Annotated in this window: 47 protein-coding genes (2 of these 47 cut by a window edge); 29 read left to right on the top strand and 18 right to left on the bottom strand. The window is 40.8% G+C overall.

Annotation, left to right across the window (positions count from 1 at the left end; translation table 11 throughout):
* A protein-coding gene (locus CH377_RS13465; protein ID WP_208859768.1) for an LIC_12586 family protein crosses the window boundary here: on the top strand, positions 1-593 show its 3' portion. The gene continues 1,768 nt to the left of window position 1, outside the view; only the last 593 of its 2,361 coding nucleotides appear in the window; its start codon lies off the left edge, out of view; its stop codon occupies positions 591-593.
* Between the two features lie 24 nt (positions 594-617).
* Here the strand turns inward: CH377_RS13465 and lpxB are convergent, their stop codons facing one another.
* The 7 genes from lpxB to sucC are packed head-to-tail and all read right to left on the bottom strand — an operon-like array spanning position 618 to position 8,125.
* On the bottom strand, positions 618-1,895 hold the full coding sequence (lpxB, locus tag CH377_RS13460) for a lipid-A-disaccharide synthase (protein WP_100724297.1): 1,278 nt from the start codon (positions 1,893-1,895) through the stop codon (positions 618-620).
* Positions 1,843-2,697, bottom strand: a complete 855-nt coding sequence (locus tag CH377_RS13455; RefSeq protein ID WP_100724296.1) for an LpxI family protein — start codon at positions 2,695-2,697, stop codon at positions 1,843-1,845. Before CH377_RS13455 ends, lpxB begins: the two co-directional genes overlap by 53 nt.
* Before the next feature lie 2 nt (positions 2,698-2,699).
* The gene (locus tag CH377_RS13450) at positions 2,700-2,939 is read right to left on the bottom strand and encodes an FmdB family zinc ribbon protein (protein ID WP_100724295.1); all 240 of its coding nucleotides are present in this window, start codon (positions 2,937-2,939) and stop codon (positions 2,700-2,702) included.
* 25 nt (positions 2,940-2,964) lie between these two features.
* Positions 2,965-4,395, bottom strand: coding sequence for an SH3 domain-containing protein (locus CH377_RS13445; protein ID WP_100724294.1), 1,431 nt, complete (start codon positions 4,393-4,395; stop codon positions 2,965-2,967).
* Between the two features lie 18 nt (positions 4,396-4,413).
* A complete protein-coding gene (locus CH377_RS13440) occupies positions 4,414-6,012 on the bottom strand; it encodes a TolC family protein (RefSeq protein ID WP_100724293.1) in 1,599 nt (532 codons plus the stop codon).
* 29 nt (positions 6,013-6,041) lie between these two features.
* Positions 6,042-6,926, bottom strand: coding sequence for a succinate--CoA ligase subunit alpha (sucD, locus tag CH377_RS13435; protein WP_100724292.1), 885 nt, complete (start codon positions 6,924-6,926; stop codon positions 6,042-6,044).
* A 26-nt stretch (positions 6,927-6,952) separates the two neighbouring features.
* Positions 6,953-8,125 carry an ADP-forming succinate--CoA ligase subunit beta gene (sucC, locus tag CH377_RS13430; protein WP_100724291.1) on the bottom strand — a complete coding sequence of 391 codons (1,173 nt, stop codon included), beginning with the start codon at positions 8,123-8,125 and terminating at the stop codon, positions 6,953-6,955.
* A 452-nt stretch (positions 8,126-8,577) separates the two neighbouring features.
* Here sucC and CH377_RS13420 point away from each other — a divergent pair, with 452 nt between their 5' ends.
* Entirely contained in the window at positions 8,578-10,062 is a 1,485-nt protein-coding gene (locus CH377_RS13420) for a sulfurtransferase (protein ID WP_100724290.1), read from the top strand.
* Between the two features lie 88 nt (positions 10,063-10,150).
* Here the strand turns inward: CH377_RS13420 and CH377_RS13415 are convergent, their stop codons facing one another.
* Positions 10,151-10,597 (bottom strand): DoxX family protein, encoded by a 447-nt coding sequence (locus CH377_RS13415; RefSeq protein ID WP_100709324.1) that lies wholly within the window; start codon positions 10,595-10,597, stop codon positions 10,151-10,153.
* Between the two features lie 357 nt (positions 10,598-10,954).
* Here CH377_RS13415 and CH377_RS13410 point away from each other — a divergent pair, with 357 nt between their 5' ends.
* Positions 10,955-12,094, top strand: a complete 1,140-nt coding sequence (locus tag CH377_RS13410) for a DUF819 family protein (protein WP_100724289.1) — start codon at positions 10,955-10,957, stop codon at positions 12,092-12,094.
* A gap of 168 nt (positions 12,095-12,262) precedes the next feature.
* Here the strand turns inward: CH377_RS13410 and ruvA are convergent, their stop codons facing one another.
* The 3 genes from ruvA to CH377_RS13395 form a co-directional block, all read right to left on the bottom strand.
* Positions 12,263-12,898: a Holliday junction branch migration protein RuvA gene (gene ruvA, locus CH377_RS13405; RefSeq protein ID WP_100724288.1), complete on the bottom strand. Its 636-nt coding sequence runs from the start codon at positions 12,896-12,898 to the stop codon at positions 12,263-12,265.
* Positions 12,899-12,909: 11 nt separating this feature from the next.
* Positions 12,910-13,890 (bottom strand): hypothetical protein, encoded by a 981-nt coding sequence (locus CH377_RS13400; RefSeq protein WP_100724315.1) that lies wholly within the window; start codon positions 13,888-13,890, stop codon positions 12,910-12,912.
* A gap of 92 nt (positions 13,891-13,982) precedes the next feature.
* A complete protein-coding gene (locus CH377_RS13395) occupies positions 13,983-15,089 on the bottom strand; it encodes an MBL fold metallo-hydrolase (RefSeq protein ID WP_100724287.1) in 1,107 nt (368 codons plus the stop codon).
* A 327-nt stretch (positions 15,090-15,416) separates the two neighbouring features.
* On the opposite strand from CH377_RS13395, the gene CH377_RS13390 reads away from it, so the two are divergent.
* The 15 genes from CH377_RS13390 to CH377_RS19610 all read left to right on the top strand — a co-directional run bounded on the left by CH377_RS13390 (position 15,417) and on the right by CH377_RS19610 (position 31,792).
* The gene (locus CH377_RS13390) at positions 15,417-16,223 is read left to right on the top strand and encodes a fatty acid desaturase family protein (protein ID WP_243401972.1); all 807 of its coding nucleotides are present in this window, start codon (positions 15,417-15,419) and stop codon (positions 16,221-16,223) included.
* Positions 16,224-16,234: 11 nt separating this feature from the next.
* Positions 16,235-19,360, top strand: coding sequence for an efflux RND transporter permease subunit (locus tag CH377_RS13385; protein ID WP_100724285.1), 3,126 nt, complete (start codon positions 16,235-16,237; stop codon positions 19,358-19,360).
* Between the two features lie 212 nt (positions 19,361-19,572).
* Positions 19,573-20,499, top strand: a complete 927-nt coding sequence (gene pyrB / locus CH377_RS13380) for an aspartate carbamoyltransferase (RefSeq protein WP_100724284.1) — start codon at positions 19,573-19,575, stop codon at positions 20,497-20,499.
* Positions 20,500-20,509: 10 nt separating this feature from the next.
* Positions 20,510-20,869: a DUF2203 domain-containing protein gene (locus CH377_RS13375; RefSeq protein WP_100724283.1), complete on the top strand. Its 360-nt coding sequence runs from the start codon at positions 20,510-20,512 to the stop codon at positions 20,867-20,869.
* Positions 20,870-20,873: 4 nt separating this feature from the next.
* Positions 20,874-22,100, top strand: a complete 1,227-nt coding sequence (locus CH377_RS13370) for an LL-diaminopimelate aminotransferase (RefSeq protein WP_100724282.1) — start codon at positions 20,874-20,876, stop codon at positions 22,098-22,100.
* Between the two features lie 75 nt (positions 22,101-22,175).
* Positions 22,176-23,195, top strand: a complete 1,020-nt coding sequence (locus CH377_RS13365; protein WP_100724281.1) for an adhesin OmpL37 family surface protein — start codon at positions 22,176-22,178, stop codon at positions 23,193-23,195.
* Positions 23,195-23,851 carry a PROCN domain protein gene (locus tag CH377_RS13360; RefSeq protein WP_100724280.1) on the top strand — a complete coding sequence of 219 codons (657 nt, stop codon included), beginning with the start codon at positions 23,195-23,197 and terminating at the stop codon, positions 23,849-23,851. The genes CH377_RS13365 and CH377_RS13360 overlap by 1 nt, the downstream gene beginning before the upstream one ends.
* A gap of 107 nt (positions 23,852-23,958) precedes the next feature.
* A complete protein-coding gene (locus tag CH377_RS13355) occupies positions 23,959-25,080 on the top strand; it encodes a helix-turn-helix domain-containing protein (RefSeq protein ID WP_100724279.1) in 1,122 nt (373 codons plus the stop codon).
* A gap of 210 nt (positions 25,081-25,290) precedes the next feature.
* Entirely contained in the window at positions 25,291-26,715 is a 1,425-nt protein-coding gene (rho, locus tag CH377_RS13350) for a transcription termination factor Rho (protein ID WP_100709345.1), read from the top strand.
* A gap of 22 nt (positions 26,716-26,737) precedes the next feature.
* Entirely contained in the window at positions 26,738-26,938 is a 201-nt protein-coding gene (gene rpmE, locus CH377_RS13345; protein ID WP_008592280.1) for a 50S ribosomal protein L31, read from the top strand.
* A 195-nt stretch (positions 26,939-27,133) separates the two neighbouring features.
* Complete coding sequence (locus tag CH377_RS13340; protein ID WP_100724278.1) at positions 27,134-27,928, top strand: pentapeptide repeat-containing protein; 795 nt, start codon at positions 27,134-27,136, stop codon at positions 27,926-27,928.
* Positions 27,915-28,106, top strand: coding sequence for a hypothetical protein (locus CH377_RS13335; protein WP_100724277.1), 192 nt, complete (start codon positions 27,915-27,917; stop codon positions 28,104-28,106). The genes CH377_RS13340 and CH377_RS13335 overlap by 14 nt, the downstream gene beginning before the upstream one ends.
* Positions 28,107-28,259: 153 nt before the next feature.
* A complete protein-coding gene (locus CH377_RS13330; protein ID WP_100724276.1) occupies positions 28,260-29,336 on the top strand; it encodes a hypothetical protein in 1,077 nt (358 codons plus the stop codon).
* Between the two features lie 129 nt (positions 29,337-29,465).
* Positions 29,466-31,349: an esterase/lipase family protein gene (locus tag CH377_RS13325; RefSeq protein WP_423789912.1), complete on the top strand. Its 1,884-nt coding sequence runs from the start codon at positions 29,466-29,468 to the stop codon at positions 31,347-31,349.
* A 131-nt stretch (positions 31,350-31,480) separates the two neighbouring features.
* Positions 31,481-31,792, top strand: coding sequence for a hypothetical protein (locus CH377_RS19610; RefSeq protein ID WP_125172175.1), 312 nt, complete (start codon positions 31,481-31,483; stop codon positions 31,790-31,792).
* 22 nt (positions 31,793-31,814) lie between these two features.
* Here the strand turns inward: CH377_RS19610 and CH377_RS13315 are convergent, their stop codons facing one another.
* Positions 31,815-32,456: a TetR/AcrR family transcriptional regulator gene (locus CH377_RS13315; RefSeq protein ID WP_100724274.1), complete on the bottom strand. Its 642-nt coding sequence runs from the start codon at positions 32,454-32,456 to the stop codon at positions 31,815-31,817.
* A 10-nt stretch (positions 32,457-32,466) separates the two neighbouring features.
* Positions 32,467-33,468 (bottom strand): NAD-dependent epimerase/dehydratase family protein, encoded by a 1,002-nt coding sequence (locus CH377_RS13310; RefSeq protein ID WP_100724273.1) that lies wholly within the window; start codon positions 33,466-33,468, stop codon positions 32,467-32,469.
* 329 nt (positions 33,469-33,797) lie between these two features.
* Here CH377_RS13310 and CH377_RS13305 point away from each other — a divergent pair, with 329 nt between their 5' ends.
* Positions 33,798-34,811, top strand: a complete 1,014-nt coding sequence (locus CH377_RS13305; RefSeq protein WP_125172173.1) for a hypothetical protein — start codon at positions 33,798-33,800, stop codon at positions 34,809-34,811.
* A gap of 2 nt (positions 34,812-34,813) precedes the next feature.
* Here the strand turns inward: CH377_RS13305 and CH377_RS13300 are convergent, their stop codons facing one another.
* Positions 34,814-35,911 carry an AraC family transcriptional regulator gene (locus tag CH377_RS13300; protein ID WP_100724271.1) on the bottom strand — a complete coding sequence of 366 codons (1,098 nt, stop codon included), beginning with the start codon at positions 35,909-35,911 and terminating at the stop codon, positions 34,814-34,816.
* Between the two features lie 322 nt (positions 35,912-36,233).
* On the opposite strand from CH377_RS13300, the gene CH377_RS13295 reads away from it, so the two are divergent.
* Positions 36,234-37,985 carry a C45 family autoproteolytic acyltransferase/hydrolase gene (locus CH377_RS13295; RefSeq protein ID WP_100724270.1) on the top strand — a complete coding sequence of 584 codons (1,752 nt, stop codon included), beginning with the start codon at positions 36,234-36,236 and terminating at the stop codon, positions 37,983-37,985.
* 12 nt (positions 37,986-37,997) lie between these two features.
* Here the strand turns inward: CH377_RS13295 and ispG are convergent, their stop codons facing one another.
* The gene (gene ispG, locus CH377_RS13290; protein ID WP_100724269.1) at positions 37,998-40,004 is read right to left on the bottom strand and encodes a (E)-4-hydroxy-3-methylbut-2-enyl-diphosphate synthase; all 2,007 of its coding nucleotides are present in this window, start codon (positions 40,002-40,004) and stop codon (positions 37,998-38,000) included.
* A gap of 191 nt (positions 40,005-40,195) precedes the next feature.
* Between ispG and CH377_RS13285 the strand changes: the two genes are divergently transcribed.
* The 5 genes from CH377_RS13285 to CH377_RS13265 all read left to right on the top strand — a co-directional run bounded on the left by CH377_RS13285 (position 40,196) and on the right by CH377_RS13265 (position 45,988).
* On the top strand, positions 40,196-40,822 hold the full coding sequence (locus CH377_RS13285; protein WP_243401973.1) for a hypothetical protein: 627 nt from the start codon (positions 40,196-40,198) through the stop codon (positions 40,820-40,822).
* A gap of 350 nt (positions 40,823-41,172) precedes the next feature.
* Positions 41,173-42,063: a hypothetical protein gene (locus CH377_RS13280; protein WP_100724313.1), complete on the top strand. Its 891-nt coding sequence runs from the start codon at positions 41,173-41,175 to the stop codon at positions 42,061-42,063.
* A gap of 50 nt (positions 42,064-42,113) precedes the next feature.
* Positions 42,114-44,192 carry an NHL repeat-containing protein gene (locus CH377_RS13275; protein ID WP_243401974.1) on the top strand — a complete coding sequence of 693 codons (2,079 nt, stop codon included), beginning with the start codon at positions 42,114-42,116 and terminating at the stop codon, positions 44,190-44,192.
* A 139-nt stretch (positions 44,193-44,331) separates the two neighbouring features.
* A complete protein-coding gene (locus CH377_RS13270) occupies positions 44,332-44,649 on the top strand; it encodes a hypothetical protein (RefSeq protein ID WP_100724266.1) in 318 nt (105 codons plus the stop codon).
* 70 nt (positions 44,650-44,719) lie between these two features.
* Positions 44,720-45,988 carry a hypothetical protein gene (locus CH377_RS13265; RefSeq protein WP_100724265.1) on the top strand — a complete coding sequence of 423 codons (1,269 nt, stop codon included), beginning with the start codon at positions 44,720-44,722 and terminating at the stop codon, positions 45,986-45,988.
* Between the two features lie 41 nt (positions 45,989-46,029).
* Here CH377_RS13265 and mdtD read toward each other — a convergent pair whose 3' ends face one another.
* The gene (gene mdtD, locus CH377_RS13260; protein WP_100724264.1) at positions 46,030-47,439 is read right to left on the bottom strand and encodes a multidrug transporter subunit MdtD; all 1,410 of its coding nucleotides are present in this window, start codon (positions 47,437-47,439) and stop codon (positions 46,030-46,032) included.
* A gap of 225 nt (positions 47,440-47,664) precedes the next feature.
* Here mdtD and gltB point away from each other — a divergent pair, with 225 nt between their 5' ends.
* From gltB to mdoH, 4 genes are all read left to right on the top strand, one after another.
* Positions 47,665-52,152: a glutamate synthase large subunit gene (gene gltB, locus CH377_RS13255; RefSeq protein WP_100724263.1), complete on the top strand. Its 4,488-nt coding sequence runs from the start codon at positions 47,665-47,667 to the stop codon at positions 52,150-52,152.
* A gap of 184 nt (positions 52,153-52,336) precedes the next feature.
* Complete coding sequence (locus CH377_RS13250) at positions 52,337-53,899, top strand: OpgD/OpgG family glucan biosynthesis protein (RefSeq protein WP_243401975.1); 1,563 nt, start codon at positions 52,337-52,339, stop codon at positions 53,897-53,899.
* Positions 53,886-54,296: a hypothetical protein gene (locus tag CH377_RS13245; protein WP_100724261.1), complete on the top strand. Its 411-nt coding sequence runs from the start codon at positions 53,886-53,888 to the stop codon at positions 54,294-54,296. The genes CH377_RS13250 and CH377_RS13245 overlap by 14 nt, the downstream gene beginning before the upstream one ends.
* Positions 54,293-56,467: a glucans biosynthesis glucosyltransferase MdoH gene (gene mdoH, locus CH377_RS13240; RefSeq protein WP_100724260.1), complete on the top strand. Its 2,175-nt coding sequence runs from the start codon at positions 54,293-54,295 to the stop codon at positions 56,465-56,467. Before CH377_RS13245 ends, mdoH begins: the two co-directional genes overlap by 4 nt.
* 22 nt (positions 56,468-56,489) lie before the next feature.
* Here mdoH and CH377_RS13235 read toward each other — a convergent pair whose 3' ends face one another.
* Together CH377_RS13235 and CH377_RS13230 are read right to left on the bottom strand one after the other, a co-directional pair.
* Entirely contained in the window at positions 56,490-56,858 is a 369-nt protein-coding gene (locus tag CH377_RS13235) for a nuclear transport factor 2-like protein (protein ID WP_100724259.1), read from the bottom strand.
* A gap of 138 nt (positions 56,859-56,996) precedes the next feature.
* Positions 56,997-57,671, bottom strand: the 3' portion of a protein-coding gene (locus CH377_RS13230) for a glycosyltransferase family protein (RefSeq protein ID WP_100724258.1). The gene runs 441 nt beyond the window's last position; only the last 675 of its 1,116 coding nucleotides appear in the window; the start codon falls outside the window, past its right edge; the stop codon is at positions 56,997-56,999.

Here is a 57,671-nt window from a genome sequence, read left to right as displayed (position 1 = left end):
GACTTCCTACTATGGGCAAGTTGGATGTCGGTTTGAAATTTGCGCCTTCTCAATCTAGATTGGATGCAAGTATTACCGGTTCCGGAACTGCTAAACTGAATTCTTATTTTACTTACGGCACCGATAATCCTTATTTCGGAATAGATTTTGAGACAATCAATTTAGCCTGGGGTGTTCCAAGCTTTTCTTTCTGCGGCGGAGATTTGATCCCGGAAAGTTTGGATTCGGACGGTAATATACGATTTAACGGAAATAATTTCCTAGACATTCATGATAGAATGTATGTCACCATAGATAAGGTGAAACTTTCAAATACGATCTGGAAGGGTAAAGGCGAATTTCCTGTACCTGTTCCTTCAAAGTTCGAAATGGGGTTCGATTATTGGAATCCTGGCAGCCCTCCTAAAAGAAATGTTTATTGGAAGGGGGAAAACATAAGCGCCACTGCGAATTCCTATATTGATTCTGATTCAGTTAAATATTTTGTGACTGGAAATACTTACTCACTTTCCAGTGAATCAAATTCGGCAGTGCCAATCTCAGCGTTTGCGTTTAAGATAAAAGAGAACAGTGTAGGCTGCATGAAGGAATAGTATCAACTCCGTTTGTTGGAATTCCTAAACGGCTGGCGACTTTTCTTTCAAGAACTGAAGAATCGCTCTACTTGCGTTTTTAGAACTATGCTCCTCGCCTAAAGACTCCTTCACAGAGCGGATCTCTTCTATCATCTGATTCCTGTACTTTTTATTTTTCAGGATGGACATTGTTTCTCTCACTGTTTCTTCCGGAGTACATTCTGCCTGAATGAGTTCCTTCACTGTTTCTCTTCCGCTCAGAATATTGACGAGTCCGATGAAAGGTGTGCGGATCAGAAGTGCCGAGATAAAATAGCTGAGTAAGCTGACCTTATACAAGATCACCATCGGTTTTTCGAAATATACAACTTCTAAAGTAGCAGTTCCGGAAGTTACTAAAACAATATCGGAAGCTTCTATACATCTCAAAGAACGATCGAATAAATATTCGATCTTGATACCAGGATTAGATTCTTCCGTTTCCTTAATTTTAGTTCGGATGAATTCTTCTTCTTTTAGGTTGATGTTTGGAATTAGAAAACGTACATGTTTTTTTTCCGCTTCGGCTTCATTATGGATAAGCGCCGCAGATTGGAGTAATGTATCCAACATTCTATGGATCTCTCCAGAGCGAGATCCTGGCATAAGAGTGATAGTTTGCAGATGAGCTAATTGTTTTTCGTCCACGGGAATAGGAGCTTCTTTTCGGATTTTCTCCTTAATCCTTTGAGCGATTGGATGTCCTACAAATACGGAACGGACTCCGTAATCATCATAGATCTTCTTTTCGAATGGAAACAATACCAACATTAGATCTATAGATTCTTTGATCTTATGGATTCTTCCAAAATTCCAAGCCCAAAGCTGGGGGGAAACATAGAAGATAACTTTGATCCCTAACTCTTTTAGCCTGGCCGCTAGTCTGAGATTGAAACCGGGATAATCGACTAGGATTGCATGCGTGCAAGAACGCGCTATAGCTTCTTCTACCAATCGATCCATCAGGGCTTTTAGGAATTTGTATTTAAATAATACCGCGGTAAATCCAATTACAGAAAGTTCCTCCATGTCTTCGATGGAATCGAAACCTTCTTCCAACATTCTTGGACCGCCTATCCCGAAAAATGTAAGATCTGGATCGTGTTTTTTAAGTTCTTTTAATACTTCTGCGCCTAATAGATCGCCGGAATGTTCTCCGGCTAGTATCATAAATACGGGAGAAGAAGGTACGGAAAAATTTTCCGTCCTGATTTTGTCTCCGGCCTTCTTAGGCTTTAGGGAGCTTTTTTTGGGTAGAGTTAATTTTCGAGACGTTGCCACGGCCGATGCTCAAGATATGGATTTTCAATTTTTCTGCAAGGTTAATAAATTCGGAAGGATTTACAATTATAGTTTCTCCTTCTCGAACGGCGAGTATATCGCAGTTATTCTCACTCATCACTTTTAAGGTATCTATTCCGACCGTAGGTAGATCAAATCTTGGGTCTTGGCTTGGTTTGGAACTTTTGCAAACTACTGCCTTTCTTTTTTTGGCGAAACTTCCGCCTCTTCTAATGGCTTGGTCCGTTCCTTCTACGGCTTCCACCGCTAATACTGATTTATCTACTACTACTACTGCCTGGCCTATGTCCAGATGAGCGATCTTCTCTGCGTATTCCATTCCGAAGATCACATCTTCTATCTGTTTTTTGTCCAAGGATCTTTTAGTATAACGTCCTTCCGGAAGTAGCAATGACTTCAGGTAGGTTTTTTGGGAAATAATATGAATTCCTTGTTTTTCGAAATCTTCTGCCACTGTTTTGAAGATAGAATAATCGTGACGATTCACCATTCTTGCGAGAAGGGCTAGCGCTTTTAAATCGAAGTTCAGGCTTTTGAAGATAATCTCTTTTTTAACTTTTCCTAATAGAAGAAGTCTATCTATCTGATTAGTTTTGCATGCTTTTAATAATCCGCCAATTTTTACGATACGGATCGGGATCACTCTATCCGGGTAATTTCCCGGAGTAAAGTCAGACTCTGCTATAGAAAGAAAGAATGGATCTTCTCCTGCAGCTAGAGCCTCTCTCATTCCTATCTGTGGGAGATTTCCTCCTCCCGCTAGTATTCCTAAACGTCCCAAACTTAGTTGGAAGTAGAACCGGAGGAACCGGTGGATGATTCAGAACTTTTGGAAGAGGATTTATTATCTGTTACATAGAACCCGGATCCTTTAAAGATGATCCCTCCTACGCTGGAGATCAATCTATCTACTTCTCCAGTTTTTCCGCAGAGAAGACAGGTAGTGATAGGATCGTCCTTCATGGATTGAAAATGTTCGAAAGTTTGTCCGCAAGCCTTGCATCTATAATCGTAAGTAGGCACTGATTTTCCTCGCTTGATCTTATGATCAAAATAAAAACTTAAATTGGAACGCCGCCGCATTCGAATCGGATTTTTTATCCGCTTGTTGTAGGCAGAGTTTGAATAGAACTCCCTCTGTGGAGGTTAATTCTTCTTCAGGAGAGATACCTTGTAATACGGTTTTTTCTCCTACTAATAGAGACGCTGATATCGTCCCGTTTACTGAAAAAATTCCGAGTTGAAATCTCTTCTTTCCACCTGATCCGAGTATATACTTATTCCTATTGATGGAAATACTCTCTCTGTCAAGGTCGATTTGGTAAGAAGGTTTCCACTCACCAGGTCTTCCCGAATACAGTTTAAAAATCGGAACAGGCTCTTCTCCGCTTAAACTTGCTGTTAAAAATTCTAAGGATCTAAAAGGTTCTTCTACAATCCTACAGATCTCTTTGTATTTTCCAGTTTTAGATTTGTATAATACGATTCCGTAATCCCCATCCAAGGCTAACTTTTCAGTCGGTATATATTCTCCATGAAATCCTGGAGGGATCTTATCTTCTGTCCAGAATGCAAAGTCCCAAGCTTGGCTTTTTTCGGATTGGGAGAATTCCGCAAATGTGTCTTCAGCTTTTGTAGAAGGATAGGGATCTTCTTCTAAAAAATGTGAGAAGATCCAGCCTGAGATCTGTAACTCAGGAATATATACTTGGACCCAGTTTCCTTTTCTTCCTTGGACTGTTTCTGAACGAGGGTCCTTATCTAATGCGTAAAGTAAGAGTCCTTTTTTTAAACGAGCCTTACCGGGATTCTCGGTTCCAGGACCAGTTCTTAGATTTGTGTTCTCTCCAGTGTTCTTAAATCTAGAACCGAGTAATGTAGAATCTTCTCTTACGGAAAGAAAACCCAATAACTCGGAAAGTTTGATTTGGTCTCCGTCGGAAAGTTTTGTTTCTCTTCTTAAAACTTTTTTCAGAACGGAAGAATAAGAAGAAATTCCTAACGTGACTGGATTACTTCGGAGCAGTTCTTTCAGATCTCGTAAGAATAGAATATCATCTTCCCATTCTCCTGCGATCTCGACTCTGGATAGAATTGCTTTTTGTCTCCAATATCCGCCTGGTCTGAGTTGGAGAATAAAGGGGTCTTCGAATACGGGAAATTCTCCCTTAGATTCTAAAGATTTTCCTGAACCAATCCCGTTTTCTTTTTGGAGTCTTGCGGAAATTTTAGATCTGTCTTCTGCGTCCTTAGTGATCAGCTCCGCATTTAATCTAAGAAGGGATTGAGAACCGTAAAAAAGATCCTCCGGAGTAGGGGAGGCGGACTTTTTTACTAGGGAGATTACCTTCTCCCATTTTTCCTTTTTATAATATTCGTAAATAGTGTCGGAAGGTTTAGGCCAAAAACGAATGGTAAGCCAAACGATTAGCCCGAATAATGCAATCCCGAATATAGAAAGGAAAAATCCGCGTTTCAATGAGAACTACGAAGCCTATTATTCCAAGTGCGGAATAAGTTTTTCCGCATCCAGATCAAATCTTTCCAAAAGCATATTTTTTGCGATATAGTATCTCATTAGATCTATATTAAAATTCACTTTTGCTTGAGTAAGACTGAGCTGGTCTCTCACCAAAGTATCCAAAGCATTTTTAACTGCGACTGCATCCGCTCTTCCTTGTTGGAAGCTTCGGACCACACCGCTATAATAGTTTTGTGTCTCTTTTTCGGTGACTATGGAATTTTTATAAATTTTATAACTAGCTTCTAAAGAATCGATCCTTCCTCTAAGATCGTCTCTTACTTCATTCTTAACTTCGTTCTCTTTTAGAGTAGCTTGGCGAACTCCTATCTCGGAATCTCTTCTTCCCGCAGCGACTCCCTTATCGAATAATGGATAAGAGAAACTTACTTTTCCGTTAAAGTCTTTGTAACGCGCAGACTGAACTCCGTCAGTTGCGTCTGTAAAATTTTTATCAGGGCTTGTGATCGTTTGAGCTTGAGAAGAAGCAGAACCGGAAAGAGTTAGAGCAGGTAACTGATCACTTTTTGCGTTCTTTAGCATGAGTTCAGCGATCTCTTTTTCTCTGACTGCGTTTAGATAATCCGCTCTCTTTTTGTATGCGATCTCTAAATCTTTAGTATAGTCAGGTTTTTCAGGAATTTCTTCCATAAGGTCTGTTTCTTCCGAAAGATCAGAGTCATTCTCTAATTTTAAAGTACGAGCTAATTTCCTTTTTGCCTCGTCTTTTTGAACAACTGCAGTTTCTAATTGGCTATCTGCCTGTGCGAGTAGAGCGTTCCATTGGTTGACTTCAAATCCTTCCGAAAGTCCTAAACCTTGTTTACGTACTGTAAGATTTCTAATATTACTTACGTTCTCTTTTAATCTGCGGAATGTTTTTAGGGATTGTAATTTAACAGAATAGTCCCAGAAATCCACAAGTGATCCAACGATCGCTTCTGAGATTTGAAGAGAAACTTGGCTTTTTGCCATTTCTTTTTGGTTGTCCAGGATCTTCTCCTGGTTTCTTCCCTTATAACCGAATGAGTTTTTCAATAGGTCTTGGGAAACTGTAGCAGTGATAAATCCGGTATAAAGTGGAGGAAGAGCGAGTCCTGCGAAACTTGCAGTAAGAGGGTTACTCTTATCCTCGAAAGCGTTCGAGTCGAACCGTCTGTTTCCCGCTTCTAACTTGAAGTAGGTTCCAGTGGTACGAATTGTTTTTTCAATCCCCCCTTTGATCGTATCATCTGAAGTTTTTGTTCCACTAAAGACGTTGTTCTGGTTCAAAGGAAGAACTGTTTGTCTGAAACTTCCGTCAGCTACTAATCTCCAAGAATATTGGGATTCTGCTTTCAGGTAGCTTGAATCGGATTTTGCCAATTCGTATCTAAGATTTTGTAGTTTGAAGTTACTATCAAGAGCTCTTTTTACCGTCTCTTCGGTAGTTAACTTCAGGACCTTTCCGGATTTATTCTCTTGGGAGAATACTCCGGAAAATCCCGAAAGGAGGATGAGGCTCGAAACCAAAAAGACAGAGATAGTCTTCCCGCTTATTGTTTTGGTCCAAAAATTCCCATTTTCTAATTTCATAACCTTTCCTCCCGATCTAAAGTATTAGATTAACCTAATGCTTTTTTCATTTTTTCGCCAACTTCGGCGATAGATTGGCAAACAGAAATACCTGCGTCCTGCATAGCTTTCATCTTGGAGGAAGCTGTTCCCATTCCTCCGCTAATGATCGCGCCAGCATGTCCCATCCTTTTTCCAGGAGGTGCAGTTTGGCCCGCGATAAATCCTACTACAGGTTTTTTAACATGAGCTTTGATATAAGCAGCAGCTTCTTCTTCTGAAGTTCCGCCGATCTCTCCGATCATTACGATACCTTTAGTTTCAGGATCTTCATTCAGAAGTCTAACTGCTTCCGTATGATTCATTCCTGGAACCGGGTCTCCACCGATACCGATCACAGTGGACTGTCCCAAACCATGTTGGGTTAACTGTGCAACTGATTCGTAAGTTAAAGTTCCTGAACGAGAAACGATCCCTACATTTCCTGCTTGGTGAATAAAACCAGGCATGATCCCCATTTTAACTTTGTATTTAGGAGAGATCACACCAGGGCAGTTCGGTCCAACCAATCTGGTTTTGGAATTACGAAGCGCGCTATAAACCTTAAGCATATCGTGTGTTGGAATTCCTTCGGTGATACAAACCACAAGAGGGATTTCGTTGAAGATACCTTCTAAGATCGCATCTGCTGCGAATGGAGGCGGAACGAAAATGATGGAAGCATTTGCTCCTTCTTTAACGATCGCGTCTTTTAAACTATTGAACACTGGAACGTTTTTACCGGCGAGTTCTACGTTTTGTCCGCCTTTTCCAGGAGTTACTCCTCCTACAACGCTAGTTCCGTATTCTATCATTTGAGTCGCGTGGAAAGAACCTTCTTTACCGGTAATCCCTTGAACTACAACTCTTGTATTGCTATCTACTAATACTGCCATGTTATATTAAGTTAACCTTATGTTATTTATTTAATGGCATCTGCCACTTTTTTAGCCGCGGTGCGAAGATCCTCTTCTCCGATGATGTTTAGACCGGATTCGTTCAGGATTTTTTTACCTTCTTCAGCGTTGGTTCCTTTCAAACGAACTACTAATGGAACATTGATGTTCACTGCTTTAGCAGCTTCGATGATCCCCAGAGCAACTCGGTCACAACGAACGATCCCTCCGAAGATATTAATGAAGATCCCTTTTACGTTTGGATCTCCCAGGATAAGTTTGAATCCGTTAGTAACAGTAGTAACGTTAGCTCCACCGCCCACGTCTAGGAAGTTTGCAGGTTCAGCACCAGCAAGTTTAACGATGTCCATGGTTGCCATTGCAAGACCAGCACCGTTAACCATACAACCGATGTTTCCATCTAACTTAACATAGTTGATATTATATTCGCTAGCTTGGACTTCTAAAGGATCTTCTTCAGAAACGTCTCTGAATGCAGCGTTTTCTGGATGGCGATATAGTGCGTTCTCATCTAGGTCGATCTTACAGTCACCTGCAATGATCTCGTTTTCTTTAGTAAGGATCAAAGGGTTGATCTCTAATAAAGATGCATCTTCTTTAATATAAGCATTATAAACGGAAGTAAGAAGAGCTTTGAAAGATTTATGGGATTCTGCAGGAAGTCCAAGGTCAAAAGCAAGTTGAGAAGCTTGGTTTGGTTGTAATCCGATACCTGGATCTACAGCGATCTTCAGGATTTTTTCAGGATGAGTTTCCGCAACTTCTTCAATCTCCATTCCACCTTCAGTGGAAGCCATGATGATTGTTTTGCGGATCGCGCGATCTAATAATACACTTAAATAAAATTCCTTCGCGATATTGATCCCTTGCTCGAGATATACTTTTAAAACTTTTTTACCTTCAGGTCCAGTTTGAGGAGTGATAAGTTGCATGCCTAGGATCTTATCGATAGCCGCTAATGCATCTTCTTTAGTTTTGGTAACTTTAACTCCGCCGCCTTTTCCTCTACCACCGGCATGGATTTGGGCTTTAACGACTACAACAGATGCTCCCGTTTTGGAAGAAACTTCTTCGTGGGCTTTTGCACCGTCTTCTTTTTTATCAATTACTACGCCGAAAGGAACTTTGGCGTTATGGCGTCTCAGGATTTCCTTGGCCTGGTACTCGTGAATTTTCATGAATCAACCTTGTTTTTTTGGATGTGAGTTCAGTTTGGAATGCTTTTTCTAAGGATTTTACCTGGAAGAATCCTGTCCATCCCCTTTCGGTAGGAGTTCCCACATGGGCTTGGAAATGCATGGATAAACCTTAGTTCAAAATTCTTTGCGCCTCGCGCCTCTGCGTGAACTTATAATTTATACTTTTAAAACAATTTTGGGTCCGGGGGTTCGAGCTGAAAGACTCCCCGGAGAGGGGGTAGCGGAAGACGCAGTTGCGGCTGAAGCGTGGGGGAGTCTTCCCCCATACTGATTTCTCCAGACATTTCTGTGACAATACTTTAGAAACTGAGCCAATATATTTTCCGTTATTACATCTTATTTTCTGCTATATTGTATATTTCGCCTGATTTTTAGGATCATTCTAACCAAAAAGGGCTAACTCGTGGCTTGCCACGTTAGGAGAAATATAAATGAAGGTGATCTATATTGGGCTGGTAAGCCTATTTTTGGGAGCGTTTGTCTCCTGTGATTCAGGAGGTAGTGATTCAAATTCAGCTCTAGCAGTATTGGCCGGTTTAGGAAATTCTATTCCAGTCAGTTCCGCGACGGATTTAACGAATGAATCTGCTGCTTCTTACGGTGATAACGAATGGGGGCTTGTAACTTCTTCTCGTTTGGAATCATGGGTGAGCGATTGGCAAAACCAAAAGCCATCTCATATCAGCGGAAAACTTGTGATCTTGCAGAGTAGTCTTGCGAATAATTTTTCAGGGGATACAACTGGGAGATCCTATATCAAGTCCGACAATGCGAACGGAGTCTATGTATACCATTTGGATGATTTCCAAGCTGGATTTCGTTTTAACCAACAAAGAGATACTGGACTTATTCGTAACTCGGTTCGTTACCAAGCGGATGGCCAAACTGTCGACCAATGGCTGAAAGTATTCGGGATCAATTTGAATAAAGACCTGGTAGTTTTTGCGGTTGGATCTGCGAATAATAACGGTACCGCTTATACGAATGGAAGCCAAACCCAGGATATTACCAGAGGAATTTATTGGCTAAGATATTGGGGAGCGGATATAAAACATCTCGCGATCCTGAACGGGGATATCAGGACAAATTTTACGAATGCGACTTACCTTTCCGCAAGTAAGGATATTGCTCCGAATGAAAATGGGAATTTCAGTGTAAAACAACTTCGTGTGGATAATACGATCATCACTCTTACTCTAGAGGATATTATTAAGATCGCTAAGAATAATGGAAGTGCTTCCATCAGCGGACTTACTGGAACTCAGATCATTGTGGATGCAAGACCTACGAACCAGTTCGAGCAAACTGCCGGAATTACCAACTCAGGAGTAAACCATATCACAACCGCTTGGAATGATTCTGGTGCCCCTGCTGCTGGTGTGAGTGGAACTCCTAAAAAATATGTTCTGTTTGAAACCAGGATCAAAGGAGCAAAAACTTTTCCTTGGGCTTCTCTATTAGATACCTCCACTACAGGATATAGATTTAAAGATAAGGCGACTCTAACAGATATTTTTGCGAATACTGGAACTGGAGGAGCAGGTTATACTGCGGGAGCTACAATCGTTTCTCAATGTAGAACAAACTTTGAAGCGCAAGTAAATGGATTTGTTTCTCAGAATATATTAGGATATCCTACTGTATTCTATGACGGTTCTTTAGTGGAATGGACCTCTCTTGTTGCAGAATATCCTGATTCTACAGAAGGAACTAGTTTTAATAAACTTTCTTTAACTTCTCCTTTCAGAACGGACACTGCGGATTTGAGTTATGCTCCTGGCGGGAACATTAATTATAATTCACATTCTTCCGGTGGAACTGGAAGCCCCTATGTTACCGTGGCTCAGGCGGATATTGATCCGACTTCGAATACAACTCGTAAGGCTCAGGCGGAAGATAAGGCTTATAAATATTAGTTCTGAAAACCTCAGTGTTCTCTGTGTGCTCCGTGCGAACCTTAAATGATTTCGCACAGAGTGCACGGAGTTCACTGAGACATTAATCTTAAAGTGAGGAAAGGATTGCTAGATCTAAGGAGTAAGCTCCTCCACCTACGATTGCTAGAGCAATTGCAAGTCCGATAGCTAATATTTGGAATTCGTAACCTTCTCCTTTTTGAGCTCCGAACCAGTTTATGAAAAATCCATGTTCTCTATGAACGAGTAGGGCAGCTCCAAGCATGATAATACCGATACCGATTGCGGAGACGCGGGTAAGTAGTCCGAGGATTAACGCTACTGAACCGAATGATTCACCAATAATAACTAAGAATGCAATGATTCCTGGAAGACCTGCAGTTTGAGTAAAATAACCGTAAGTTCCTTTGAATCCGTAACCGCCGAACCAGCCCAATAATTTTTGAGCACCATGTGGGAAAATTACGATCCCGAGGGTTAATCTTAAGACCAGAGGAACGATATCGTTGCTGGTTGCTAATAATGTTTCTAACATTTTGAACACTTCCTTCTATTAATTTAGGAATTAATAGTTTAATATTAAAGTATATTACTTTGAATATGAAGTATTTCTTACAAGTTTTTTTCACCAGGGTCGGCCAAAAATCGGAAATTTTTTCAGGTAGGAACTCCAGATCTGAAATTTGTCTGGGATAAACTGCCAAGAAACGCTGATTTAGAAGGAAATTTTCGACTTTTAGTGATGATCAGAATATGATTCTATGGCCCAGTTTATTGATCTGAATTTTTACCAAAATTCAATATAGCAGAATTTAATCTGTTATTTATGACGATCGGATTTGGGATGGTCCTGGAGATCTTTCGATACATTCGGAAAAGATCAGGAGAGAAGATGTCAGAAGTAGTCCATTGGATAATCTCTGTTTTATTTTTAGGATTTGTTCTCGGATTCCCATGGCTTGCAGGAAGTCTTTCCGGAAAGTATAAATGGTTGGGGTTTTTCGGCCCTGTCGTTCTATGCTACGCTTCCGGGATTATATTGGGGAACTTAATTCCAGTCGAGTTTTTGCCTAAGAAGATTGCCGAAACAATTTCCGAAATTTCTATCCCGATCGCAATCCCACTCCTGCTTGCTTCTTCCGATTTTGGAAGAGGTATTAAAGAAGCAAAACTTGCATTATTCTCCTTCTTTCTATCTTGCATTGCAGTTGCGATCTCTTCCGTTTCCGTGGGATTTTTCTTAAGCTCCTTACATCCCGAATCTTCTAAAATAGGTGGAATGCTTGCCGGTTTATACACTGGAGGAACTCCGAATTCGAATGCAATCGGTTTAGCTTTGGATACCGGAAAGGCGACGATCGCACTTGTGAACACGGTGGATCTTCTGATAGGTGGAACTTATCTTTTATTCCTTCTTAGCTTTTCCAAAAAAGTATATTCCATTTTCCTAAAGCCTGAGGTGGCAAGCGGAGAAGAAGGAGAAGTCTTTTCGGAAGTCCAGGTTTCTCCTAAAAATCCTGTTTTACGTCTATTGATCGGGATTTTTCTCTCCGTTTTGGGACTTGCTGCTTCCCTTGGGATTTCCCAAGTGGTTTTAGGGACTTCTTCTGCACCTTTGATCTTACTAGGCATCACTACCTGGGGAATCGGGATTTCATTCTCTAAAAAAGTAAGAAATTTAAATACATATCCGGTTGGGTATTATTTTATTCTAATATTCTCCGTTGCAATTGGGTTTTTGGCGGATTTTGGAAGTTTAGTTAAGGGAGCTTCAGGTGTTCTGTTGATCGTTCTCGCTACCATGTCGATTGCGATCCTTCTTCATCTACTTTTTGGGATTTTATTTAGGATCCCTGTGGATACTTGGATTATCACTTCTGTTTCCAGTATTTATGGCCCTGCGTTTGTACCTTCGGTTGCGGCGGCAATTGGTAATAGAGGCGTGCTGATTTTAGGAATTTTGACCGGGTTGATCGGTTATGCAGTGGGGAATTATTTAGGTTTAGCGGTGTATTGGTTTTTAGCGAGATGAGGACTTGTTGGAGTTCCTACATGCGCAGTGAGTGGAAATTTGGGTTGTAATTTTGGGAATTTTCATATATAGGGGAAATGGCTTCTCCCACAAGCCCACCTCCTCCACCCGAACTTGGGCGGGGGCGATCTCAATCTCTATGTTGGAATTCCAACAGGTCAGAACTAATTAAAGATTTTTTAATATCTCTCGGATCAGTTCTCCTGTATCCGTAAAACTTTGTTTTTTTAGGACCTTTTCTACTTCTTTGAGAGCAGATTTATCTTCGAAACCGAGCTGAACAAGTGCCTGGACTGCAGTTTCTTTGAAACGATCTTCAGGAGAAGGAAGTCTTTCTTTCGAAGTTTCGGGGATAGAAGGATCTTCTGGACCTGCTTCCAAAAACAGCTCCAGTTTTTTGAGATTTTGTTTTACTTCGAAAAAGATTTTTTCGGAAGTTTTGGCTCTGACCTTTGGAATTTTTTCTAGATCCTTTGCTTCTCCGGATGATGCGATCTTATGCAATTCCCAAGGACTGAAAAAGGAGAGCACCTTGAGTGCGGTCATTTCTCCGATCCCGTGCAGACCTTTCATCACTTTGAAAAATTCTTTATCCCTTTCTTGTAGGAATCCAAAAAGTTTTTGTCCTCTTTCGTTGATAGAATGATGGATATGTAGCCGAACTTCTTTTGCAGAAGTTTGGAATTCTTTCAGCTCCCAATAGGTCTTGAATGAAATTACGATTTCATAAGTTACTCCGTGAACATCTAAGTTTACGGAGCCTACTTCTAATTTTCGAATGGAACCTTGTAGTCCGGAGATCATGTCGGGAAAGTTTAAAAAGTGATGCCTGCGGAGGCAATCATTTCCACAAATCCGAAATTCTGAGTGGCGCGCTCTTTAGATGTTCCGGTGGTATAGATACTTGTAAGATCTATATATCCACCTTTTGCTCCGAATTCGAAGAAGAAGGATTTGAATAAGTCGATCCTAAGTGCCGAATATCCTGAAACTCCATATCCGGAAAGGTGGAATCTATTATTATGACCTTCTCCGAAAAGCCTCACATCACTTCTGCAAACCACTGGTCCTGCTCCAACAGAACCTACTAAGCTAAGCGCGTTCTCTCCGTTTGGAGAAACCCAAAGAGGTGCTATGTAACCTAGATCTACGAATAGATAATTCAGTCCATCTGTGTGTTCGAATTTCAGGAAGTCAGGAGAGATATTGACCGTTTCTCCTCCATGGTATCCTGCGAATTGATTTATATTATTCGGAAATAGTAATGCATAAGGTGCAGACTCGAAAGAAGTATGAAGCCTCGCCCATTCTATTGCATTAGGATCTATATATCCGCTGATGCTTGCAGCCTGTCCTCTGGACATTACATATTTCATATGGTCTTGGCCGAACGCAATGAATAGGTTATCCGTGAGATAATAAGTAAGTTTAAAATTATACTGAGGGATTTCCCAAAGAGAAGGATTTAGATAAACATCTGTAGAAAATCTTTCCGGTTTGTCCCGGGCAACCACATCTTTTAAGGTAAAAGAATATCCAGGTCCTTTGAAATTAATATCACTTTGGGTATATGAGTCTCTATTATAACCCCATTGGAAGGACCAACGACCTTTTCTTTGGTCCACTCTTCTTTCTTCTTTTTTAGCTTCTCCGGGCTGAGAAGTTCCTTTTGGCTGAGCTATCTGTAGCGGAGTTAGTTTTTCTTCTCCCCCTACGGCAAATAAGGAAGTGGATAAGGTCAGTAGTATTAAAATAATATAATGGATAAAAGATGACGATTTAATTTCGGATCTCATTTTGGAAGGAAGCCTCCTGGACACAGTTCTATGCCAGAATTCAGGAATAGTTCCGGGAGGCACCTTTTTTTCTTAGGATAAAAATTTCCAAATCATTCCAGGTCTATCCCGCTTCCAATAGTCCACGGTACAATTTTGACCCCGTCCTTATTTCCCCAGGAAATTCCATCGGAAGGAGGGTTGATCCCTTTTGTATCTGGAGAAGAGGGGAAGGACAACCTTTGTTTGAGGTCCAACATAGGCTCCTTAGGTAGATCATCTCCTAAAGGAAATGTTCCCCAGTGGATAGGTGCGAATGACTTTGCATTTAGATCCTTGGTCGCCATCAATGCTTCTTCTGGTCCGATATGTGCGTATTTCATAAACCATCTAGGCTTATAAGCTCCGATCGGAAGAAGTGCAAGATCCACAGGTTTTCCCAAACGTTCCGAGATATTTTTAAAATGAGAAGAATATCCAGTATCTCCCGCAAAGTAGATGATCTTTCCCTGGGCTTCTAAAGAATAACTTCCCCAGAAGTATTGGTTTGTGTCGGAGATTCCCATTCTACTCCAGTGGTGGGCGGGTAGAAATGTGATCTTTACGGATCCCTTAGTGCTCACCCGGCCTAATTCTTGGGAAACAGTGGAGCCTAAATTTTCTTCTTCTGAAAATGATTTCATTCCGGAAGGAAGAAGTATCTGTACGTTCGGATTTTTACTTCTTAAATATCTTAATGTATCTCTATCCAAATGGTCTCTATGAGCATGACTTACCACTACATAGTCGACCGGAGGAAGATCCTCTTTTGGAATAGGGAGTTTGACAAGTCTAGTCACTAAGATTGGAGCGTCAAAGATAGGGTCAGTCATGACGTTTACTGTTTTTCCATTTTTAGTAGAAGAGATCCAAACTGTGGCATGTCCGAACCATACTACTCTTACCTTTCCTTCCGGAGCGATCAGGTCTTTAGAGTTTCTTTCCAGAACTGTTGGGAGTTCTTCTGTGAGTCCTTCTACTGCAGGAGGATCTTTAGGTCCCCAAAGCTTCCAACGTAAGATAGCCAATGGGGACTTTCCCTGCAATTCTTCATCCGGATCTAAATTATGATATCTGCCTTCTTTATAACTGGGGGACTTTACTCTGTCCGGATCCAATGGAAAACAATAAAATAATGAAATTGCGAGTAAGAGAGTCGCGGAATGGAATATTAAAGTCATATTGTTGTTTTGGACCTATTGTAACATTTTTGGAGCCTAATTTTTTCTAAAAGAAATAGGCTTAATCAATTTATTTCTATTCTTCTGGGCCGCATTAGATCGGTATATTTTTTTTCAAACCGACCGATGTCGCCGCACCTTAGTTTAGCAGGTTGCTTGCAGAAAATTCAGCTCTCACCCGTTCTATCCTAAATGGAAGCTTCAATACAGATCAGGGACCTGCCATTTGCGAAAAATAGAATACTTTCGCTTTTGGTCCTATTTTTATTTATAAGCTTCCATTTTTTGTTACCATTGGGTCTATTATTTGGTGGTTTTCCCAATTGGATGGCTTGGGTTTTTGCTTTTGCTTTAGGGCCAGTATCCTATACTTTTTGGAATCTGATCCACGAAAGTATCCACGGGAATTTTTCGAACGAAAGAAAGCAGAATCATTTTTGGGGAAGGTTTCTTTGTATCGTGTTCGGGGCTCCTTATTCGGTTTTGAAATGTAGTCATCTGATGCATCATAAGTTCAATAGAGAACCTGGAGATCGGATTGAGTTTTATAATCCAAATTCTCGAAAACCAAGATGGTTCCAGAGTTTGAATTATTATTTCAGGATTACTGTAGCGACTTACATTTTCGAAGTTGGGACTGGGCTTTTACTTTCATTACCTTCTCGTTGGACGAAACCGATCGTGGATCGATTCATCGAGTATCCTATTGAAGAAGGTTTTTTTAAATGGATCTATCGGCCTGAAATTTTGGAAGAACTGAGAAAAGATATATTATGGATATTGGCACTTTATATTCCTTCTTTCTGGTTGTTTGGAAATAATTGGCCTTTGTTGGTATTCCTACTTTTGAGTAGATCTTTTTTTATATCATTTTTCGATAATGCGTATCATTACGGGAAAGAAATTAATGATAAAAATTCGGCCTTTAATTTAACTCTACCGAAAACGGTAAGTGCTTTCTTCTTACATTTTAATTATCATAGGATTCATCATAGATTCCCGGGATGTTCCTGGGATCGATTACCGAAACAAATGGAGGTTTGCGGAGAAACCTGGGACAAAAGTTTTATGAAACAAGCATGGAGCCAATGGGGCGGGCTCTTAGAACCTTTGGATGGAAAAATTTCTAAATAAAAAGAAAACATATGAGAACGATAATACAATCTTTCATTCACAATAGACTCTTCATGTATTTGGGAGTCATATTCATCGTTGCTGCAGGGGGAATGTCCCTTTGCGGTTTACGTAGGGACGCTTTTCCGAATGTGGATATGAAACAACTCGTAATCACCACAAAATTCCCGGGAGCTTCTCCTGCGGACGTGGAATTACGGGTAACGTATCCAATCGAGGAAAAAATAAAGGAGATAGACGGTATAGACGAGATCCGTTCCTTCTCCCGTAACTCCGTTTCGGATATAGATGTTCGAGTAAGCTTAGAGGAGAAAAATCCGGAAAAAGTTTTGGATGAGATCCGAAGAGCGGTAGACAATGCTATCTCCGATTTTCCTCCGCAGGTAACTGAAAAACCTAAGATTACGGAAAGAAAATCAGGTTCATTCCCGATCATGGACTTTTCCGTTTATGGTGGTAAGGACGAAATAGAACTTCATACAATCGCTGAATTTATAGAACTGGAATTGGAGAAGATCCCAGGGATTGCCAGAGTGGACGTATTCGGAAAACGTGATAGAGAATGGCATATACTTGTAAATGCGGACAGGTTGAAACAATACCAATTGGATCTTTCCGATATCACAAGAACGATCCGAACTCGTAATATTAATTTGCCTGCGGGTTCCGTGGATTCTGAGAATGCGTTTGATCTCAGGATCGATGGAGAATTTAAAAATCCTACTGAGATAGGAAAAATCCCGGTCAGGACGAATGATATATTTTCCACTGTTCGTATCGGAAATCTGGCAAGGGTTGAAGATACATTCGAATATCCTAGATTCCTTGCGATTGCAAATGGTCAGCAGGGCTTGGTCCTTTCCGTTATCAAAAAGGAAAGAGCAGATGCAATTGAAGTCGCAGACAATGTCCAAGCTAGACTAAAGGAACTTGAAAAAATTTATCCTGAAAGTATTAAAACATTCAAATTAAATGATGAGGCCAAAAGAACCAAGAACAGATTGAATGTGGTTTCTTCTAACGCACTTATCGGATTTTTGATCGTTTTTGGGATCTTGTTTTTGTTCTTAGATTTTAGAACGGCAACTTTGACTTCTATGTCATTGCCTTTGTCGATGCTAATGACATTTGCAGCACTTCCTTTCTTTGATGTTTCATTCAACATGATCTCCATGATGGGACTTATCATCTCGCTCGGGATGCTTGTAGATAACTCCATCGTAATTTCGGAAAACATCTATACTTATTTGGGTGAGAAGATGGATAAAACATCTGCCGCCTTGAAAGGAACTACAGAGATGTTGGTGCCGATCTTCGGATCTTATCTTACTACCGTCGCCGCATTCCTCCCGATGTTATTCATGGCAGGGATCATGGGGAAATTTATCTGGCAGATCCCGCTCGTGGTGATCATCGCATTAACTGCGAGTTTGATTGAGTCCTTCTTGTTTCTTCCGGCAAGAATTGCGGCATTCGCAAAAACTCCGGATGAATTGAAGAGGTCCTCCAAGTTCAGAAAATCCTTGGATGCATTCTTTGCAAGAATGGAGGAGAGGTTTGCGGATTTCGTTGCTTTGACGATCCGAAATCGAAACAAATCATTCTTTGCGATCATATTCGTGGTCATGGGTTCTTGCGGAGTAATGTCCCAAATGGACTTTATTCTTTTCCCGAAAGAAGATATTGAGATCTTCTTGATCAAGGCAGAGTTTCCTCCTTCTTCTCGTATCTTCCAAACTAGAGATAAGATGAAATATATGGAAGAGATCTTGAAAAAGATCCCTAAAGAAGAATTGGTAAGCTATTCCACCAAGATCGGAGTGCAACAAACGGATCCAGATGATCCACTTTCCAGATTCGGAGAGAACTTGGGAGTGATCATGGTATATCTTACCCCGGAATCGAAAAGGGTGAGAAAAGCCTCCGAAATATTAGCCTCCATCGAGGATGATATTCGAAAAACACCGGGACTCTCCGATGTCTATTTGGAGGAAATGGCAATGGCTCCTCCGATCGGAGCACCGATTACGATAGGTGTATTAGGAAAAGATTATGAAGTACTTAAAAAAGTTTCAGCAGATCTGCAATCTTTCTTAAAAGGGATCAAAGGGGTTCACTCGGTTCGTGACGATTATAGGAATGGACGAAAACAGATGTACATCCAGTTGGACGAAGGGCTGGAAAGTTTTACCGGAGTGTCTACCTTCTCCGCCGCAAATATGCTGAGGACGGCATACGACGGAGAAAGAGCAGGTAATGTTCGGCAAGGTAAAACTAAAATTTATCTGAGAGTGATGTATGATAAGAACTTCCGTAAAAATCCGGAAGAAGTCAAAAGTATTCCACTTAGGAACAAAGCAGGAAATATCACTAACCTTGCAAAAATTTCCAGAATGGATCTGAAGGATTCTCCTGAATTACTTTCACATAGGGATTTCGAAAGAGCTGTCACTGTGAACGCGGATATCAAGATCGAAACAGGTATGACTTCCAGAGAAGCAAACCAAAAGGTGATCGACGAGTTCAAACCTTTGATCGAGAGACAATATCCTGGAGTTTCTATCGTATTCGGAGGAGAGGAGAAGGACACACAAAGATCCATGGCCTCTCTTGGGAAAGCCGGGCTCATCGCCTTACTTGGCATTTTTATCATTCTTGCATTAACTTTGCAGAATGTGGTAAGGCCTATACTGATCTTGAGTACAATCCCACTTGGATTTGTGGGGATCGTAGCAGGATTTGTATTATCCGGAAAGGCATTCAGCTTCTTAGCTATGATCGGTATCATCGGACTTGCTGGAGTTTTGGTAAACGCGTCCATCGTGCTTGTGGATTGTATCGATTCGATACGCAAATCTTCCAACGCACCTTTGGATGAGATCTTACTCGAAGCAAGTCGCCGAAGGTTCCGTCCTATCCTACTGACTACCTTGACCACTGTTGCGGGACTTCTTCCTACAGCATATAGTGTGGGTGGATCGGATCCGGTATTGATCCCAATGACCTTGGCTTTAGGTTGGGGACTTGGATTTGGAACTCTCGGAAGTTTACTTTATGTTCCTGTAACACTTTCAGTATTCTCAAATTTGAGAACTAAGTTAGGTTTTACAACTAAGCCGGTCCCTAAGCACCATTAAGAGTAAGTCTCAGAGGTTTAAAAAGCTCTGAGACTTTTTCACACAGAGGCACAGAACCGCAGAGGGGTTTGAATTTTAGTAAACCCGACTCTGTGTCTTGGTGGCTCTGTGTGATAAAACGCTGTGTCTCTTTCTGGCTCTGTTTCTTTGTGTGAAACGCTTCCTTTTAATTCTCTTGCCTCCCTTTCACCTCGCATCAATCTGTCCAGAAAATGGCGTACGAGCATAAGAACATCCTGGATACAGACCAGTTCTCCAAAGAGGATCTAGACTTTTTAGTCGAGAGAACTCGAGAGATGGAAAGGCTGGTGGAGCAAAATAAGGCCTTTGGGATTTTAGAAGGTAAACTTCTGGCTTCTCTTTTTTTCGAAGCTTCTACAAGAACGAGACTTTCATTCGAGGCCGCCATGGAAAGGTTGGGGGGAAGGGTAATCTCCACAGTAGGTTTCCAATTTTCTTCCATCTCCAAAGGCGAGACCTTATACGATACCATGAAAATGGTAGAAGCTTACGCAGATATCGCGGTGATCCGACATCCAGTCGAAGGTTCTTCCAGAATTGCTGCTGGTGCAGTTAAAATTCCTGTGATAAACGCAGGAGATGGAGCAGGACAACACCCGACTCAAGCACTTTTGGACCTATACACCATCATTTCCGAAAAAGGAAAATTGGACGGACTCACTCTTGCATTCATCGGAGATCTGAAATATGGAAGAACGATCCATAGTTTGATCAATCTATTACGTCATTATAAAGTTCACTTATATCTGATTTCTCCGCCTGAACTTTCTCTTCCTGAGTCTTATAAGAAGGGACTTGATGGATTCCCTATCACTTTCGAAGAATCGGACGATATCAAAAAAGTTTGGGAATGCGATATTGCTTATGTGACTCGTATCCAAGAAGAAAGATTTCCGGATCATAGAGAATACGAAAGATTAAAAGAATCCTTCAAGTTGAACAAAGAATTGATACTTGCATCTAAAAAAGAAACCACTGTTCTGCATCCTCTTCCAAGAGTGAATGAACTTTCTACAGACGTGGATGATCTTCCGAACGCAGCATACTTCCGTCAGGCAAAATACGGAGTGGTGAGTAGAATGACGTTACTCTGTCTTTCGCTGGGCGTTCGTTTTTAAACATAGTAAAATGGAACGTAAGATCTGGACATACGAAGAAGCACGTAAAATTCTACCCTATGTCAGATCTATCACGGAAGAATTTTACGAAACCGTGGGAAAGGTTCACCAAGAACTGAAAAACGGTTTATACCAAGAAAATGAGCAAGAAGCCAGGGAAGCCAAAGTTGAAGAACTATTGGTGGAATGGTCCGGAAAAATCCGGGAACTTGGTATAGAGGTCAAAGGGCTTTGGCTCGTGGACTTCGATAACGGAAAAGGTTATTATTGTTGGCATCTGGGAGAAGAAGACCTTCTTTTCGAACACGGATACGACGAGGGTTTTGCAGGACGCAAACCGATCCAAAACATAGACGAGGACTACGAATAATTCAATGGCGAATATAAACGAAAATTATCTGAAATTAAAAGCGGGATATCTTTTCCCGGAGATTGCAAGAAGAGTAAAAGTTTATTCCGAAAAACATCCTAACTCAAAGATCATCCGACTTGGGATCGGTGACGTTACTCTTCCATTGGCTCCATCCGTTGTGGATGCACTTGTTTCTTCTTCCAAAGAAATGGGAACTCCTGAAGGATTCCACGGATATGGACCTGAACAAGGATATTCTTTCTTACTCAAAGCGATCGCAGATAATGATTATGCGCCTCTGGGTGTAAAACTGGACGAGAGTGAAATTTTCGTATCCGACGGATCCAAATGTGACTGCGGAAATATCCAAGAAATATTTTCCCAAGATGCAAAGATTGCGATCGGAGATCCTGTATATCCAGTCTATGTGGACACAAACGTGATGGCAGGAAGAACTGGAGAAGCAGGTCCCGACGGAAGATATGCTAATTTGATCTATATGCCTTCCACGAAAGAGAATGGATTCCAACCTGATTTCCCGAAAGAAAGACCGGACTTAATCTATTTATGTTTTCCTAATAATCCAACCGGGACGGTGGCTTCTAAAGAATCTCTCAAAGCTTGGGTGGAATACGCTAAAAAGAATAATAGTATCATTCTTTATGATTCTGCCTACGAAGCATTTATTTCTGAACCGGGAGTTCCAAGATCCATTTACGAAGTAGAAGGAGCAAGAGAGGTCGCAATAGAATTCCGTTCCTTCTCCAAAACCGCAGGATTTACTGGGCTTCGTTGTGCTTATATCGTAATCCCTAAAGAATTAAAGGGCAAAACAAAAGACGGCCAGAAAGTTTCCATAGGGCAACTTTGGAGCAGAAGACATACCACCAAATTTAATGGTGTTTCTTATGTGACCCAAAAAGCGGCCGAGGCAATCTATTCTCCTCAAGGTAAAAAAGAAATCCGAGCAAGCATCGATACTTATATGAGTAATGCTAAATTGATCCGCGAAGGATTGATCAAGGCCGGATACGATGTATTCGGAGGAGTGAACGCTCCTTATATCTGGCTCAAAACCCCGAATAATCTTAGTTCTTGGGATTTCTTCGACCAATTATTGGAGAAGGCTCAGGTGGTAGGAACTCCAGGCTCAGGTTTTGGACCTGCAGGAGAAGGTTATTTCAGACTTTCCGCCTTCGGAAAAAAAGACGATGTGATCGAAGCAATTCGTCGTATCAGCGCTCTGTAATCAGGGCGCTTTTCCCTAAAAAAAAGAGAATATACATTTCGAGACCCTGCCGATAGACTACTAGTAGGGAAAGCTATGGGTTCGAAATATACACGCATTCTTCTTTTTATATTCGCTGCGGCGCCGATTTTTTTCACGGATAGGACTTACGCAGTTTCTCCGGACCAGACGAATCTTGCGATCCTGATAGATGAGAATAAGATAAACATAAAGTTTATCAATATCTGCGTAAGTAATCTTGCACCACCTCTGGAAGAAGGAGGAGGACCTAAGTCCCAGGCAGGAGTGGCAACTGCTGCAGAAAATGCTCAGTCTGGACAAACTGCAACTGCAAGCGGGCAAACTGAACTTTTCAAAAAACTGAATACTATAGACAATTATAAATCATTCAAGAAGGCGAACCAAGCTGATTTCAACGGGAATATGTGGTATTTCCAAAGTAATTACAGTTTATCTTATAAAAACCTGAAATCCGCACAAGGGGAGATGAAAGATATCTTCCAAGTAGTTCACGAAAATTATATCAAAACCGCTCGTATCCTTTTAGAAGCTGCTTCTCCAATGATCATTCGTTCTAATGATAAGATCGCTCAACATTTATTGAAGCTCGGATTTAGAGATCTCAAATCCTCAGAAGATAATTTTACTACTGCTTATAATTCTTCTCCTTATCAATTTAGAGTTAAATTGGTACTTTTTGGAGAAGGGATCAAAATTGCAAGAAGGGCCAGAAGATTCGCACTTCTCGCAATGATCGCAGCAAAAACTCCTAACGATGATAAACGTGAGTTCCAATTTGTGAACTTGGACGAGGTTAGGAATATTGCCGAGAAGGAAAATATCTCCGACTACGATCGTATCAGAAATACTCTAATCGATTATATAGACAACGAATTACTTTCTCCAAAGATCGCACCTCCTGGAGAAGGAAAAGATAATCCGGTAGATTTGCTCGAAATCCATGATGATAATTATAGTTTTATCACCAATGGAAGGGTTTCCTTTTTAGAAAAAAGTAATGAAGAGATTCGAGTGGACGATATCAACAAAAATGAAGCACTTCCTCCTGTTCCTGCTCAAGGTGGAACAAACTAATGGATCTTCCTACTCCAGCCGAGATCATGTCCCTTAGAGTAAAGGGAGGTCGATTTTGGAAATGGTTAGTGGTATTTTCACTAATCGCGGTAACAATACTTGCTGGAAGGATCTATTCTTCTCAGTCCACACAAGGATTCAGAGAAAGAAAAAAATCGGTGGATTCCAAGGTTCGAATTTTGAGAGAGATTGGAAATTCATTCGAATCCTCAGAACTTAAAAAAGACCTACAAAAAATAGAAAATTATTCAGCTGATCTTAACTCAGCTTCCAAAGCCGGAAGTATCCAGGAAAAATCCGATAGTCTGGCATTACTTGAAAGGACACTTCCTGAATCCATGAAACGTTGGTCTGAATTTGCGGAAACTTCTTCAGATAAACTACTCCAGCATGTGGCCAAAGAATCCCGTTTTTTAAAAATGGAATCGGAAGATCATCATCCTCTTACTGCAAAAGAAGAAGAGAGAGCCAATGATTATTTTAGAATGGCTAGAGAAGAATGGTTATCCGGAAATAAATTCCGCAGAGACGGAAACCATCTTTATGCATTAGTATTATATAAAAGATCCTTAAAATACTCTCTATCTAGCTTGAAAGTATCCAAACTTCCTTATCCGGAAGAATACAAAAACGCTGCAAACCGTTTAGTTAAGTAATAGCCTCAGACCAAAAAAACTATCCTTAGCGTACAAAAAAGTAGAGGAATTTTCTCGCTTAGGCTTCAAAAGAAGTCATTCTGGGGGAAAATGTCCTCCTTCTCCCAATGAGAATCGAAGTTTTATATAAATTTTTTCTCTATAGTCCTGCCAGTCATTTACCAGTATGGGAAGAAGGAACAGGCTTACTAGGATTACTCCCTAAAGAAAGAGTTCTAATGGAACTTGCAGACCTAAGTGCTGCAGAAAGGGAATTTGAAAGGATCCCCGAAGAATTTTTGATCCGAGAAATTCCAGAAACCGTTCTAGCGTTTTTCCAAAAACAAAGAACCATACCTGTCTTAGGTCCATTCGGAGAAAAATTAGAGGACTGGGACAAACCTAGGTTTCTCTCAGAACTAAGCAGATCTTCTTGGATGGCTAAGGAGACAGAAAAACCGAAAGTCTCTCCACAAAAAACGGAAGAAGAAAAGGCAAAACAAAGCCAATGGTTTATGGAGGTACTTCTCCAAAACTTTCCGGATGGATTAATTGCAACAGACTTGGATGGACATACTGTATTTTATAACGAGACATTCGAAAAAGATATACTCGTCAAAAAATGGTTCAGAGACAGCATTCTTCAGGCAGAAAAATTGCTCAAAGAAATGTCCAAGGACTTACTTGGAAATTACCTCAAAACTCATGAGCTACGATTAGAAGAGGGCAGACTTTCAGTTCAGACATTCATTCCGGACCTGGATTGTATCGTAAGAGTATCTATCCTAAAACAAAAAGGAAAACCACTCGGCTACCTATATCATTTCTCTCCTGCTTCCGCAAAACTAAATAGCCAGGATGGAGAAGGGATGGAATTCCCTTCAGTCACAGAAGCATTCAATCAAAAACTTCCGCTCGAAACAATGTTGAAAGAAGTGGAAGGAAGTTATATTTATCATACTCTCAAAAGAAACCAAGAGAATGTTTCCCATGCCGCCTTGGATCTGGGAGTGCCAAGAACCACTCTACAAAATAGAATTAAGTTTTTGGATTTAACCAGTAAGTTTAAATTGAATAAGGACCAGCCGATTCCTAGAAAGAAAACAGGCAAACAGAGTCCTACCAAAAAGACAGTTCCACAAACAAACAAACCTGCGATTGCGGAAAACAAACCAAAACCGGCTTCTAAAAAAAAGCTGGTAAGCTCAAAGAAAAAATCCACGTCTAAAAAAAGGACAAAGCAAAAATAAAAGCCTTGACAGAGTTTATAATCTGGAAATAGTCCACATTAAGAGCCGACCCTTTCCTCTCTTCCGAGCAAACGCTCGTTTGAAAAAATAAGGGACTCCCCGGTCGCTTAATAAAAAGAACCGACTACCCGGACCCTTCAAAACCCGCTCTTAATCGAATAAAAAATGAATACAGGAAGGTCTTCCTTCCAAATCCAATAACGGTATTCCATGGCTAACCCAAGACGAGACTCCAAGCCCCGAAACAACTATCAAAACAACAATAACGACGCACAAAACGATAATAACGAAGAAGAACCGAATTTACCGGAAGATGATCCGGAAACAGCGGAGATTCGTTCTCGTAAAAGACGTCGCGGTTCCTACGAGGGACCTACACCTGCTCCTATAGATCTAGTAGCACTTAAAAAAACATCCATCGCGGAACTAATCGAAGTCGCTAAGAACCTTGGCGTAGAGAACACCGGCGGACTAAAAAAGCAAAACTTAATATTCGCCATCCTACAAGCCCAAGCAGAAAGGGAAGGACAGGTCCATGCAGCTGGAGTTATGGAAAGACTTCCGGATGGATATGGATTCTTACGTTCCCCGGATTATAACTATGTTCCGGGACCGGATGATATTTATGTATCTCCTTCTCAGATCAAATTATTCGGGCTAAGAACGGGAGACACAGTCGAAGGACAGATCCGTCCTCCTAAAGAATCCGAAAGATTCTTCGCAATGCTTCGTGTGGAAACCGTAAACGGATACACACCGGATGTAGCAAGCAAACGTGCGTTATTCGACAACTTAACTCCTTTATATCCGAACGAAAGATTGAGAATGGAGCATGATCCTTCTCAGTTGGATACTCGGATCGTAGATCTGATGTGCCCGATCGGAAAAGGACAAAGAGCACTTATCGTTGCGCCACCTAGAACAGGTAAAACAATCCTGATGCAGAACGTGGCAAACGCGATCACGAGCAACCACCCGGAAGTAACTCTAATCGTACTACTCATAGATGAACGTCCGGAAGAAGTAACAGACATGGCCCGTAACGTAAGGGGAGAAGTGGTATCTTCCACATTCGACGAACCTGCTACCCGCCACGTACAAGTTGCAGAGATGGTGATCGAAAAGGCGAAAAGACTGGTGGAACACGGAAGAGATGTGGTCATTCTACTCGACTCGATCACTCGTTTAGCCCGAGCTTATAACCAAGTGATCCCTACTTCCGGAAAAATACTCTCCGGTGGTGTGGACTCAAACGCACTTCACAAACCGAAAAGATTCTTCGGGGCCGCTCGAAACATAGAAGAAGGCGGATCACTTACGATCATCGCGACCGCTCTTGTGGACACCGGATCCAAAATGGACGAGGTTATCTTCGAGGAGTTCAAAGGTACGGGTAATATGGAGATCCACCTGGATCGAAAACTCTCTGACAAGAGGATTTTCCCAGCAATCGACATCAATAAGTCCGGAACCAGGAAGGAAGAGCTACTATTACCTAAGGAAACCCTCCAGAAGGTCTTTGTGCTCCGAAAAGTGCTTTCTCCCATGAGCATCACAGAAAGCATGGAATTATTACTCGAGAAGATGAGACAGTCTAAGACTAACGAGAGCTTCTTGGGTAGTATGAACGCCTAAAAGGTTCCGAAAAGGGGACAACATGAAAACAGACATTCATCCAAAATACGCTGACGCCAAAATTCGCTGCGCTTGTGGGGCTGTATACGAGACTCGTACTACTGTTGGAGATATCCACGTAGAAATTTGCTCTAACTGCCACCCATACTTCACCGGAAAATCCAAAATTCTGGATACAACCGGTCGTGTGGACAAGTTCAAGAAAAAATACAAAATCTCTTAATCGAGGTTTTAGGTTTGGGGGCGTCCCCTTCGCAAAGCTTTATGGCTTCGCGAAGGTCGCGCTGCTCCGGACTTTGGTCGCTTCGCGACTGCTTCGCATCCTCCACATCGCTGACGCGAACAAAAAAGAAATCTCCCCGCTTAAAAGTGCTTTCCTGCTCTATCAACAAAGTCTAATCTAAGAAAGGCAATCATCATGTCAGTAATGGATTTTAACAGATATAAAGAGATCAACGACCAAAGATTAAACTATAGAGAAATGGAAGACGCCACAGTTGTTTCCAACTATAGAAACGTAGGTTGTGGAGACGGTTATCGTATTTATCTCAAGATAGACGATAACAGAAAAGTCACTGATGCAAGTTATACTACCACTGGTTGCGGGTTCGGGATCGTTGCACTTGCAATGGCAACAGAGATCGCTAAGGGAAAGACCATTGACGAACTCAAAAACGTCACCACTGACGATGTAGAAAAACAATTCGAGTTCCCTGAACGCCGTAAAAATTATCCTGAGTCTGCAGTAGCAGCTCTCCAACAAGCAATCCATGATTACGAGACCGGAGCAGGAGTTCCGAAAGAAAGAAGGATCACTGCTGCCAAAGCAAAAGAGATTCTTGCGGAAACTGGAAGCCTAAAAGGTCAGGACTTATCTTCTATCATATTAGAAAAAGAAGATCTACACGGAGTGGATTTCTCCGGAGCGAACTTAAACAACGCATTCTTAACCAATTGCAATTTTGCTGGCGCTAATTTCGAAGGTGCACGTTTACGTGGAGCCTTCTTAAATGGAGCCGATTTAACCGGTGCCAATTTTAAAGGTGCCGATTTACGTTGGGCAAAACTCGCAGGAGCAAAAATAGAAGGCGCGGACTTTACCGACGCAATCTATGATATCGGAACCAGAGTAGACCAAAGACAAATTCATATTTTCTCTTCCATGAAGAAGGAAGGAAAAGACATTTATATGGAGAAACATGAAGCCGGGTGATAAAGCTAAACTAACCAAAAGAAGTTTTCTTTTAAAAGGAGTGATCGTACTCACCGGCGCTCAGGTAGAGATCCAAGAAATCAACGGAGACAAAGTTTCCGTTCTTTATAACGATAGAGAAGGTTATCCACACACAATCGAAGATCTTTCTCTCGCAGATCTTGCGCCGATAGAATAATTATTCTACTGTACGAGACAAATCTCCGCGTCTCCGCGTCTTTGCGCCTCTGCTGCTCTACATCACTGAGCAAAACGAACCAAAAATCAAAAAATTTCTGATAACAAACTGAAGATACTGTCTTACTTCGCCATTTACAGGAATTTATACAGTATGACCCGAGGGATTATTCTATTCTTTCTTTTTATAGGATTTTTAAGTGCAGAAGATCAAATTCCATCTCTCATGCCGGTTCCTGTAGGAGGAAATTTCTGCAGGTATATAGATGAAGAGGGCGAGTTTAAGCTTAAAACATATTATAGATGCACCGATTTCGAATCCGATCTCGCCGTCGTTTACAACAGGGATTATTCTTATGCTCTAATCGATAAAAACGGAAAGGAGATCCGAAAGTTACCTTCCGGCTATGAATATATAGGAGTGAAGAATGGAAAAATCAAGATTCGAAAAGGTTGGCTTTTCGGAATATTAAATATAGATGGAAGCGTCTTCATAAAACCTGAATATTTTTCTTTAGGATATGAATACGACGGAAGAATCGCATACTGTATAAAACAATTCCGGAATTGCGGGTATCTAGATTCTAATGGAAGAAAAAAAATCGGCGGAGATTTTTTCGGAGTAAATGATTTCAAAAATGGTGCTGCAAAAATTATAGTTGATGAGAATCGGGCGGAGATCATAAATCCGGAAGGGCAAAAAATTTTACCGGCGGGAACCGAGGCTCCTTGTGGAGTAGGGGAAGGATTTTTTCCGTTAATTTCCAGTTCGAATAAAGAGATCCGTTATTATAGTTTAGATGGAAAATGGAAAGATCTACCAAGCGGAATAAGATTGGTGTCAGTCTTTTCAGAAGGATATTCCTTTTTCTTTAAGGACAAATCTTTCGGGGTCTTAGATGAAAAGTTCGAGATCGTTTGGGAAAAACCGTTTCCGGAACTGAATAAACTTTTCATTTATGAGCATACTCCTGTAACGGATATAGACAGACAATATTCTATATGTTATTCACCATATCAATATCGATCCGGATTTGCACTGGTATCTCGAAAGGAACCGCAATATCAGATGGAATTTTTAGACCCGAAGGGTAATCCGCTCGGGTCCATAGGATTTACAAATGCGGAAAATTTTCGGGGAAACTTCGCCAAAGTAGAAATCGCAAGAAATCAGATCGGTATCTTAAATCGTTCTGGAAAAATTATTTACACATACTTAAAAATAAATTAAATCCATTTGGTGTTTCTTTTGGGAATCTTCGATCCTTCCTCTGTGGCTTTGTGCCTCTACCTGAAAACTGCTCTCCGTCTCCTTAGAAATAGAGATTGCAATTTGCCCTAAAAAGATTCTTTAGAGAAAGTGATCCGATCTTTAAAAGGAACCTATCTATTCTTCCTTTCGACCGTATTCTTGTTTGATTGTGGAACAGCCACTTATTCCACGATCTCTTATTCCAAATACGAACAAATCAGAGCTGTTCGTGAAAACGCGATCTCTTCCGAAAATTTAAGCCTGATCACTACCAGATTTTTAAAAAGTAACGATCTATATAAAAGATACCAAGAGGCCCCGAGAGTGGTCATTTACGATTTGGACAACAGACTCGTAGCGTTAAAAACCAGAGAACTTGCGTATTATCTGTCCGAATTATGTTATCATGTCGGATCCGAATTGGACCTTGAAGATCCTATGTTCGCAAGGATGTTTGCTTCTTCTCTGGTATATTCTTATACGTATCTATTTGATAAAAAGGCAATCCCTGCAGCAGATCCATTCTCTATGGAGTTTAGATTTGCATTAGAAACATATAATAGATCTCTTGCTCAATTAGTTCGATTTGCCAAAAGGAATAGAAAACTCGCCAATCTAACCGATCTAAATCTTCCGCTCATAAGAGGTGCACTCTCCATGACTAGGGCAGAAGTGGAAACCGCTTGGACCCCCAAAAATTTCTTAGAGGTTGAAGTCGCTTATGATTATAAAAATGCAGGATTCTCCAACCAGATCAGTAAATTCGGAATAGGAACTCCTCTTATCCTGATCCGAAAACATCCTGAAAAAGAACCGGAAGAAAGAAGGAAATATGAATTCGTAGCCGGGGTAGGCCAAGCCTATCCCGGAACGGCACTTCTGACTTTGGAAGAATCTTATTTAGAAAATCGTAATTTAACTTTAAGGGCGGTAATCCATCTTTACGATCCTGTGCATAGGGACAGGGTCCAATTTTCTGGATTAGATTTGCCAATGGAAAGTGATACGACCACTCCTTTGGCATATATGTTGTCAGGGGCGGAAAAGAGGGACGGTTTTTTTGCAAAGTTCGACGGAGAGGTGGCCTTAGAAAGAAAGGGACTCTATCTGGTATATCCTTACAAAAAAGGGAAGATCCCAGTGGTGTTTGTACATGGGCTTGCATCTTCTCCTTTTATTTGGTTCCCTATGATCAACGAACTTTTGGCGGATCCTAAGATCAAGGACAACTATCAGTTCTGGGTGTATTGGTATCCTACCGGAAACCCGATCACAATTTCCGCGGCGGATTTTAGGGATACACTTAGGGATTTACGAAAAACGTATGATCCGAAAGGGGAAGATTTTTCCTTCGATAAGATGATGATCGTAGGTCATAGTATGGGTGGACTTCTATCCAAACTAATGGTAACTAGAAGTAAAAAAGAAGATTGGATGAAAGTTGCAAATGTTTCTCCGGAAAAATTCGAATCACTTAACTCGGAGTCAAAACAGGAAGTAAAAAGAGTATTTGAATTTAAACCGCTGCCCTTTGTGAAAAGGGTGGTATTTATAGCTACACCACATAGAGGTTCTAATCTTGCTGAAGGATTTTTAGCCTCTATCGCACGGATCTTATTCGTACTTCCAAAAGGTGCTCTTCATAATATAGGAAAAGCCTACAAATTTTTAACCTCCGATTCAGAAGAGGAATCTATCCTTCCGGAAACCTACGGAGTAGACGGGCTCTCTCCGAATAGTTTATTCATGAAAGTCACTGGAGAGTTAAAACCTGAGGTTCCTTTTCATTCAATCATTGGGAATTCTAAGTTTAGAGATCTGGAATGGATCAATGATTCTGTAGTTTCTTATGATAGCTCTCATATAGACGGAGCGGAATCCGAACTTCTGATAGATTCGGACCATTCTGTCCAAGATCATATGCCCACCATTCTGGAAATCAAAAGAATTCTCTGGGAACATTCCGGGATTAGAAATCATATTTCCAAATAATATTATATTTTATTAATATTAAATAGAATATGTATCTATTAAATATTCGAAAATGGATATCCAATATGGAATACAAGAGGCTTCCTATATTCAATTTGGGATAAGAACATTTTTCTATATTTAAAATTTATATGTCTGTATTAACGGTGCCGAACGTTAGTGTTGTCAGAAGAGAGAAGCTCCAGGTGGGGCTTACGCAAAATAGAAAGCGAATCAACTCGGATCGGCAGCGTGATGGAAATTCCTTGGTCAGTGCGCTGTCGGTCTTTTCTTTTTATGCTTATTATGCACTTGTTCCATTCTCTTTTCTCGCGGATGTAATCACATATCCAATCCAATTCGCTTATAAAATTATCTCTGCGTTAGGAGCATTAAGAGCTCTTGGATTTCGGGAAGAGATCCGAGAATTCGAAATCCAATTTAAAGAAATAAAAGCGGGATAGATGAGCGATCTAAAAAGGTATCTTAGTTTGAATTCATACCCTTCCAAAGCCAGTCGAAGGATTCGGAAAGTGTTTGGTCGAGATCTCCTTCTAAAAGCCAAAGATTTTTGTTCAAAAATGCCTCTTTCACTTCTTTGGGTGGATTATGATGTTGCCAAAGCATCAGACCTAAAAAGTAAAAACGTAATATAAATTTTCTGGCATTTGCGATTGTAAGTCCGGTTTCTCTAGAGAGCCAGATCCTTGCTAATTCATCTATTCCGTCGGAAGTATTCTTTTTGAATTCGTACAAAAAGTCCTGATCTACGTTACTTTCTAGAATTCCTGGAATAATCAACCCTACGAACATAAAAATTTCGTTCTGTGAAAACTGATGAATGATCTTTTCTTTTAACTTGGCTAAAGAATATTCAGGGCCTTGCAGTAGTTTTCTCATTTCCTTAAAAAAGGATTCCGTTTCTTGCAAATGAAGTGTTAGAAAAATTTCTTCCCTGGTCTTGAAATAAAAATAGATCACACCCTTAGTGACACCTGCGGCTTCCGCGATCTCCTGGGTGCTGGGCAGAGGATGTTTTTGTTTCACCAGAAGCTCTCGCAAGGCAGCCACGATGGACTGCTTGCGGATTTCCTTTTCTTCCGGTCTTCTGGCTCTTTTTTTATCCACTCTCAGGAAACTATACGGCAGCGGACAACATCCAGTCAACCGTCTCTTTGAGTGATTTTTTGACAGGCATCGGTTTCCATTGGAATTCTTTCGATAATCTATCCGAGTTGTATTCTTGTTTTCTTTGCAAATAATCTTGCACTATCTCGGAATTGATTTGTCTGTCCAACCCTGTGACCGCATGCTTAAACGCATCCAGATACGGCATGACTCGAACGATAAATGAAGGAAGTTCCTTTCCGGTTGTTTTTGCCTTAGGATGGATCTCTTTGACTAATTTACAAACTTGAGAAACGGATAGAGTTTCCCCGGTTGCAATGTATCTTCCTTGTGCAGAAGGATTTTCATAAGCCAAGATATGCGCCATCGCGACGTCTCTTACATCCACATACGAAAAAGTCATTTTAGGTGCGAATGGAAGTTGTCCTTTTAGAATGTCCTGTATCAGCTTCAAAGAAGAAGTAGGTTGGGTAAACTGTGGGCCCAAAATAGTTCCAGGTAGAACAGTTACTAAATTTAAACCTAATTTTTTAGAAATCTCCCAAGCTAATTTTTCAGATTGGGTTTTGGAAATTGCATAAGGCTCCTTTGCAGAATCATTCCAAGTGGATTCGTTCAGAGGAGATTCTCCTTCTGCAATTGTTCCAACAGCGGCGATACTGGACGTATATACTACCTTTTTGATCCCAGCATTATGTGCTTCTTCCAAAATGTTTCTGGTTCCGTTTATATTCGGCTCCACAACTTCTTTTTGCGGATCTTTAGCGGTCAAATTAAACGCCGCAGCCACTTGGAAGAGACCATCTTGTCCTTGGAGAGCCTTACGAAGAGATTCTCTATCACCCAAATCAGCGGAGACTAATTTCACTCCTAACTTTTTCAAGTTAGCTGTTTTCCTGGAATCATTCGCGTCTCGAACCGCTGCCGTTACCTCATAACCTCTTTCCTGAAGAAGTTTTACTAAAGAAAAACCCAGATGCCCACTCGCACCAGTTACTAATACTTTTTGCATGAGTTCCTACCTACCTAATTAATATACCATTGGACTATAAATAATATACTAATAGTCAATTATTTTTTAAAAAAAGAACCTCCGAACGGAGCTTTGCAAGAAATTTGTAAGCTGTCAATCTGGCATATTTTTATAAGTAATGAAAAGTTGGTTCTAGTTAAGGAGTCTTTTTCATTTCGTTTAACAATTATAAATTATCTCACAAATTGGAAAGGTATTCCGATTAGCATTCCTTCTTGTCAATGAACTCGCTTTAAAAAATATGTCTTAACTCTCTCAGCTAAATGCAAGGAGAGTAACGTTCTAATTGGAAGGTTGAATCACTTCGCGTGAAATCGATTTACTTTATTACAATATTATTACTTACTACATCTTTGGCTTCTCAGGAAAATATTACGAATCCTGTAAATACTAACCCATCGGTCCAAGGATCCGAAAACACAGGTCCGGTCTCGGAACCGAATAAAACCCCAGCTTCTTCTAAAAAGATTTCAGAGCTGGGGTTTAGGATCATGAAATCGGAATATGATCCATATATATACCAATCGAATGCGAATATAGCGCAACAACAGGTGAATCGTGACTTTAATCTGACTGGAAATGTTCGAACTATTTACCCTTTGTATTTCAAATTTATAGATGAAGAAAAAAAGTATGGAGTAGAATTCTTATTTTCCCAAAACGCTCTCACAAAGGCTCATTATTATTATATTTTTGGGAATGATACAGGTTATGGGTTTAGAAGGAGAGACGTTTCTGATTTAGAAAGAAGCGATTACAAATTAAATTATTTATCTTATGCTCTGACTCCTTTTGGGGAAAAATTATATTTCGGAGCCGGATTGAGGAAGATAGATACTAGTATGTGGTCCGGAAGTTTATCCGGAATCGGATCTGAAAGAATCCGTAGCGTAGGTCCTCAGGTAGCGATTAAAAGTAATTTACGTTTATATGATTCTCTTTATTTAAATTTTAGTTTGGAGTTTTATTATACGGAAGGGCGTAGAAGTTTGAGCTGGCAAGGTTATAATACTCTTTTAGAATGGACAGGATCAAGCTTCGAGGAATTCGCTTTTTTATATAAGGAATATTCTCATCATAATACTATGGGAGTGTTTAGGGGTTCCGAGCTTGATATTTCCTTTTCTTATATCTTTTTCGAAAAATATAAATTATACTTCGGCTATAACTATAATAGATCTAATTTTTCCTATAAAAATTATTCGGATCAGTATATTACTTATTATCAATTTACGGATGCGACTAATATTTATCCCCAGACTCCTGATTCGGGACGGGAGAAGATTCGAGGTTATTATTTCGGGATTTCTGCAGTTTTTTAGGCTTACTTTGAATTTCCCTTCTGCTTTCTGTAGAGAGCGGGCGACATTCCGATAAACTTTACAAACTGAGAATGAAAGGTGGATTTAGAATTAAAACCCACTGCGAATGCTATATCTAAAACTGAACTATCTGATTCTTCTATTAGACGTTTGCAAGCTTCTTGCACTCTGTATCGATTGATTAGTTCGTAAAAATTCATTTTGTGAACTTCGTTTAAATATCTGGAAGTTTGGTGCAAATTTAATCCAAGTTCCGCTGCCAAGTCCACAAGTCTCAATTCGCTGTCTCTGTATAAGTTTTTGGTCTCTAAGAGTTCTTTCAATTTTGAATTTGCCGCTTCTATCTCTTTGGAGAGAAGTGGGGTATTTTGGTATTTTGCACTTTGGATGACTTGGGTGATCTCGTTGAAAAATCCAGGATGCCTTTCTCGAACTAAGAAGAGTAGAAGGACCATTATGCAAATAAGGGACGCTCCTAGATCGAACAAATATTTATTCTTTAGAAAATAGGCGGTTCCTATAAAACTATTCGCGAATACCGGTAGGAGTAATACGAGCCATACCAGTTTTAACTCGTACATTTCATATCTTCTGCTAACCTTGTGATAAAGATACAGGCAGAATAGTGAATAGACGGAGACCTGGATGCTTGCGATAAAACTTCCTAAATGAGCCCAATCTAATCTGAATTCTTTGGCTCCTTGTATTATCTGAGCTTTCAGTTCTGAACTATTTTGGGAAAAGAAAATACATTCAAAAATAGTGAATAATAGCACAGGCGAAAAATGTAATCCGTAGCGGATGAGTTTTTCTTTCGGACTTTCTTCTTCCGTTTCTAAGAAGGAGCGAATGTAGGTGTAGATCAGAGGCCCTACGAAAAGTACGCTTGTGTGTAAGAAAATAAATAAATAAGGAAATTCTAATAGATCATCCTGTAGATACCAGGAATACCTAAGCAGAATTGTTCCGGTTAGGGTCATGATCAGTACCAAGATCCTATTTCCGGAACCCGGCCGGATAATTTCCAGATAAGCGTATAAAAATGCGGCTCCTGCTCCGAATTGTAGGAATTTCAGAAAAAATATATGTAGGTATTCCATAGGTTGTATTTCGGGCCGGATGCTATTTGATTCTTTGAGCGGTATTCTGCAACTCGCTTTCGCTGCATTGTTTCTTCGCTCTCTATTGGGCACTGCGGCAGGGATACGAAGGGGAAGTCCGAAGGACCGAAGCGATAGCGTAGCCCGAAGTAGCCCGGTTCCGAACGTTAGTGAGGAAGCCGCCCTAAATTTTTATCTAAATAATTTGTAGGAGCTCCTACATAAGGCAAATTTCCGTGCAAGAGGTCCGATCCGATAAGTTTGGCTATCCGAACCTATGGAGGCGGTCGATGGCCATGAGAATATCTGGTAAGATTGGCCCATGAATTCGGAAACGTATCCACTAGCAGTATTACAGCTCAAGGGTTCCCAAGAAGAGATGGGAAGACAATTTGGCGAGATCATGAATGAGATCGGGCAGTTTGAGCCGATCTTTGATTTTTATCCTGTGATGGCCCGCAATCTTCTATTGGGGAGCTTACCTCGCGGCAACCGGAATTTTTTGGCGAAGGGTGTGACTTCTTTTTTGGTGAACTGGATGTCTAGAAGAATGATGAAGCATAGACCTTCTGAGTTCTCTGCTAGGACAATTGCTGCTCTAACTTCTGCGGGTCGTTCTGCGAAATTAGAAAAGGAACTTTTTACTATGGATTCCTTCCAGAACTCCGTTGGATTTTTGGGTATGATCCAGCTTCTTCCTGAGCTGGCACATATGAGTCCGGGTAGAAGCCCTCAGATGATCCCTGCTTGCACGAGTGTCGCAGTTTGGGGAGATCAAAGTCAGGACGGTAAATTATATCATGCACGCAATTTCGATTTTCCTGGTGTAGAAGTTTGGGATAAACGTCCGATCGTTGTTTTCTGTACTCCTGAAAAAGGTTTACGTTATGGTTATATTGCATGTAGGGGTGCGGATGTTCCTGGGATCACCGCTTTCAATGAGGCCGGCCTTACAATCGCGTTCCACACTCGCTTTCATAAAAAAATAGGTTTTAACGGTTTGGGAGTGATCGATTTCGGTCATAAGATCATTTCAGAAGCAAGATCTATCGAAGAAGCGGTGAGTATCGCTAAAAAACATAAGATCAATTCTACTTGGGGTCTGATCGTTACAAATCATAAGGAGAAGGGACCGAAGGCTGCGATCATTGAGACAAATTACGGTAATGTAGATGTGGTTTATCCTAATTTAGGAAAAGATCATATTGTAAATACAAACCATTATCAAAGTGAAAAGTTACAAGAAGGGGAGATTATGGCTGCTCCTGTTTTCTATCATCATTGTATCAGTCGTTTCGATCGAGCAGAACAGCTTCTGTCTTCCCAAAGGAAGAAAAAGGGAACCAGTGTAGTTGATCTTCAGAATCTTTTGGATGATACTATCGATTGTTCCAGCGGAGAAGTTCGCACAATGGGTTCTACGATCCGTCAAATCACTTCGGTTAAGTCCGTGGTGATGAGTGCAGAAGCCCGCAAAATTTTTGTCTCCGTCGGTACCGCCCCCACTAGTAGCGGTCCTTATATGGAAATTCCGATGGCTTGGGGTGAACCCGGTTATAAACTTTTGGATCTTTCTGATTCCAAAAAAGGAAAAGAGAAGAAGGTCTCGAAGTCTAATGACCTTAAGGTAGGATCTGCAATTCGACATTATAAAAAAGCAATGCTTATAAATGACGATCCAAGTATGGGCGGAATTGATGATATTCTTCTGGAATTGCAAACGGCAAACGAAGAATTTACAGGAAAGGATCCTTCTATCCTATTCTTAGAAGCAATTTTATATCTGGAAAAAGGGAATCTGAATAAGGCTGCGTTCTTATTGGAACAAGCTGAAAGTTTGGAGACTTCTTCTTTCAGAAAACAGCAAAGTGCGTTGTGGCTGGCGAGAACTCAGTCAGTTTTGGGTAAACAAAAGATAGCAGATCATTTCTACGATAAGATCAAAAATTCTAAAACGGAATTTTCTACTCAGGTTTGGAAACAGAAAGCGTTTCAAGATAAGGGTAAATATTCCGCTAAGAAGTTGAGACAGGTTTCTCCGAACTTTATTATCGTAGAAGCGAACGAGCTTTAAGCGAAAGGAAAATCAGTGGCTGGTTTCGCTAGCCACTGATTCTCTCTCCATCCACATTCCCGAGTCTTTAATCAGTTGTACTAGTCTTTCGTCGGCTTCTTCGGATGGAACGTTTTTAAGTACGATTTCTTTTCCCCGATATAAATGTACTTTGCCCGGGCCTGCACCTACGTAACCGAAATCTGCATCCGCCATTTCTCCAGGGCCGTTTACGATACAACCCATAACTGCTATCTTGACCCCTTTTAAGTGGCCTGTTTTTTCTTTGATACGTGCAGTTGTGGTTTGCAGATCGAATAGAGTTCTTCCGCAGGAAGGGCAGGAGATGTATTCCGTTTTTGTGAGTCTTAATCTGGTTGCTTGTAGGATATCAAACCCGAGTTGTAAAACTGCCTCTGGTTCACTATCGATTACTTTGATACGAAGCATGTCCCCGATCCCATCGGTCAACATTCCGCCTATCCCGATAGAGGATTCGTATAATGCGGTATCCATGTCTGGATATTCTGCACTCAGGAAGATAGGATAATCAAAATCGCTGAGTATACGTGCTAATTTTCTATAATCGTGTAGTATATGGAAAGTTTGGATGGAGAATGCTACTGATTCTATCCCTGCATTCTTAAATTCTTCAGGAAGTCCTTTTAGGCTTTCGATTTGGTATGCCTGGACGTTAAGTTCCGTAATTCCTTTACCTTCTCGTTTATGCAAAAATTCTAATAAAGAATCCCTATTTTGGAAATGATGGAATGGATCTACTGTTACTTTAGGGAATGGAATCAGATCTTCTAATACGTCTTCCAGTAATAATTCGTTTTGTTCTACTATGACTCCCATCGGAACGGATGAGGATTTACTTGCGGAAATACATTCTTCTCTTAGGAATTCATCCGAAGGAAGTGGTACTGAGACCATTTCCAATTCTAAGGATCTGGATCTTGCATAATTTTTAAGTGAGGAGAGTTCCTGCGAAAATCCGCTTTCGGATTCGAAAGGTAATACTGATTCGATCCGAACTGCATGATTTTCTCCCAGAGAAAGACTTCCTACTTGGATAGGTCTGCTATAAAATCTTTGGTAAGAGTAAGGATTCCTAAATTCAGAGTATCCTTGGCTTTGTGCTTCCGGAAATCTAAGTTTATTATATTTGTCCGCGAGCAATCTTGCGACCGGAACTTCATGAATTGGATCTTCTGTTAAGGAAACTCGGATGGTATCTCCTAATCCGTCTTCCAATAAGGAGCCGATACCGATTGCGGATTTGATCCGTCCGTCTTTTCCGTCTCCTGCTTCTGTCACTCCTAGATGTAATGGATAATCCATCTGCAATTCCATGAAGCGGCTGCATAATAATCTGTAAGCCTGGACCATTACTTGTGGATTGGAAGCTTTCATACTTACTATAATATCTTTATAAGAAAGGCTTTCAGCGATCCGGATAAACTCTATCGCAGATTCCACCATTCCTTGCGGTGTGTCTCCGTATTTATTCATGATACGATCTGATAAGGATCCGTGGTTAGTCCCTATCCTCATGGAGACTCCCAACTCTTTACAACGAAGTACGAGTGGGCTGAATACCTCAGAGATCCTTTCTAACTCTTCTTTGTATTCGAGTTCTGTATAATCTCTGACTGCGAATTTTTTCTTATCAGCGAAGTTGCCTGGATTAATACGGACCTTCTCCACCCATTCTACTGATTTCATCGCAACACTTGGGGTAAAATGGATATCAGCAACTAGAGGGACTTTACTTCCTAACTTTTTAAGTTCTTTTCGAATATTAGGTAAGTTATCTGCATCCGGTTGAGAAGGTACGGTCAATCGAACGATCTCACAACCTGCAGCCTCTAATTCTAAAATTTGTCTAACTGAGTTTTCTGTGTCTCTAGTATCCGCGGTGATCATGGATTGGATGCGGATCGGATTATTTCCGCCTATACCGACATCTCCAACTTTTACCTCTCTGGTTCTACGGCGTTGGTAAGAGAATGGAGAATGATTGTATCGGAAGTTCATGAGTGCTCTCTAGTTCCATTAAGATGGGCCTGAATCACTTGTCATTTAGGATTTTTCCCCAGTAAGCCCGAATCTGAAAGGTTTTTGTGGATTTGTAACAGATTTTACCTCGAGATATAACAGCCAAAAGGGCGGGCAAATTGAATAAATTGACTGGAAAAGCGGAATAGGCAGGATTGCTGGAAACCAATATGAAATTCCTGAAACGTTTTTTTGCTAAGATAGAATCCCCGGAAGACGCGGAGTTTATATTAAATTTTTCTTCTTATATTTTGTTTTTGATCGGGTTTTTGCAAAGTATTCTTTTCTCCTTTCTTTTGGGATCTTTTCGGAACTTCTATATGGATGTTCTCCTTATCTTTATTTTTGGATTAGTGATACGATTTTCCAGAAGTAGGGCGTCGGCCATTCTTCTTTGTGTCTATTCTCTCATCATTCTTATCGGCACAACCTTAACTTGGTTTGGAATTGCGGCTGGTGGTGGAAATAATATATTTCTGGCATTACTTTTACTTCTTCTTTCCATTCGTACTGCCCAAGTAAGTTTTCAATTCCATAAACTTACCGATACAAAACTTGTTTGGAAAAATATTTGGATAAGGCATCTGATCGCGATCGGTTTCGCATTTGTACTTTTTTCTTCCTTCTTCATTTCTTTTATAATGATCTCTAAATTTTTAAGGATTACTGAAATGAGCTCTTTTTATGGAGAAATTATTTTCGAATCCCTTCCCATTTCCTATATTCTTCTTTTACTTCCGGGACTTCCTTGGGCTCAAAAAAGAAGAATGTATACTGTCTCTGAAACTGTTTCTTGAACGTCGGTCTATATTCTGATTTTTGAACATGTTTTTGGTAGAAGGATTTCTGTAGCAAACGTTACGGTAATTTTGAGCTTTTGCTCACTTTTTTTCTGAGAAGATCAAAAAATCTAAAAATAAAATAATCACCACTTGTTGTGCTGTTGACTGGTGGGGAATCTATATACACACATAACGTTCCGATTTGTCCGAAGTTTTGAGATCAAAACATCTGATCAATCCGTATAACAGACGTTTGTTCCTCGATTTGTATCGTTCATTCCGAGCGATTCTGAGAATTTTTTAAATAACTCGGAAAAATATACCAGGGACGAGCTGATTGGGAAAAACATTAGATGGGAATCTTAATGAAGTTCTTAAATAGAAAACAACGTTTTATAAAGATCTTACCGGTGCTCGGGATCTTTTGCGTCTTATATTGTTCCGAGGATGCAAAAAGTATCGCGGAACTTACCGCTGCAGCAAAGGCGGTTTTAGATGGAGTTGCGGCTCCTGTTCCAGTTCCTCCTGGAGATCCAGCTCCCCCGGGCCAGCCTGAAAACGCTCCTGATTTGCAGGATTCTACGATCACTAGTTTTGATATTTCAAGTGGAACAAGCTTTAATGGTTTATTCTCTATCCAATCTATCGATTTTAATTTAGCAGTTCATGATAATACAACCGTCTCCGCGTTTATTGGAGGCCAAAGTATGAAGTTGATGCCTGATAATACTGTGGTAAATTCTTTCTCTCATTGGACAGTTACTTCAGGGCAGCTCGCTCAACCTGGAGCAAATCCACCAGCGTTAATCGGGCCAACTGATAGAAAATTAAAAGTATTGATCGTTGCCAGAAACGAATTTGGAATTTCTTCCAAAGTAAAACAAATTGGGCAATCTCACTTCTGCACTGGAGCGGCGACTCTTCCTGCAACTATAGGAAATTGTGGAACTGTTTGTGCAACTGCAGAAGTAAATGGAGACGATGTAGAGTTTAAGGCGAGGAAAACTATTTCGCAAGATACATTCGATTATCTTTACGTTGATGTTTCCGTTGCTCAGCCGATCTCTTTTTCTATACCTGCAATCCCTTTCAGTTATTTCGAAATATTTGATACGATACCGATCGCAACATATGAAGCAAGCGCTAGTTTGAATCGTAACACTTTCGAATATATGTGCGTAGAAATGGCTTCTTATTCATATGTGGATGGTCCTTTTGCTGACGATTTTATCAGAGGCAAGGTGATTATCCCTTAATATAGATACAAATGCGAAGTTTAGAAAATTTTAATGTTTTTTCGGTATTTATGAAAAGATTGTTTTTATTTGTTTTGGTTTTTAATTTTTCTTTTTTAGCAGGATGCTCTTCCGAAGGAGGAGGAATTGATCCTATATCCGCGTTACTTGCGACGATCTCTCCTGGTTCTTCAGATCCAGGGGATCCTCCACCGGGTGAGGCGGGAACTCCTGGATGGCTAAGCGCATCTGATGCTTTATTCAGTGATAAGGTAGAGATACGTTGGGATCCGGTTCCTGCCCAGGAATACAGGGTTTTTAAAAAGACAGTATTCGAATCCACTTACCAACAAATCGGTTCGGTAACTGATCCTGTTTTTACGGATCCAATTTCCAATTCCCAAAGTTTATTTCAGTATGCCGTCCAAGTGGTAGACCTAGATGGAAAGGTTTCTCCTATCAGCGTTTTTGATACTGGAACAGTTGCATTCAATTCTTCTTGTTCTACAAAATTGAATTCTCTTGGCGGAGGGACTTCTCTTTATTCTAGATTCAAAAACGGTTTTCCTGGAGCCGCGACTTCAGTTTCTTCCTGGGGAAATTCAGTGCTTGTTGCAAGTGGCGGGAATGTTTATTTGCTGAATGTGAATGGAGATATGATCGGCGTTTGGACCGGAATTACTCCTAAGGCAATGGTTGTAGATGTTTCTGATCGTATTTTTGCTTTGGTTGGAATGAAAGTATTCGAACTGAATTCGGATTGTACCCAGACAAGTTTGATAGATCTTCCGTCGGATTCTGTGCCAAAGGATCTGGCCTTGGATACTTTAGGGAACTTGTATATTAGCGAAGCAAATTTCAATACAGGAACAGATCGTATTTTTAAATATTCTTCTGCAGGGAATTTGCTTAAGACTTGGGACCTTCCGGGGACATTCAGGGAACCTTATGCAATCTATATCCATCCTTCTGATAATAGTCTATTGGTTGCGGATAATTCGAATTTTGATCTATTTCAATACGACATTACCGGAGATACTCCTGTTCAACTCGCATCTAAACAGATTACCGTTGGCCAGATCATTGATATGACTATGAGCGGCGGGCAGATCCTTGTTGCTATCCAACAGAATACTTTTCCCGATAATGGACCTTATCTAGTTCGATTCCATAGCGGAATGTCTGGCGGTTCGGTGACTATGAAAATCAATCCAGCGGGACCTTCTACTATTCAAAGTATTGCAACAGATAATCGTAATGGAAATATTTTCGCAGTCGATACGGAAAGATCTTCTATCCTTTCCTGCGCTGCTCCTATTTTTTCTAATTGTTCTCCTAGTTTAGTTGGAATTTCTCCTTTAAGAATTGTTAGGGACGATAAAAAGAATTTTTACATTCTTCATGCAACTAAACAAGTCACAAAGCTGAATCCGAATGGAGCTTACCTTTCTAGTTTTGTTTTGCCCGCTTTTCAGGGACGCACGGTCCAAGGTAGCGATTTGGAGATTGATGGAGACTTCTTATATATTTCAGCTAGAAATACTTCGGATGCAAGGGTTTTAATAAAAGTCAAAACTGATTTTACTGGGGTAACTACTCGCACTCTGCCAGCGAATTCATTCGTTGCTTTTACGAATATTGCTGTAACAGGCGGAAAAGTATTTAGCGATTATGTGGATCTCGGGGAAGAAGATACTTTCACTTATTTAAATTTCTCTTCTATCAATGGGGGAGGGGATGGGAATTATTTAGATAATTCTTATAGAGAATCTTTCATCATGAGCACTGTGGAATTAGAAACGGATTATTCAGGGAATTTTTATCATATGCTGATAGGTATGGGAGACACTGATATCCATACTTCTATTTCTAAATTTAATTCTAATACTTTAGAGTGGAATAATCTAGTCCAATCTGCTACGACTCCTTTTCAACAGATCACAACGGATAAGTCCGGGAATTTATATACATTAGAAGGAACTTCTAATAATGGATACAAGGTATTTAAGAGGAATGCTAACTTTACCGAATTGAATCAAATATCTATACCTACGAACCAGATCTCTACTGGGGCGTTTTATGTTTCGGATACTGGTGATTCTTCTTTCCTTGCAACTCCTTGGAGTTTGCATCGAGTTATGTTGCCTTAATTTGAAATCGCTCATCGGTAAGATTTAAATTTTCCAAAAGTAAAAAAATTCTATGGTCCAAATTTGAGATCGGGGGGTGGGAAATCCGATACTTTGGTTATAGAAAGTCTGTAAAGATTTTCAAACAAAAGGCCCCCGCATGGAATTTCTGGAACCTAAAGACCTGACGGAAAATAAATCCTACCGGATCCGCCTAACTGTAGCCATCTATAGAAATAATATTTTATCTTATAAGAACGATATAGTAGTTCCTTCGGTTTATATGAGAAGGAATGAAGCGAGAGCTCATATTCGTAAAGAAGTGACAGAACGTCTGGCTCATTCTTCCTTTTTCCGTTCTCCTCGTCCTGATTACGATTTGGTCCGTTATTCGGAAGAAGCGACCTGTAACACATTCTTGAGATACAGGATCATCAGCGGAAGTCCTACAGAAGAAATTTTACCTAAGACTGTTTAAGAAGGATTCGTAACTTAATTGTCTTGAATTCCGGTCTAGGGTCGTAAAAACTTGACTGCGAATCCGGATTATGGCAGACAAAAAGGTCATAGAAAAAAATTCCCATGGAGAATACGTTCTAACAGCGTATGGGGAATTTTTAAGTTATTTTCATACTCATATCCAACTTTTCGGGACATTAATCTCCGCTAAAAAAATTCCCGCCAAAGAACAAGAAGCTCTTAAGACAAAACTTCGCTCTTATATTTCCAGCAACGTCCAAAAGACGGATCATTTTTTTGATCAACTTCCTCAGTTCGCTCAATTCCTCGGAATGGGTTCCCAAGAACTTTCTTCTTATATGAACAGAAACTTCTTGGGTGCTTTGAATAAGGTAAAAACCAAACTTATAGAACAAGAGTCCTCTGCCGAGCAAACTCCTCGTAAGAAAAAATATTCTAAGATATCCGAAGAGATTTTAGAAGGACTTGGATTTACATTCCCAGCGGGTCATAGATTCGAATCGGAAGAAGGAATGATCTACCTGGTGGAGATCTCCACCGGTAAAAAAAGAGAAGCTGCCGCTTTGGGAGAAGTCGCAAGAGAAACCGCAGCGGCTGGTGCAGCCGCAAGACCTATCCCGGTTCCTGTTCGCAAAGGCCCAGAAACCCCGATCCTAGAAGAAATATTAAAAAAATATGGTGAACTATTCTCCGGCAAACCTTTGATCATGAAGGTCGAGGAATTAGAAGAAGATGATTCCCCAGTCCAAATGGGAGAAGATATCCTTTCGGATGTTGAGGATCTTCATTTCGATGGAGACTTCGGAGGAGATTCTCCTAGTTTCTCAGAACCGCCAGTAAGCATTCCATTCTCTAAATATATGGACCAAGTCGGAAAGGTGCGGGTTTTCCAAAAAGCAGGACAGCTCGAAGAATATAAACGTTGGGTTGCATCCTTACCTGTTGAGGAAAACGCGCTTGTCCAATTACAAACTTCTCTTTTGAAAGAATCCAGGGGAGAAGTAGTCGAATGGGATGGAACTCTAGGTCAGCTTGGCTCTCGTACAGGTCTTTCAGAATCCAGACTCAGAAAAGTACTGGAACTTGGGCGTGATTTTTTCCGTATCAGAAACCAATTAGAAGCTTCTTGGAATAAAGCAAGAACTGCAAGTCCTGCAGTAGCTGAACTTGTAAAAAAAGCCTGGCCTCATATTTTAAGAGTCATGGATGAATATCCTGATTTTACTCAGATCAAAGGAAAGATGGACCAACTTCTTTCCCGTATCCCTGATGCAAGCCAGAGAAAGATACTGACTGATCTATTCTTGAATCCAGTTCTTTCTATCCGTAGAAATTAAATCCTCTACGTTCTCCGTGCCCTCTGTGCGAAATAAAAAATTTAATCTAACACCGAATCTTTCAACACGGCACTTCTTCCGTCTTCTTTTTTGATCTGCCAAAAGATAAAGCTAGAGGAGAGAGTGATTATTCCCATACAAGCGAATGTGCTCCTGAATGCTAAAAGCATATTCTCCGGATCTTGACCGAATAGATCCCTAAACGCTTCCAAGGCTCCTGCAGCACATGCTACTCCCATTCCCATCGCCAACATCTGTATCATAGAAAGCATCGTATTTCCACTGCTTGTAAATTCTCCGGTCAAATCCTTCAAGGTGAGAGTGTTCATTGCGGTGAATTGAAAAGAGTTAAATGCTCCAAAACAGAATAATTGAAAAGAAAAGATCCACCAGATCTCCGAGGAGTTTAACCAGAAAAAACTGCTCATGCTCAGGCCTATCAGTAAGGTATTGGTAACCAAAACCTTTCTATAACCTAATTTATAAATTAATAATGGAGCAAATCTTTTGATACCTATTCCTGCGATTGCCATTGGTAAAAGCATTAAACCTGCTTTAAAAGGTGGATATCCCATATTCACTTGTAAGAATAATGGAACCAAAAACGGCATACTGGAACTTCCAAGCCTAGAGAATAAATTTCCCAGAAGACCGATACTTAATGTAGGAATAGAAAAAATCCGGGGAGAAAAAAGTGGGGCAGAAGTTCTGGCAGCGTGGATCCAATAAGCTGCGATACTTGCGAGTCCGAATATGGTAAGAAGAATGACCCCTGCCTTCTGCAAACCCAAACTAGACCCTGCATCCAATGCCAAAGAAAAAGTAACCATCCCAAATGCCAGAAGCAGATAACCTTTCAAATCAAATACGGCTGAATTCTGGATTGGATTTCCTTTCATGTAGATAGAAGCCGCAACGATCCCAATTAGGCCTACGGGAAGATTGATCAAAAAGATCCAATGCCAAGATGCAGTCTCTACTAACCATCCTCCTAAAACAGGACCAACTAATGGGCCAATCAAGCCTGGGATTGCCACAAAACTGATCGCTTGCAAAAATTGCTCCGGGGAAACAGAACGAAGAAGTGCTAGACGACCAACAGGAAGTAAAAGTGCTCCTCCAACTCCCTGTAAAATCCTGGAAAGAACAAGTTGGGTTAAATTCTGAGAAAGGGCACAGAACAGAGAGCCTAGGGCAAATAAGGATAAGGCACCGATAAAAACCTGTCGTATCCCGAATTTGTCGGAGATCCAACCGGAAGCCGGAATGATCATCGCCATCGTAAGAAGATAGGCGACCACCACTGATTGCATTCTCAAAGGACTCGCATCTAAATTTTTTGCGATCGCAGGCAGAGCTGTATTGACAATTGTCCCATCCAAAGTCTGCATAAAAAAGCCGCAGGCCACGAGCCAAAGTAATGCCTTGGACCCTTTAGATTCTTCTGTCATAGGAACTTAGACATTGATATAAGCCGTATATATGCGCTTTGGCTCTGGATTCCTTTAAAAAGATCGTTTTCAAACTAGGCACTCGCAAATTTACTGGTCTAAGAATCGGACATTTGCTACAAAATTCAGCCAAACATCGCGTGGGTGGGGGTTTCCTCTGTCCGTGGACCAAGGCAAGAGCAGTGTCCCGGATTTACTATCAACCCTAAAGAGGAACCTTAGCGGATGTTAAACCTTGACGAACAGTTGCGGATCCAAAAGTACTTGGAGGAAAATGGTCTATATGACAAGTCCTTCGAGCGCGATAACTGCGGAGTAGGCTTCGTCGCTTCTTATAAGGGCGAGTCCAATCACCGAGTTGTATCAATGGGTTTGAAGGCGGTCGCATGCCTAACCCACCGCGGAGCCGTAGATGCAGATATGCAAACCGGAGACGGCGCCGGGATCATGATCCGTATTCCTAAAAAACTGTTCGCGAAATACATCGAGGAGATGGGTCATAGACGCCCTGACGAAGATTCCATCGGTGTGGGGATGGTGTTCCTACCGAGAGAGGACATAGACAAACAAGATGTTTGCCGAAGCCTCATCGAATCAGCACTTATGCAATTTAACTTCAAGCTGTATGCTTGGAGATATGTTCCTGTAAATCCTGAGGTTTTAGGACCTAAGGCAAACGCTTCCCGTCCTCAGATCGAGCAAGTATTGATCGGTAAACCGGAAGGAATGTCTAACGAGGATTTCGAAACTAAATTATTCCTGATCCAAAAGAAAGTAATGAGAGATGCTCTCAAACTTTCCATGAGTGAGGACTTCTATATTTGTTCCTTCTCTTCTGAAAGGATCACATTCAAAGGATTATTTAATGGAAACCAGGTCTCTCAATTTTATGAGGATCTAAAAAGTGAGGAGATGGTTTCTCCTTATTGTATCTTCCACCAAAGATATTCCACTAATACATTCCCAAGCTGGGCATTAGCTCAACCGTTCCGCGTACTTGCGCATAACGGAGAGATCAATACCATCGTTGGAAACAGAATTTGGATGCTCGCAAGGGAAGAAGAACTTACCTGTGAGAAATGGGGAGAGTTCCAAAAAGAGATCCATCCGATCATCAGACCTCATTTATCCGACTCTGCAAGTTTAGATAATGCTATGGAAGCGATCGTACGTTCCGGTAAAGACGTACTTCACGCTAAAGCGATGCTTATTCCGAATGCATGGAGTAAGAACGTTCAAATGTCCGAAGGACTGAAATCGTTCTACGAGTATAATAACACTTTGACCGAACCATGGGACGGACCGGCTGCACTTGCTTTTGCAGAAGGAGACTGGGTCGGTGGAAGTTTGGATAGAAATGGACTTCGCCCTGCAAGGTATGTAATCACTGAAGACGGACTCGTGGTAATGGGTTCCGAAACCGGTCTAGTTCATATCGATGAAGAGATCATTACCAAAAAGGGAAGATTAGGACCGGGCGATATGCTCGCTATCAACCTGAAAGAAGGAAAGGTCTATTTTAACGAAGATGTAAATGCATTATTCGAGAAAAAATACGATTATAGAGAATGGTCCAAAGAGAATGTAGAATATCTTGACCAAACTATTGACGAGTCTATCGCTAAAACCGTAACTTATAGCGGAGATGATCTAAGAAGAAGACAGATCTTATTCGCATATTCTCCATACAAACAAAAAGCGGTAATCAAACCTCAGGCGATCGCAGGAAAAGAAGCGATCGGTTCCATGGGAGACGATACTCCTTTATCTATTTTGATGCTTTCTCGTATCGGATTGTATACATACTTCCGCCAAAGATTTGCACAAGTCACAAACCCACCGATCGACTATCTAAGGGAGAAGGGAGTAACTTCTCTTTATACTCGTCTTGTTAAGAAAACAAATCTTTTCGCGGACGAAAAACCTCAGAACTGTCTAGTACTTTCTCATCCGTATTTAACTAATCTTGGATTACAAAGGATCAGAGAGAAGGACGGAAAACAATACAAGGTAGTTACCTTGGATGCGACTTTCGAAGCTCATCATGAAGAAGGTGCTGCTAGAAATTATCTGGAACTTGCATTGGATCAGTTGCTTAGCGATGCGGTAAAAGCTGCTGAATCCGGAGTGAATATCCTAATTCTATCGGATAAAAAACTGAACAAGGATCGCGCTCCTATTCCGATGGAGCTTGCGGTTGCGGCAGTTCATAACCACTTGATCCGTAACAAAAAACGTGCGGCTACAAGCATTCTTGTAGAAACAGGATCTGCATTCGAAATCCATAATGTGGCTGTTCTACTCGGATACGGAGCTTCCGGAGTGAACAGTTATTTGATCTGGGACACTCTTCACGACCTATGGACCAAGGGAGACTTTGATGCAGAAGACGGTACTCGTCCTTCTTTCGCCTCTCTTTGCACAAACTACCGCGCGGGTGTGGATGACGGACTTCTGAAAATCATGTCCAAGATGGGAATTTCCATCATGTCTTCTTATGTGGGTGGACAGGTATTCGAAGCGATCGGTCTTTCTAGAACACTGATCTCCAAATACTTCCCGGGAACTTATTCCAGAATTTCCGGAATTGGTATAGGCGGTATCGAGCAGAATATTCTACGTAACCACGACTCTGCATTCAACAAAGAGATTAACCCTGAGGACTTCGTCTCCGAGAAGGATGACCAACCTCATAGATGGTCTCCTAAAGTAGTAAAATTCATCCGCAAGGCTGCGGTTGATAATGACTACGAAGCATTCTTAGAAGCTTCTAAATTAATGGAAGAAAGTGATCCGATCAATATCCGAGATCTATTCGATTTCGTAGATCGTGCACCTGTTCCAATTGAAGAAGTAGAAACAGTTTCTGAGATCCAAAAACGTTTTTTAACTCCAGGTATGAGCCACGGGGCGCTTTCTATTGAAGCTCACACTGACCTTGCTGTAGCAATGAACCGTTTGGGAGCAAAGTCTTCCTCCGGAGAAGGTGGAGAAAGTCCATCTCGTTACGTTGTAGATGAAAAGGGAGATCTCGCGAATTCTTCTATCAAGCAAGTAGCTTCTGGAAGATTCGGAGTAACTTCTGAATATCTGAACTCTGCAAAAGAGTTGGAGATCAAGATAGCTCAGGGAGCAAAACCTGGAGAAGGTGGACAACTTCCAGGTAAGAAGAACAATGAGGAGATCGCGACGAACCGTCACACTCCTCAGGGAATCGATCTTATCTCTCCTCCACCTCACCACGATATTTATTCTATCGAGGACTTGTCTCAGTTGATCTACGACTTGAAACAAGCTAACCATACTGCTCAAGTATCAGTTAAACTGGTATCTGAAGCAGGGGTTGGGACGATTGCTGCGGGTGTTGCGAAAGCAAATGCAGATGTGATCTTGATCTCAGGACACGTGGGAGGAACCGGTGCGGCTTCTCTTACTTCTATCAAACATGCTGGATCTCCTTGGGAATTAGGTCTTTCTGAAACACATCAAGTTTTAGTAATGAACGGATTGAGAGATAGAGTTGTTCTTCGTACTGACGGTGGTATCGTTTCCGGAAGGGACGTGATCATCGCTGCATGTTTAGGTGCAGAAGAGTATGGAATTGGAACGGCTTCTCTCGTAGCATTAGGTTGTATCATGGCAAGAAAATGCCATTTGAATAATTGCCCAACAGGAATTGCTACCCAAGATCCTAAGTTCAGAGCAAAATATAAAGGATCTCCCGATCAAGTCGCTACTCTAATGACACTTCTTGCAATGGAAGTTCGTGAATATTTGGCGAAGTTAGGATTCCGCTCTATGGACGAGATCGTCGGAAGAACGGACCTTCTGAAACAAATTACTCGTTATGAGCAAGACCGTTTAGATTCTTTAGACTTGAATCCGATCCTTGTCCGTCTTCCTCTTCTTTTCGATCCTAAGAAGAAAAAAGACAGATTCGTAAGAAGAGAATCTGTCGGAGAAGTTCTGGATGATCGTATCTTGAAAGATGCGGAGCCTGCGTTAGAAGGAAAAACTTCCATGTCTCTTTCTTATTCTGTGAAGAATACGAACAGAACTGTGGGAGCGAAAGTTTCCGGAATTATTGCGCGTAAATACGGTTCCAAAGGTCTTCCTGGAAAACTGGAAATCATTCTGGAAGGAACTGCAGGTCAGTCCTTAGGAGCATGGCTCGTGAAAGGAGTGCAGATCACTCTTCACGGGGATGCAAACGACTATGTAGGTAAAGGACTTTGCGGTGGAACCATCGTGATCCGCAAACATAGACGTTCTAAATTGAAACCTTATGAGAATGTGATCATCGGTAATACCTGTCTGTACGGTGCTACTTCAGGAAAACTTTTCAGTTCCGGTAGAGCTGGAGAAAGATTCGGAGTTAGAAACTCCGGAGCGGACGCAGTAGTAGGCGGAGCAGGTGACCACTTCTTAGAGTATATGACCAGTGGAACCATCGTTTGTTTGGGAACAGTCGGTAAGAATATGGGTGCCGGTATGACCGGAGGAAGTGCTTATTTCTTCCAAAAAGATTGGGAATTGGAGCCTTTAATCAATAAAGAATACGTGAAAATCGTGGATCTTGAAAATGAAGATTACGAAATCATAAAGTCCCTGATTACTGAACACACTAAGTTAACCGGATCCGACCTTTCGGAAGAGATCCTGAAAACTTGGGATGCTTCCAAAAAATATTTCGTGAAAGTTACTCCTAAATAAAGTAACTCTAGAATTAGCCAATCAGACCAAGGGGCAAGGTTGTAATGAGTTCGATATGACCGGACTTAAAAGACCTTGCCCTCTCTGTGTACGGATGGTAGACTGGTTTAAGCATTCGTCTTGCTGAAAGGAAAGATACGAATTGTTACGATTGCATATAATTCTGGCTTTTGTGGCAACAGCCTTGCTCTTTGCCGTCGCAGATAGACAGCAGAGGCGGGACAGAGAAGAACCTGATTTCTCTTCTTCTCCATTACTAAGTGTGATGGAGGGAGAAATTTCCGACCACAGCAATTATCCTACATTTAAGTTTTCATTTTCAGATCTCAAGGGACGAGCTAGAGCATTATCTAAACTACGTTACATTCCACCTAAACATTCCACTACGGACTTTTTGAAAGGTCTACCTTGGAATCAATATAAGAACATTTTTTTTCGTCCTGAAAAATCGGTTTGGAAAAAAGAAGGAAATCCTTTCCAGCTACAGTTCTTACATCCGGGTCATTTATATAATACGAATATAAGAGTTTTTGAAGTGAGAGGGGATTTTGCAAGAGAGATCCCGTATGATCCTTCTTCATTTGATCTTTCTAAATTAAAAGGTGTGGGTGAACTTCCGCCTAATTTAGGTTATTCAGGATTCAAGATCCATTTTCCGATCAATACACAAGAACATACGGATGAGTTTGCGGTTTTCCAAGGTGCAAGTTATTATAGGATCATTTCTAAAAAACAATGGTATGGTCTTTCTGGTCGAGGGATCGCAATTAATACAGGTATGCCTTATCCGGAAGACTTTCCTTCTTTTCGGGAATTTTATGTGGTCAAACCTGATAAGACCGACTCTACAATTACGGTTTATGCCCTTTTGGATGGAAGAACTGCAACCGGCGCCTATGAATTCCAGATCACTCCCGGAAAAGTTTCCGCGGTTAAAGTAAACGCAGAGGTGATCCTTAGGACTAAGGTGGATCGACTTGGGATTGCTCCTTTGACCAGTATGTATTGGTACAGTGAAACAAGAGGAATTCCTAAAGGCCAGGCCTATCCTGAATCTCACGACTCCGACGGATTACTGATCCATTCCGGAAAAGGAGAATGGATCTGGAGACCTCTGGATAATCCGAAACGTAGCACAACGTATTCTTTCCCTGATGAAAATCCGAGAGGATTCGGGCTGATCCAAAGAGATAGAGAATTCCAAAATTACCAACATAGCGAGATGAAATACCAGCTTAGGCCAAGTGCTTGGGTAGAACCTGAAATTCCTTTTGGAAAGGGATCAGTTCATCTTTTAGAAAACCCAACAGTTCAGGATTCGGACGATAATATGGGGGCATACTGGATGCCGGATCCAATTCCTCAGCCCGGAACTCCATTCGATTTTTCTTATACAGTTCGTTGGCCGGATACAGATCCTCTTCCTGATTCAATGGCAAAGGTGGTGGCTACCCGGATCGGGGACGCACAAGGGGATCCTGACCTGAAAATGTTCTATGTGGATTTCAAAAGTTCTAATTTGAGTTCTTTGGACCCGTTTGCTTACATTCAGGCAAGAATAGATACCGGAGAAAATGCGGAATTATCAGAATATTCCGTTCAAAAAATAGAAGAGACCGGGGTATGGAGACTTACCTTCGGAGTGTATCCAAAAAATAAATTTAAGGCCTCCGATCTAAAAGCCGCATTAAGTAGAAACCAAGAAATTATTTCTGAAACCTGGAATTTCGTACTTGAGCCGAACTAAGAAAAAGCAAGAAGACTTGAGTGCCTCCGGTCTTTTAGAAAATCCAGATCTTTCCAAAGAATGGGAACGTTTGGAACTTTACCTCCGAGGAATGGGGATAGAAGACAATTTAGAGATCCATAATACTCTTTCTAAAGTTTTTGAAAAATCCAAATCTTCCGACAAAAATATATTCGAAATTTTTAAAGAAGAAACTTCAGTAAAATTACATCGTGATTGGGAAAGTAGCCTTCCTCCTTTGGAACCGGGTTCAATGGTGCCTAGACCGATAGATTTTGGTCCACTCGCAGATCTTGCTTCTCCTTCTGCAGAAAAGCCGGAGCCTGTTGCATTGGTTTTGACCGCATTATTCTGGGCAGCAGTTTATATCTCTTTGGCATTTTGGTATTTCTCATGAATGCGGAAACTTTTCCCACAAGTATACCTGAGCCGGAAGGTATCTTAAAAGAAGCATTCGATTCCAGAAAGTTCACCTATAGAAGATTGGGGTTCGTTGGAGTTTTGGGACTTCTATCCTTATTCGGGATCTATTTAGAATATCGTTTTCTTCTAATAAACGGGATCTCTCCTTTGGAGTGGGCTACACTTTTACTCTTCTGCTTTTTGTTTCCATTATTAGCGTTCGGGGCTACTACTGCGATCTTTGGGACAATCCAAAGAATACGGGGAGGAGATCCCACACGTATTTCCGGCTTGATTGCAGGGCAAACCGCAAATCCAAGCGAACTCCCACCAACTGCAGTAGTTATTCCGATCCACTGCGAAGATGTCTCAAGAGTTGCGGCAGGTTTGGAATCTATGATGAAGTCTGCTGCTTCGGTAGGTCTTGGAGAAAACCTGGACTTCTTTTTATTATCCGATACCACAGATCCTGATATTTGGCTACAGGAAGAGAAAGCATTTTCTAAACTTTCCAGAAAGCCGGAAACAAAGGGAAGGGTATATTACAGAAAAAGAAGGATCAATCTAAATAAAAAATCAGGGAATATCGCGGACTTTTGCAGAAGATGGGGGCGACGTTATAGATACATGATCGTCTTGGACGCTGATAGTTTAGTGACAGGCGAATGTATGCTAAACCTGATCCGACTCATGGAAGCAGTGCCTAACGCAGGTATCATACAAACGGTTCCTAAGATTATCCGAGGCAAAAGTTTATTCCAAAGATTAGCACAATTCGGGACTTGGCTCGGAAATCCAATCTTTGGTGCCGGATCTTATTATTGGCAGGTATTTTCCGGACCTTTCTGGGGTCATAACGCGATCGTAAGACTAAAACCTTTTATGGAACATTGTGGTCTTCCTGGTTTACCTGGAGAAGGCGCAATAGGCGGAAAAATACTCTCTCATGATACTGTAGAAGCTGCATTAATTAGAAAAGCTGGATATACTGTTTGGTTTGCTTATGATTTAGAAGGTTCTTATGAGGAATGTCCTCCTAATCTTCTGGAAAGTCTAAAAAGGGACAATCGTTGGTGCCAAGGGAATCTGCAACATTTCTGGTTCTTATTCGTAGGTGGACTAAGGATCTCTAGTAGGATCCATATTCTTTTAGGAATATTGTCCTATGGAAGTTCTCTTCTTTGGGCATTACTCTTGGTTGCTACCAGCTTTACCGTAATGGCGGATACTGATTATTACCGTCTGGCATCCATTCCGGAAGAATGGGCACAGTTCCAAGAAAGTATGTATCTTCCTGTGTTCTACGGATTACAGATTTATACTATTCTAATATTATTTATGCCTCGCATTCTTTCTTTTTTGGACGGATTGTTTTTTCGCAGAAAAGAGAGCGGGATCGGATTTTTCTCCTTTATAGTTTCCTTTTTTGTGGAGTTTATCCAATCAGTGATCTTGGCTCCAGCCTATATGGTCCAATATACTAGATTCCTTTGGATGACTTTCTGGAATAGAAAGATAGAATGGGGACCTCAAAACAGGGACCCGGCACAAGGGATAGATAGAATGGCCGCTGCACGAGCCTTACTTCCACAGGCATTTTACGGCACTGGAATTTCTATCTGGTTATTCGTATATTATCCTGTACTTTTTTATTGGTTATTACCAATCACAGGCGGCTGGCTTCTTTCTTATTTTTGGGGAGTGTGGACTTCCTCTTCTAAACAAGGAGAACTTTGGAAAAAGAGAGGGTTTCTTTTAACTCCGGAAGAAACTAAACAGAATACTCTTTTATCAGATACTGAAAATTTAGAAAAAGAATACTCCGAGTTCTTAGATGGAATGGAATCAGGTAGAGGGATTTTTCTTTCGGTAGTGGATCCACTATTGTTCCGTTTTCATACTTCTCGTTTGAGATCGAGAAAAAAAGAATCGGATGCACGTAAACGATATATGGATGTTCTTGTTTCCAACTGGAAAGAATCCGGCCCAGATTCTTTGAATTCAAAGGAGATGAATCGTCTTCTTTGGGACAAACGTATTCTAAGCGATCTCCATTTTTGGTTTTGGGAAACTGATCTTTCTAAAACCCATCCTTGGTGGAAGGAAAGATTTTTGGAATACCAAACAAATATCCGGAAAGGACAAATCGCAAATTGGTTTAGCTGATCCTAAAAGAGCGAATTTATTATTACTTCGGTATTCGTTGTGCCGGATCATAAAAGAATTGTTCCTCTTTGATTTTTTCTCCTTCCCAAAGTTGGTATGTAAGCTCCTCCATATCCGTTGTTGTACCATCTTTCCAATCAAAATGGAATACCCATCTAATTACGACGTAATCTCCGTTAATGAATACGGGTCGGATACATTTTGAGGTTAAGGATTTTGCTTTTCGAAGAACTAATTTTTCATTCGTCACAAGAGTATCTCTACCTACTCGAGGTGGTAATTGGTTTTCTTGCATCGAGGCATCATTCGTATAAAAAATTTCAATTGCTTCGTCATGTTTATTTGATTCAACATGGGCGATAAATTTTTCGAGTGTTTCTAACGTTGGCATAGATGTACCTTTCTCTATAACAATTGATTGGAACTTCCTTGAATAAAATCAGTCTGTAAACTCGAAAATCCTAGTTTGGTTTCCAAACCTACCATTCATTTAAGCTTCTAGCAAAGGTTTGTTAGCTGGAGCTGTGGCTTATTTGATAATTTCTATGATTGAATCTTGGATCTCTTGGATGGCATCTCTTTGAAATCTTGGATCCGGAACAACGTTAGAAGATATTGCTGATTTTGATGCATTTTCCCATTGGAAAGAAAATAGGTCTTTATGGGAAATATAGGAAGATTTATACTGAGATTGTAAAGTTTCCACCAGGTATTTGTATTCTGGAAAGTTACCCCTATCCGTATAAAGTATAGGAGTTCCCGCAAAATAGGACTCGCTTAAAATGCCGTAACCCGGTTTTGTCAGTACGAAGTCACATGCTCTAAGTAGATCCGGATAATGACAGTTTGGAATGGTGACAATCCCCAGATTATTCTTGGCTTCTATTTTCCATTCTATTCCACCGATTACGATCCTTCTTTTGGATGGATCCCACTCTTTCCAATCAAAATGAGATGAGTCTATCCCGTAAGCACCGAATGAAAATAGATAATATTCGATTCCTTCTTCAAAACCGTAATAACTTCTGGCTTCTTCTTTGCTAAGATTCGGTTTACGTCCTAATAACCCTATATTTTTGGTTTTGCGGATAGATATAACCGGGCAAGAAAGAGGAAGGATAAGTCCCAGATCACAGAGCGCATATTCAGTCTTTAATTCTTCAGAATATTTTTGGAATATTGGAGATTCATAATGTGAGTAGAT

It is taken from the genome of Leptospira haakeii (genome assembly GCF_002812045.1).
Lineage (GTDB): Bacteria > Spirochaetota > Leptospiria > Leptospirales > Leptospiraceae > Leptospira_B > Leptospira_B haakeii.
The sequence above is the reverse complement of the archived record's forward strand: the minus strand, read 5'-3'. Positions and strand labels throughout refer to the sequence as shown.

Excerpts from the sequence above, each read along its gene's own strand:
- CH377_RS13280 (WP_100724313.1), top strand. The coding sequence starts at position 41,173 with ATGAAGTTCTTAAATAGAAAACAACGTTTTATAAAGATCTTACCGGTG.
- CH377_RS13330 (WP_100724276.1), top strand. The coding sequence starts at position 28,260 with ATGACCCGAGGGATTATTCTATTCTTTCTTTTTATAGGATTTTTAAGT.
- CH377_RS13300 (WP_100724271.1), bottom strand. The coding sequence starts at position 35,911 with ATGGAATACCTACATATATTTTTTCTGAAATTCCTACAATTCGGAGCA.
- CH377_RS13310 (WP_100724273.1), bottom strand. The coding sequence starts at position 33,468 with ATGCAAAAAGTATTAGTAACTGGTGCGAGTGGGCATCTGGGTTTTTCT.
- CH377_RS13400 (WP_100724315.1), bottom strand. The coding sequence starts at position 13,890 with ATGAGATCCGAAATTAAATCGTCATCTTTTATCCATTATATTATTTTA.
- CH377_RS13335 (WP_100724277.1), top strand. The coding sequence starts at position 27,915 with ATGAAGCCGGGTGATAAAGCTAAACTAACCAAAAGAAGTTTTCTTTTA.
- rpmE (WP_008592280.1), top strand. The coding sequence starts at position 26,738 with ATGAAAACAGACATTCATCCAAAATACGCTGACGCCAAAATTCGCTGC.
- CH377_RS13385 (WP_100724285.1), top strand. The coding sequence starts at position 16,235 with ATGAGAACGATAATACAATCTTTCATTCACAATAGACTCTTCATGTAT.
- CH377_RS13235 (WP_100724259.1), bottom strand. The coding sequence starts at position 56,858 with ATGCCAACGTTAGAAACACTCGAAAAATTTATCGCCCATGTTGAATCA.
- ruvA (WP_100724288.1), bottom strand. The coding sequence starts at position 12,898 with ATGATCTCCGGACTACAAGGTTCCATTCGAAAATTAGAAGTAGGCTCC.
- CH377_RS13275 (WP_243401974.1), top strand. The coding sequence starts at position 42,114 with ATGAAAAGATTGTTTTTATTTGTTTTGGTTTTTAATTTTTCTTTTTTA.
- gltB (WP_100724263.1), top strand. The coding sequence starts at position 47,665 with ATGTTAAACCTTGACGAACAGTTGCGGATCCAAAAGTACTTGGAGGAA.
- ispG (WP_100724269.1), bottom strand. The coding sequence starts at position 40,004 with ATGAACTTCCGATACAATCATTCTCCATTCTCTTACCAACGCCGTAGA.
- CH377_RS19610 (WP_125172175.1), top strand. The coding sequence starts at position 31,481 with ATGTCTGTATTAACGGTGCCGAACGTTAGTGTTGTCAGAAGAGAGAAG.
- pyrB (WP_100724284.1), top strand. The coding sequence starts at position 19,573 with ATGGCGTACGAGCATAAGAACATCCTGGATACAGACCAGTTCTCCAAA.
- CH377_RS13340 (WP_100724278.1), top strand. The coding sequence starts at position 27,134 with ATGTCAGTAATGGATTTTAACAGATATAAAGAGATCAACGACCAAAGA.
- CH377_RS13395 (WP_100724287.1), bottom strand. The coding sequence starts at position 15,089 with ATGACTTTAATATTCCATTCCGCGACTCTCTTACTCGCAATTTCATTA.
- CH377_RS13365 (WP_100724281.1), top strand. The coding sequence starts at position 22,176 with ATGGGTTCGAAATATACACGCATTCTTCTTTTTATATTCGCTGCGGCG.
- CH377_RS13285 (WP_243401973.1), top strand. The coding sequence starts at position 40,196 with ATGAAATTCCTGAAACGTTTTTTTGCTAAGATAGAATCCCCGGAAGAC.
- CH377_RS13410 (WP_100724289.1), top strand. The coding sequence starts at position 10,955 with ATGTCAGAAGTAGTCCATTGGATAATCTCTGTTTTATTTTTAGGATTT.
- CH377_RS13295 (WP_100724270.1), top strand. The coding sequence starts at position 36,234 with ATGAATTCGGAAACGTATCCACTAGCAGTATTACAGCTCAAGGGTTCC.
- CH377_RS13370 (WP_100724282.1), top strand. The coding sequence starts at position 20,874 with ATGGCGAATATAAACGAAAATTATCTGAAATTAAAAGCGGGATATCTT.
- CH377_RS13390 (WP_243401972.1), top strand. The coding sequence starts at position 15,417 with ATGGCTTGGGTTTTTGCTTTTGCTTTAGGGCCAGTATCCTATACTTTT.
- mdtD (WP_100724264.1), bottom strand. The coding sequence starts at position 47,439 with ATGACAGAAGAATCTAAAGGGTCCAAGGCATTACTTTGGCTCGTGGCC.
- CH377_RS13360 (WP_100724280.1), top strand. The coding sequence starts at position 23,195 with ATGGATCTTCCTACTCCAGCCGAGATCATGTCCCTTAGAGTAAAGGGA.
- CH377_RS13355 (WP_100724279.1), top strand. The coding sequence starts at position 23,959 with ATGAGAATCGAAGTTTTATATAAATTTTTTCTCTATAGTCCTGCCAGT.
- rho (WP_100709345.1), top strand. The coding sequence starts at position 25,291 with ATGGCTAACCCAAGACGAGACTCCAAGCCCCGAAACAACTATCAAAAC.
- CH377_RS13265 (WP_100724265.1), top strand. The coding sequence starts at position 44,720 with ATGGCAGACAAAAAGGTCATAGAAAAAAATTCCCATGGAGAATACGTT.
- CH377_RS13420 (WP_100724290.1), top strand. The coding sequence starts at position 8,578 with ATGAAGGTGATCTATATTGGGCTGGTAAGCCTATTTTTGGGAGCGTTT.
- sucC (WP_100724291.1), bottom strand. The coding sequence starts at position 8,125 with ATGAAAATTCACGAGTACCAGGCCAAGGAAATCCTGAGACGCCATAAC.
- mdoH (WP_100724260.1), top strand. The coding sequence starts at position 54,293 with ATGAATGCGGAAACTTTTCCCACAAGTATACCTGAGCCGGAAGGTATC.
- sucD (WP_100724292.1), bottom strand. The coding sequence starts at position 6,926 with ATGGCAGTATTAGTAGATAGCAATACAAGAGTTGTAGTTCAAGGGATT.
- CH377_RS13415 (WP_100709324.1), bottom strand. The coding sequence starts at position 10,597 with ATGTTAGAAACATTATTAGCAACCAGCAACGATATCGTTCCTCTGGTC.
- CH377_RS13440 (WP_100724293.1), bottom strand. The coding sequence starts at position 6,012 with ATGAAATTAGAAAATGGGAATTTTTGGACCAAAACAATAAGCGGGAAG.
- CH377_RS13375 (WP_100724283.1), top strand. The coding sequence starts at position 20,510 with ATGGAACGTAAGATCTGGACATACGAAGAAGCACGTAAAATTCTACCC.
- CH377_RS13270 (WP_100724266.1), top strand. The coding sequence starts at position 44,332 with ATGGAATTTCTGGAACCTAAAGACCTGACGGAAAATAAATCCTACCGG.